Annotated in this window: 51 protein-coding genes and 1 pseudogene; 27 read left to right on the forward strand and 25 right to left on the reverse strand. The window is 59.3% G+C overall.

Annotation, left to right across the window (positions count from 1 at the left end):
• Positions 1-253 precede the first annotated feature (253 nt).
• The 4 genes from PDMSB3_RS05130 to PDMSB3_RS05145 all read left to right on the forward strand — a co-directional run bounded on the left by PDMSB3_RS05130 (position 254) and on the right by PDMSB3_RS05145 (position 3,128).
• On the forward strand, positions 254-991 hold the full coding sequence (locus PDMSB3_RS05130; protein WP_165185289.1) for an H-NS histone family protein: 738 nt from the start codon (positions 254-256) through the stop codon (positions 989-991).
• A 113-nt stretch (positions 992-1,104) separates the two neighbouring features.
• Complete coding sequence (locus PDMSB3_RS05135) at positions 1,105-1,569, forward strand: hypothetical protein (RefSeq protein WP_165185291.1); 465 nt, start codon at positions 1,105-1,107, stop codon at positions 1,567-1,569.
• 437 nt (positions 1,570-2,006) lie between these two features.
• The gene (locus tag PDMSB3_RS38405; protein WP_407670561.1) at positions 2,007-2,291 is read left to right on the forward strand and encodes a GIY-YIG nuclease family protein; all 285 of its coding nucleotides are present in this window, start codon (positions 2,007-2,009) and stop codon (positions 2,289-2,291) included.
• 111 nt (positions 2,292-2,402) lie between these two features.
• Positions 2,403-3,128, forward strand: coding sequence for a hypothetical protein (locus tag PDMSB3_RS05145; protein ID WP_165185292.1), 726 nt, complete (start codon positions 2,403-2,405; stop codon positions 3,126-3,128).
• A gap of 103 nt (positions 3,129-3,231) precedes the next feature.
• Here the strand turns inward: PDMSB3_RS05145 and PDMSB3_RS05150 are convergent, their stop codons facing one another.
• On the reverse strand, positions 3,232-3,858 hold the full coding sequence (locus PDMSB3_RS05150; protein ID WP_165185294.1) for a rhomboid family intramembrane serine protease: 627 nt from the start codon (positions 3,856-3,858) through the stop codon (positions 3,232-3,234).
• Positions 3,859-4,147: 289 nt separating this feature from the next.
• Here PDMSB3_RS05150 and PDMSB3_RS05155 point away from each other — a divergent pair, with 289 nt between their 5' ends.
• Both PDMSB3_RS05155 and PDMSB3_RS05160 read left to right on the forward strand, forming a co-directional pair.
• On the forward strand, positions 4,148-6,136 hold the full coding sequence (locus PDMSB3_RS05155) for an ATP-binding protein (RefSeq protein ID WP_232064119.1): 1,989 nt from the start codon (positions 4,148-4,150) through the stop codon (positions 6,134-6,136).
• A gap of 413 nt (positions 6,137-6,549) precedes the next feature.
• Positions 6,550-7,710 (forward strand): DUF3800 domain-containing protein, encoded by a 1,161-nt coding sequence (locus PDMSB3_RS05160; RefSeq protein WP_165185297.1) that lies wholly within the window; start codon positions 6,550-6,552, stop codon positions 7,708-7,710.
• A gap of 318 nt (positions 7,711-8,028) precedes the next feature.
• Here the strand turns inward: PDMSB3_RS05160 and PDMSB3_RS05165 are convergent, their stop codons facing one another.
• A complete protein-coding gene (locus tag PDMSB3_RS05165) occupies positions 8,029-9,129 on the reverse strand; it encodes an IS5 family transposase (RefSeq protein WP_165187363.1) in 1,101 nt (366 codons plus the stop codon).
• Between the two features lie 169 nt (positions 9,130-9,298).
• Here PDMSB3_RS05165 and PDMSB3_RS05170 point away from each other — a divergent pair, with 169 nt between their 5' ends.
• The 4 genes from PDMSB3_RS05170 (at position 9,299) to PDMSB3_RS05185 (ending at position 13,790) form a co-directional block, all read left to right on the forward strand.
• Entirely contained in the window at positions 9,299-10,831 is a 1,533-nt protein-coding gene (locus PDMSB3_RS05170; RefSeq protein WP_165185300.1) for an AAA family ATPase, read from the forward strand.
• Complete coding sequence (locus PDMSB3_RS05175; RefSeq protein WP_165185303.1) at positions 10,824-11,693, forward strand: hypothetical protein; 870 nt, start codon at positions 10,824-10,826, stop codon at positions 11,691-11,693. The genes PDMSB3_RS05170 and PDMSB3_RS05175 overlap by 8 nt, the downstream gene beginning before the upstream one ends.
• 243 nt (positions 11,694-11,936) lie before the next feature.
• Positions 11,937-12,479, forward strand: coding sequence for a hypothetical protein (locus tag PDMSB3_RS05180; protein ID WP_165185306.1), 543 nt, complete (start codon positions 11,937-11,939; stop codon positions 12,477-12,479).
• 174 nt (positions 12,480-12,653) lie between these two features.
• A complete protein-coding gene (locus PDMSB3_RS05185) occupies positions 12,654-13,790 on the forward strand; it encodes a GNAT family N-acetyltransferase (RefSeq protein ID WP_165185309.1) in 1,137 nt (378 codons plus the stop codon).
• Between the two features lie 62 nt (positions 13,791-13,852).
• On the opposite strand, the gene PDMSB3_RS05190 is transcribed toward PDMSB3_RS05185, so the two are convergent.
• The 7 genes and pseudogenes from PDMSB3_RS05190 to PDMSB3_RS05220 form a co-directional block, all read right to left on the reverse strand.
• The gene (locus PDMSB3_RS05190) at positions 13,853-15,139 is read right to left on the reverse strand and encodes a hypothetical protein (RefSeq protein WP_165185311.1); all 1,287 of its coding nucleotides are present in this window, start codon (positions 15,137-15,139) and stop codon (positions 13,853-13,855) included.
• 4 nt (positions 15,140-15,143) lie between these two features.
• Entirely contained in the window at positions 15,144-17,243 is a 2,100-nt protein-coding gene (locus tag PDMSB3_RS05195; protein ID WP_165185314.1) for a helix-hairpin-helix domain-containing protein, read from the reverse strand.
• Between the two features lie 6 nt (positions 17,244-17,249).
• Positions 17,250-17,645 (reverse strand): hypothetical protein, encoded by a 396-nt coding sequence (locus PDMSB3_RS05200; RefSeq protein ID WP_165185317.1) that lies wholly within the window; start codon positions 17,643-17,645, stop codon positions 17,250-17,252.
• On the reverse strand, positions 17,642-18,268 hold the full coding sequence (locus tag PDMSB3_RS05205) for a hypothetical protein (RefSeq protein ID WP_165185320.1): 627 nt from the start codon (positions 18,266-18,268) through the stop codon (positions 17,642-17,644). The genes PDMSB3_RS05200 and PDMSB3_RS05205 overlap by 4 nt, the downstream gene beginning before the upstream one ends.
• A complete protein-coding gene (locus PDMSB3_RS05210) occupies positions 18,261-20,087 on the reverse strand; it encodes a hypothetical protein (RefSeq protein ID WP_165185323.1) in 1,827 nt (608 codons plus the stop codon). Before PDMSB3_RS05210 ends, PDMSB3_RS05205 begins: the two co-directional genes overlap by 8 nt.
• A 550-nt stretch (positions 20,088-20,637) precedes the next feature.
• Positions 20,638-22,599 carry a hypothetical protein gene (locus PDMSB3_RS05215; RefSeq protein ID WP_165185326.1) on the reverse strand — a complete coding sequence of 654 codons (1,962 nt, stop codon included), beginning with the start codon at positions 22,597-22,599 and terminating at the stop codon, positions 20,638-20,640.
• Between the two features lie 311 nt (positions 22,600-22,910).
• Positions 22,911-23,177 (reverse strand): annotated as a pseudogene (locus tag PDMSB3_RS05220) (peptidogalycan biosysnthesis protein); the annotation flags it as partial.
• A 133-nt stretch (positions 23,178-23,310) separates the two neighbouring features.
• Here PDMSB3_RS05220 and PDMSB3_RS05225 point away from each other — a divergent pair.
• Positions 23,311-25,011, forward strand: coding sequence for an NAD+ synthase (locus tag PDMSB3_RS05225; RefSeq protein ID WP_165185330.1), 1,701 nt, complete (start codon positions 23,311-23,313; stop codon positions 25,009-25,011).
• A 136-nt stretch (positions 25,012-25,147) separates the two neighbouring features.
• Entirely contained in the window at positions 25,148-25,486 is a 339-nt protein-coding gene (locus tag PDMSB3_RS05230; RefSeq protein ID WP_007175822.1) for a P-II family nitrogen regulator, read from the forward strand.
• A 256-nt stretch (positions 25,487-25,742) separates the two neighbouring features.
• Here PDMSB3_RS05230 and PDMSB3_RS05235 read toward each other — a convergent pair whose 3' ends face one another.
• The 4 genes from PDMSB3_RS05235 to PDMSB3_RS05250 form a co-directional block, all read right to left on the reverse strand.
• Positions 25,743-26,894 carry a porin gene (locus PDMSB3_RS05235; protein WP_007175821.1) on the reverse strand — a complete coding sequence of 384 codons (1,152 nt, stop codon included), beginning with the start codon at positions 26,892-26,894 and terminating at the stop codon, positions 25,743-25,745.
• Between the two features lie 590 nt (positions 26,895-27,484).
• Entirely contained in the window at positions 27,485-28,264 is a 780-nt protein-coding gene (locus PDMSB3_RS05240) for an ABC transporter ATP-binding protein (RefSeq protein WP_007175820.1), read from the reverse strand.
• Between the two features lie 46 nt (positions 28,265-28,310).
• On the reverse strand, positions 28,311-29,024 hold the full coding sequence (locus tag PDMSB3_RS05245; RefSeq protein ID WP_007175819.1) for an ABC transporter permease: 714 nt from the start codon (positions 29,022-29,024) through the stop codon (positions 28,311-28,313).
• On the reverse strand, positions 29,021-29,710 hold the full coding sequence (locus tag PDMSB3_RS05250; RefSeq protein WP_007175818.1) for an ABC transporter permease: 690 nt from the start codon (positions 29,708-29,710) through the stop codon (positions 29,021-29,023). Before PDMSB3_RS05250 ends, PDMSB3_RS05245 begins: the two co-directional genes overlap by 4 nt.
• Positions 29,711-30,403: 693 nt before the next feature.
• Between PDMSB3_RS05250 and PDMSB3_RS05255 the strand changes: the two genes are divergently transcribed.
• The gene (locus PDMSB3_RS05255) at positions 30,404-31,114 is read left to right on the forward strand and encodes a pirin family protein (RefSeq protein WP_165185331.1); all 711 of its coding nucleotides are present in this window, start codon (positions 30,404-30,406) and stop codon (positions 31,112-31,114) included.
• Between the two features lie 166 nt (positions 31,115-31,280).
• Here PDMSB3_RS05255 and PDMSB3_RS05260 read toward each other — a convergent pair whose 3' ends face one another.
• Positions 31,281-31,808, reverse strand: a complete 528-nt coding sequence (locus PDMSB3_RS05260; protein ID WP_165185332.1) for a periplasmic heavy metal sensor — start codon at positions 31,806-31,808, stop codon at positions 31,281-31,283.
• Between the two features lie 221 nt (positions 31,809-32,029).
• Between PDMSB3_RS05260 and PDMSB3_RS05265 the strand changes: the two genes are divergently transcribed.
• Complete coding sequence (locus PDMSB3_RS05265; RefSeq protein WP_012432166.1) at positions 32,030-32,755, forward strand: response regulator; 726 nt, start codon at positions 32,030-32,032, stop codon at positions 32,753-32,755.
• Entirely contained in the window at positions 32,739-34,058 is a 1,320-nt protein-coding gene (locus PDMSB3_RS05270) for an ATP-binding protein (RefSeq protein ID WP_007175814.1), read from the forward strand. The genes PDMSB3_RS05265 and PDMSB3_RS05270 overlap by 17 nt, the downstream gene beginning before the upstream one ends.
• An 86-nt stretch (positions 34,059-34,144) precedes the next feature.
• On the opposite strand, the gene PDMSB3_RS05275 is transcribed toward PDMSB3_RS05270, so the two are convergent.
• Together PDMSB3_RS05275 and PDMSB3_RS05280 are read right to left on the reverse strand one after the other, a co-directional pair.
• On the reverse strand, positions 34,145-34,411 hold the full coding sequence (locus tag PDMSB3_RS05275) for a double-stranded DNA-specific endonuclease (RefSeq protein ID WP_007175813.1): 267 nt from the start codon (positions 34,409-34,411) through the stop codon (positions 34,145-34,147).
• Positions 34,412-34,606: 195 nt separating this feature from the next.
• Positions 34,607-36,298 (reverse strand): sensor domain-containing diguanylate cyclase, encoded by a 1,692-nt coding sequence (locus PDMSB3_RS05280; protein ID WP_007175812.1) that lies wholly within the window; start codon positions 36,296-36,298, stop codon positions 34,607-34,609.
• Between the two features lie 704 nt (positions 36,299-37,002).
• Between PDMSB3_RS05280 and PDMSB3_RS05285 the strand changes: the two genes are divergently transcribed.
• The gene (locus PDMSB3_RS05285) at positions 37,003-38,754 is read left to right on the forward strand and encodes an ABC transporter permease (RefSeq protein WP_007175811.1); all 1,752 of its coding nucleotides are present in this window, start codon (positions 37,003-37,005) and stop codon (positions 38,752-38,754) included.
• 97 nt (positions 38,755-38,851) lie between these two features.
• On the forward strand, positions 38,852-40,198 hold the full coding sequence (locus PDMSB3_RS05290) for an ABC transporter ATP-binding protein (RefSeq protein ID WP_007175810.1): 1,347 nt from the start codon (positions 38,852-38,854) through the stop codon (positions 40,196-40,198).
• Between the two features lie 87 nt (positions 40,199-40,285).
• Here PDMSB3_RS05290 and PDMSB3_RS05295 read toward each other — a convergent pair whose 3' ends face one another.
• The 3 genes from PDMSB3_RS05295 to PDMSB3_RS05305 all read right to left on the reverse strand — a co-directional run bounded on the left by PDMSB3_RS05295 (position 40,286) and on the right by PDMSB3_RS05305 (position 42,837).
• Positions 40,286-40,855, reverse strand: a complete 570-nt coding sequence (locus PDMSB3_RS05295) for a hypothetical protein (RefSeq protein ID WP_007175809.1) — start codon at positions 40,853-40,855, stop codon at positions 40,286-40,288.
• Positions 40,852-41,430: a hypothetical protein gene (locus tag PDMSB3_RS05300; RefSeq protein ID WP_165185333.1), complete on the reverse strand. Its 579-nt coding sequence runs from the start codon at positions 41,428-41,430 to the stop codon at positions 40,852-40,854. Before PDMSB3_RS05300 ends, PDMSB3_RS05295 begins: the two co-directional genes overlap by 4 nt.
• Positions 41,431-41,778: 348 nt before the next feature.
• The gene (locus PDMSB3_RS05305; protein ID WP_007175807.1) at positions 41,779-42,837 is read right to left on the reverse strand and encodes a sigma-54 interaction domain-containing protein; all 1,059 of its coding nucleotides are present in this window, start codon (positions 42,835-42,837) and stop codon (positions 41,779-41,781) included.
• A 373-nt stretch (positions 42,838-43,210) separates the two neighbouring features.
• Between PDMSB3_RS05305 and PDMSB3_RS05310 the strand changes: the two genes are divergently transcribed.
• From PDMSB3_RS05310 to otsA, 6 genes are all read left to right on the forward strand, one after another.
• Entirely contained in the window at positions 43,211-43,528 is a 318-nt protein-coding gene (locus PDMSB3_RS05310; protein ID WP_007175806.1) for a DUF883 family protein, read from the forward strand.
• 46 nt (positions 43,529-43,574) lie between these two features.
• Positions 43,575-43,844 (forward strand): hypothetical protein, encoded by a 270-nt coding sequence (locus PDMSB3_RS05315; RefSeq protein ID WP_007175805.1) that lies wholly within the window; start codon positions 43,575-43,577, stop codon positions 43,842-43,844.
• A 315-nt stretch (positions 43,845-44,159) separates the two neighbouring features.
• Positions 44,160-45,560, forward strand: coding sequence for a sigma-54-dependent transcriptional regulator (locus PDMSB3_RS05320; RefSeq protein ID WP_007175804.1), 1,401 nt, complete (start codon positions 44,160-44,162; stop codon positions 45,558-45,560).
• 126 nt (positions 45,561-45,686) lie between these two features.
• Positions 45,687-45,956 (forward strand): hypothetical protein, encoded by a 270-nt coding sequence (locus PDMSB3_RS05325; RefSeq protein ID WP_007175803.1) that lies wholly within the window; start codon positions 45,687-45,689, stop codon positions 45,954-45,956.
• A 153-nt stretch (positions 45,957-46,109) separates the two neighbouring features.
• Positions 46,110-46,322, forward strand: a complete 213-nt coding sequence (locus PDMSB3_RS05330) for a hypothetical protein (RefSeq protein ID WP_007175802.1) — start codon at positions 46,110-46,112, stop codon at positions 46,320-46,322.
• Between the two features lie 213 nt (positions 46,323-46,535).
• Entirely contained in the window at positions 46,536-47,963 is a 1,428-nt protein-coding gene (gene otsA, locus PDMSB3_RS05335; protein WP_007175801.1) for an alpha,alpha-trehalose-phosphate synthase (UDP-forming), read from the forward strand.
• A 157-nt stretch (positions 47,964-48,120) separates the two neighbouring features.
• On the opposite strand, the gene PDMSB3_RS05340 is transcribed toward otsA, so the two are convergent.
• From PDMSB3_RS05340 to PDMSB3_RS05360, 5 genes are all read right to left on the reverse strand, one after another.
• Complete coding sequence (locus PDMSB3_RS05340) at positions 48,121-49,569, reverse strand: MFS transporter (protein ID WP_165185335.1); 1,449 nt, start codon at positions 49,567-49,569, stop codon at positions 48,121-48,123.
• A gap of 137 nt (positions 49,570-49,706) precedes the next feature.
• Positions 49,707-50,210, reverse strand: a complete 504-nt coding sequence (locus PDMSB3_RS05345; RefSeq protein WP_007175799.1) for a YbhB/YbcL family Raf kinase inhibitor-like protein — start codon at positions 50,208-50,210, stop codon at positions 49,707-49,709.
• A gap of 163 nt (positions 50,211-50,373) precedes the next feature.
• Positions 50,374-50,820, reverse strand: coding sequence for a very short patch repair endonuclease (locus PDMSB3_RS05350; RefSeq protein ID WP_007175798.1), 447 nt, complete (start codon positions 50,818-50,820; stop codon positions 50,374-50,376).
• Between the two features lie 54 nt (positions 50,821-50,874).
• Positions 50,875-52,155, reverse strand: coding sequence for a DNA (cytosine-5-)-methyltransferase (gene dcm, locus PDMSB3_RS05355; protein WP_007175797.1), 1,281 nt, complete (start codon positions 52,153-52,155; stop codon positions 50,875-50,877).
• A gap of 289 nt (positions 52,156-52,444) precedes the next feature.
• Positions 52,445-52,771, reverse strand: coding sequence for a hypothetical protein (locus PDMSB3_RS05360; protein ID WP_007175796.1), 327 nt, complete (start codon positions 52,769-52,771; stop codon positions 52,445-52,447).
• Positions 52,772-52,945: 174 nt separating this feature from the next.
• Between PDMSB3_RS05360 and PDMSB3_RS05365 the strand changes: the two genes are divergently transcribed.
• The 4 genes from PDMSB3_RS05365 to PDMSB3_RS05380 all read left to right on the forward strand — a co-directional run bounded on the left by PDMSB3_RS05365 (position 52,946) and on the right by PDMSB3_RS05380 (position 55,720).
• Complete coding sequence (locus PDMSB3_RS05365) at positions 52,946-53,137, forward strand: CsbD family protein (RefSeq protein WP_007175795.1); 192 nt, start codon at positions 52,946-52,948, stop codon at positions 53,135-53,137.
• Between the two features lie 196 nt (positions 53,138-53,333).
• Positions 53,334-53,555 (forward strand): hypothetical protein, encoded by a 222-nt coding sequence (locus tag PDMSB3_RS05370; RefSeq protein WP_007175794.1) that lies wholly within the window; start codon positions 53,334-53,336, stop codon positions 53,553-53,555.
• A gap of 227 nt (positions 53,556-53,782) precedes the next feature.
• On the forward strand, positions 53,783-54,490 hold the full coding sequence (locus tag PDMSB3_RS05375) for a glutathione S-transferase N-terminal domain-containing protein (protein ID WP_007175793.1): 708 nt from the start codon (positions 53,783-53,785) through the stop codon (positions 54,488-54,490).
• 237 nt (positions 54,491-54,727) lie between these two features.
• Positions 54,728-55,720 (forward strand): methyltransferase domain-containing protein, encoded by a 993-nt coding sequence (locus PDMSB3_RS05380; protein WP_007175792.1) that lies wholly within the window; start codon positions 54,728-54,730, stop codon positions 55,718-55,720.
• 92 nt (positions 55,721-55,812) lie between these two features.
• On the opposite strand, the gene PDMSB3_RS05385 is transcribed toward PDMSB3_RS05380, so the two are convergent.
• Positions 55,813-56,022 carry a hypothetical protein gene (locus PDMSB3_RS05385; RefSeq protein WP_011487374.1) on the reverse strand — a complete coding sequence of 70 codons (210 nt, stop codon included), beginning with the start codon at positions 56,020-56,022 and terminating at the stop codon, positions 55,813-55,815.
• Between the last annotated feature and the right edge of the window lie 219 nt (positions 56,023-56,241).

Genomic DNA, 56,241 nt, shown 5'->3' on the forward strand with positions numbered 1-56,241 from the left:
CCGGCTTGATGTCACGTCCTGCCGATTCAAGGATGGACACACGGAGCCTTGCATTCGGGTAGACGTTACCAACGAGTTCGTCGACGACTATCGGATTCCTGTCTGGCGAAAATAGACTCTTGCCGGGATTGGCAACGGGCCGAAACATCCGTCGCTTCGGCCCGATGCTGATGCAAGAGACTATCTATGCTCGCGATTCCAACTCAACGTGGGCGTGTGGCATAGTTCCGGCATCTCGGCTACGGAGGCCAAAATGGCAACTCTCGAATTACTGCAGGCAAAAATCAAGAAGCTGGAACAGCAAGCCGAAGCTCTCATCGCAAAGCAGTCGTCAGGCGTCATCGAAAAGATTCGCGAGTTGATGGCGAAGCACGGTCTGACGACCGCTGACATTGACGCGCACTCTGACGGCAAGCGGCGCGCCTCGAAGGCAGTTGCTAAGACCAAGAGCAATGGTAGCGCTGCTGCGGTCAAGTATCGCGACCCTAAGAGTGGTGCAACCTGGACCGGACACGGCCGGGCACCAAGTTGGATTGCAGCCGCGAAGAACCGAGACAAATTCTTGGTTGACGAAAGTGCGGCGACGGCGAAGCCGGCTCCTGTCACCAAAGCGAAGGCTGCTGGCAACTATGTCCCCGGGCAGCAGCCGGCGATGTACCTGGACCCAAAGTCGGGCGCGACTTGGAGTGGTCGCGGACGCGCTCCGGCTTGGCTTGCTAACGTCAAAGACCGCAGCAAATTCCTGATTGCAGACGAGGCGTCGGTGGGTGCATCGGAAGCCGGCGCAATCAGCAGAGTGAGCAAGCCGAAGACTGCGGCAAAGAAGACCGCGGCAGCGAAGTCTCCGACTGCGAAGAAAGCGACTTCTGTTGTCGAGAATGTGGCTCCGAAGAAGAAGGTTGCAAGCAGAAAAGCGGCTTCGGTCAAAAGCGCTGCCGCAAAGGTCGAGGCCCCAGCAGTGCCGCATGCGTCAACAGAGGTGAGCGCATAGTCGCCTAAGTAGCCGTCGAACAGCGAGCGGGGTCTTCCTCCCGCTCGCTTAAGTTAGCGGCATAGGTGCCGATATTCAGAGTGCCGTCTTTGCATTCAAACAGGAAAAATAAAATGCGCACTCTGGTCTCCACGGTCGCCGCCGTGTCGGCGCTCGTCATCCTCTCTGGATGTTCGACGACTCAAAATGTCACTGCTGGGCCTCAGGTGAAGAACTCGCCGATGACTACGGCGTGCTTCACGGCACATGGCGGCAAGTCGGCTGATATGGACGCTGCAATCCAACGCAACCTGGAAAAGCACGGCGTGTCGGTGTCGGTTGCACCCGCGTGCGACAAAGCCGACATGAACGTCACCTACACGGACAGTTGGTTCTGGGACATCGTCATGTACCTGCGTTCTATGGATATTCGCTTTTACAAGGCGCCAAGCGGCGGCCTTATCGCGTCGGGGCACTGGAAAAACTCCGTGTTGCATCAGTTTCCAAATGCCGACGGCGTCGTCCAGGATTTGATGGACGACATGTTTAAGCAGAACGGCGAGCCCAGCGCTGTAAGAACTAAGGCAGCGGCTAACTAAAAGCAGAAGGACAGGTATGCCAAGGTTCGCTTCTTTGCCGCATTGACTCTTGGACTTTAGGCGGTCGGCCGGTCGGTGTCGGGCACGTTGCTATTTGCGCGGAGATTTTCATACCGACCGGGTGGACATGGGTGCTGTCAAATCGTGAAGATGTGATTCGACTCGATAGTAAAAAATTGAAAGGACGGGCATGCTTCTCTTCAATCTCCTCGAACAGTTGGAACCGAGTCTCAAGCCAAAGGACACGAAGATTCATTTAGCACGATTCAATGGTAGCGAGCGTCCGATAAACGTCTTCATCGAAGGGCGGTTCGACGAGTGGCAATTGTGGCAAAGCCGGCGAAATTTTTCTCGTCAACCTGCGTAAGGCTGAGCTTGACATCGTTGTCACTCAGAATATCGAGTCCTGGCGCACAGCGCTGTCGAGCGTCAAAGGTATCTACCTCATCACCGACCGAAGCAACGGAAAGCTCTATGTGGGTAAGGCTGACGGCGAAAGCGGAATCTGGCAGCGTTGGTCCACATATGTCTCCAATGGCCACGGAAACAATGTGGCCCTCGTCAAGGAACTAGGTTCGGCGAGTCCGGAGCGGAAGGACGACTTCAGCTTATCGCTTTTGGAGATAGCGGACATCCAGTCGACAAGCGAGGAAATCGCAGGGCGGGAAAATCACTGGAAGGAGGTCTTGGGAACAAGGAACCACGGCTACAACCGAAACTAATGCTCCTCCGTAATGAGCGGCTTGCTCCATGCGCCGCCTGTGTGATGTAGAAGAAAGCGCGCATGCCGCGCGAATTGCCCTGATGGACCAAAACGAGCAGCGACAGAAAACATGACCCAACGCCTCATCGACCTCCGGGCAATGATTGAGTTCTACGACGAGAACGAGGATGCACGCGAGCATTCCAACGCCGTCAAGATGCTAGCGCACGAGGAGTTCGCCATCGCGCTTTTTTGCCATTACATGAAAGCAGACGGAAGAACAGCTGAACGCATTCCAGGTTCCTGCCTTCCCGTAACGGGTAAGACGGGCAAGAGGCTGGATGCATGGGTCAAGGTTGAGGACCCGGTCCATGGGCCTGTTTTCTACCAGACTGAGGTGAAATCGGCATCATTCCACGGGTATAGGAGTGGCAAGGCCATCCCTTGCGATTCTGAGCCTTCCGAACTGCAAAAGCGCATGCGAAAAGAGTTCGACGCATGCTGGAACAAAGAAACAGGACGCTTTAACGATTTGGGCTTGGACAAGGTGCTGCATAAGATGCGCAGAAAGGAACTCGGCCCTAAGGGCGAGCAGGCGGAAATTCGACCGCTCGCCTGTCTGTGGGCTCCGATGCACCCGGAGTGGAACATGACAAGCTCCGCGCCGTTTTTCAAAGTGGACGGGGTCAAGGACGCGGAAGAATTCGGGAGCGTATGGATTTTCTCCGCTTCCGCGTGTCTGCGGCAGTATCGTCACAACGACATCGAGGAACTCGTCCTGGATTTGCCGAAGCTGGCGAAAACGCAGAAATTCTTCGACGGAATTTACAGGCGACCGGAGGAAAAGGGGGCGTGAAACGCAGACGTAAAGGTTTGTCAGCCTTCAGATGCTAAAGAACCAGCGAGTCACTCCCGGCGTGGCTTTTCCAGAACGGTATATCGACCGTAAATGATAAAAGTCAGGCTTGAAGGCGTAGCGTTTGTCGCGACAGTCGCGACAGTCGCGCGGCGATGATGCCGCCAATCGCGCCACCGAGATGGCTTTGCCACGACACGTCAGGATAGAGGGGCAGCGCGCCGAGCAGCATACTCAATCCATAGCTACTGACCACGAACAGGGCGATGAGAATCGAGAGGATGCCGCGCGTGTAGAAGCCGCGTGCAACGAGATAACCGGCATAGCCGAACATCAAGCCGCTCGCGCCGATGTGCACAGAATAAGGCGCGCCGAGCAGCCATGCACACAATCCCGCGCCGAGCATGGCGCCGACCGTCGCCTGCCAGAAGTTGGTGATGCGCGGCCACATCGCGAGCCAGCCGAGCACGAGCAAGCCGCCCGTATTGGCCGCTATATGCCAGAGCCCGGCGTGCAGCCACGGCGCGAACAGGATGCCCTGCAGGCCGCCAAGGGTGCGCGAGACAACACCGTGACGGTTCAGGTGCAGAAAAGGCATTAAAACCGACAGAAAGAACGTCGCCCACATCGAGCCGACAAAGAGGGCCAGCAGCGCAACCCGGGCCTTGAGCTGGTCCACGAACGAACCAGCGGCTCGCGATGGGGTGGTTGAAGCACTGGGTTGCGACATCTCCAACTCGTCCGGGGCGGTATGGGTGGGTTAGCTGCAGATTGGTTCGGCGCAGGTGCCCCGGTGGAGTTGTGCGAGTAAGCCGCTCATCGTGCCGATATTGAAGGTCGATTATCTAATCTGCATATTAGGACGTATGGTCTGTTTGGGCAGCGCAGAATCTCGCTCGCACCGTCTGTTCACGGGCCGCAATTGTAAAGCGCTTCTAGTCTACAATATGATGCAAATACAACAGACAAGCGACCCTGTGGGCAATGGACACGGGGAGGTCGTTAGCGAGTGCCGGCTGATGATTTCAAATCAATTGAGCGGCCGCACAAAAACAGTATCGGGGGAACGGATGGAACAAGAGCCGCTATTTGACGAACGGTTTCTGAACAACTACGCGGGCGCTATTGTGTCCGACCCGCCAACCGCCATTGTTGAACTGGTCGCGAACTGTTGGGATGCCTACGCCACAGAAGTTCGCATTACTCTCCCAAGCGCGAGAAATGAACGCCACTTCAGGATTGAAGACAATGGCAACGGCATGACGCGCGACGAGTTTGAGTACATCTGGCGGACTTGGTCGTACAACCGCATTGCGGCTCAAGGGAAAAAGTCCTTGCCGCCCCAAGGTACCGCAGGCCTTCCGCGCGAGGTTTTTGGGAAGAACGGAAAGGGCAGGTTTGCTTCATTCTGCTTCGCTTCTGAATATATTGTTAGGTCCCGAAAGAACGGACAAGAGTTTGTTTGTCGCGTCGGGCGAACCAGCACCAAGCCCCTCGTTCTTGATGAAATCTCCTTTACCGCTCAAGGTGTGGAGGGGCACGGGACAATAATCGAAGGTGTCGGTGACATCCCGCAACTTCTCTTCACGGATGAGAAGGCCCGGGAGATTATCGGCAGCCGATTTCTCGCAAACCCCGCGTTCAAGGTGTCCATCGACTCAAAGCAGATAAGCTTTAACGACATCCCAACCTACCTGTCGCAAGAAGAGTTCAACGTAGAGGGCCTCGGAACCGTTCGAATCCTACACATAGATACAAAGAAAGCCGACAAGACGACGAAGCAGCACGGTATCGCTTGGTGGGTGCGGGGCCGTGCGGTTGGCCAGTGTAGCTGGAGTCCGAGCGACTACGAGCGTGTACTTGACGGCCGTACTTCCGAGGCAAAGCGCTACACGTTCATCGTTCAGGCGGACTTCTTGAACGACCACGATGCGGTGACTGAAGACTGGAGCGGCTTCGATGAGGACAATCTGGCTTGGTTGAGGACTCGCGAAGCGGTTCAAGACCGAATCCGAAACATAATCCACGAGGCGAGCAGAAGTGAGCGTGAGGCAACTAAGAGTGCAGTTATCGAGCGGGTCGGTAATGCCATCAACGCTCTTTCTCCTGTAAGCAAGGACCGCGTTTCATCTTTCATCGAGGAAGTAGTCGAGACGTGCCCGAATTTCGGCGAGAACGAGCTTGTCCAACTTACGACGATTCTGACCAAGCTCGAAAAGTCAAAGTCCCGCTATGGATTGCTCGACGTCCTGCAGAAGTGCGACCCGAGCGACTATGACAGCTTGCACGAAATCTTGACAGAGTGGAGCGTCAGCATGGCGAAGCTCGTCTTGGATGAAATCCAGAATCGACTAAAGCTCATAGCCGAATTACGCATCAAACTTAAGACGGTCGGCATCGACGAGGTTCACGAACTGCAGCCGCTGTTCGAGCGCGGTCTCTGGATGTTCGGGGCACAGTTTGAGTCCATCGACTTCACGTCAAACGTCGGGATGACGCAGGTCATCAAGACCATATTCAAAGACACCACGGGAAAAGGAAGTCGCAATCGACCGGATTTTGTAGCCCTCCCGGACGCCAGTGTTGGCTTTTACGCCCGTCCGTCCTATGACGAGAATCACGATGAGGACGGGGTCGACCAACTGGTCATCATCGACCTTAAGACAACGGGTTTGCCTCTCGGAAGCAAAGAGAAAGACCAGGTCTGGAAGTACGTAAAAGAGCTGCGGGCGCTCGGCTATATAAAGAAATTCACGAGAGTTGATGGGTTCGTTCTTGGAGATAAGATTGAAGATGGTGAGAACGAACCTATCAAGCACGGCGAAGAGGTAAAGATTTACCCAATGCTGTACGACACCATCTTGGTTCGTGCGGAAAAGCGGTTACTGAATCTGCACAGCCGGGTAAAGGATGCACCGTTCCTGATTACGCAACAGGAGCAACTCAAAAAGTTCATGGAGCCGCTCACTGTTCTTCAAATGGACCTAGTAGTCGACACGAATGAATGACAATGATGCTAAGCGACGCCGGTCGTGTGCGGGCGAGATGGCTTTGGCTCGCATGGCATCTGGTCTATGCTGCTCCGGAGTTCGGACATCCATTACTCAATCATTGGCGCGGTAGTGCCGCCAACGCAGACGGCGATTATTCGGACAAACCCAAACGTAGCCGGCTTGGCGGATTTGCAGCACCGCGGATGTCCACGCGAAACATTATCGCAGCCACGTCTGTGATGCATCAGGAAGCGGAGAAACTGGCGGGCAGGCTGTTCCGACGCTGTTAAGTTGAAAATACGGCGAATCAACAGATATCGGATGAGTTACCCCAATCGATAAAGGTCATCAGCACACTTGAATGAGTGGTACTGTTTCTACAATCATCCGGCGAATCTATTAGACGCTGCTTTTTTTCTGCAATCAAAATGCTGACAATCGACGTAAACCACGTGCGGCAAGGCTTTCTGAAGCTGATGCCATCTCCCGGGGACAAAGTCATCAAGCGGTTGTACGGAGTTGATGAGAAGATGGTCTTCTACTACGACGAGACCAACAACATCCGCAAACTCCATCTGAGGGAAGACGGACAGCCGAACAATCGAGAGATGAAAAATTTCATCCTCGGTGGTATCGCGCATCGGACGATGACACCGCTTCCAGATGTTGCTCCGCTACGCGAGGCGTTGAGAATCCAGAAGAGCGCGCCAGAGATTAAATTCGACCTCATCGCGAAGGGTGACTATCTCGATATTCTGCGCTCGGAGAAGTTGAAAATTTTTCTCCAATATCTGCTAAATAACAGAATCTACATCCACTACTACAACCTGAATCTGGTTTACTGGTCGTTGGTCGATATCATCGACTCGCTCTTCGCCGACCCCCGTTTTCTCCCGTTCGTGATTTATCATCGCGAAATCAAGAACGAACTTCATGCCATTGTCTCACGAGACCTGTTTTCGTTCCTTGCGCTTCTTCGGGCCTACGACTACCCGAATGTGGGCAAGAAGACATCGGAGTTTTCGGAGTCTGTCTTAGCGTTTCTGAATGCAACAGCAAAGACCCCACGAACACCAGCGGACTTGTGGCTGAAGTCTATGCTGAAAGAAGCGACAAAACTTGAGGAACTCGCGTTTCTCGTCGACAATGAAAGCCACGTCCTCATAGAGGGGCTGCATGATTTCTATGTACGTCCCGTCTGTCTTTTCAGGAAGTCAGAGCACATTTTCGATGAAGAGCTGACCGTTCAGAAGCAACTCGGCGACATCGAATTCATGAATGGAACCAGGCGTGTTTCATTCTCGTTCGTGAACTCGAAAGATTCGTTCGGAGTGCAACTGTCCGATGTTGTGTGCGGATTACTCGGTAAGCACTTCAACTTCATCGAGGAGAATTCGATGCCGGAGCTGCGCAAAGCAAAGGCAGCCTTGGACGAAACGCAACGCGGCAACTTGAAACTTCTGGAGAAGTTGATTGATGTCTCCGACAAGTTTAGCAACGGGATGATTTACAGAACCGTCCCTGAAGACAGTGATTTCAAGCATCAGGCATTCACTTTCGGGGAAGTGACTCCACCTCATCTCGGGTGATTCTTACTGAGTCGATTGAAGCAGCATCCGAAGTTCGCAATTTTCTACGAAGACACTTATGGCAGCTACAACAAACGGCCGCGGGTCGGGCCGAGACTTCAAGACGTTTTTCGGATTGACGGAGTTGCCCCCCCACCGGATGCGCCCGTACTCGGTACTTATCGTCCCTAGCAGGCCGTTGAAATATCCGTCGTTGATGCGCTCAGATGCATTACGACGGATGCCGGGTTTGCACTTTTGAAACGCGGAACACGTTTGCGGGCATTCGGCGTTACTCGCGGGTTCACCATATAGGTGTTATCCATCGCTTCCTGCCCCTCAACCGGCAAGTGTGCGCATACGCGTCAGGTTGTAGCCGACCTGCGTCAGCACGAAGAGCTGGTCTACGCGTTCAAGTCCCCGATACATCGCTTGTCGAATTCGCCCGACTGTCTTGCCCCATCCGAACACCTGCTCAATGCGCTTACGTTTTTGCTGGCTGACCGCGTAGCCCGGCCAGCGCGTAGTTCGCCCGTCAATTGCTGAACCTCCTGGACGCCCATCGTTTTGCGCCACATGCGGCGTCACACGGTTCGCTCGACAACTGGCCACGAAACCGGCGGTGTCGTAGTTCTTGTCCGCGCCGACCGTGATGCCGAGCGGCGCAACGCATGCGGCATCGGCAAGCATCAGCTCGGCCGCGTCGCGCTCGGCGGTGCCCGTCGCCAGCGTCACCTGTGCGTTGACCACCAGGCCATGCCGGTTGTCGGTCAGCACGTGGCCCATATAACAGAGCATCGCTCCGGTTCCTTTGCTCTTGCGAAACAGGCGCGCCTGCTCGTCAGTCGTGGATTGGTGCGTCTCGTTACTGCGCTTCTGTCCGTGCCAGTTGTCATTCGGCGCGGGCGGTTCGTCAGGAGGCGTGTCGTCTTTGTCCGGACTTGCCTTGGGCACAAAGCTCTTGTGCCCGGCCCATGCCTGAATCAACGTGCCGTCGACGCTAAAGTGCTCCCCGGAAAGATATCCGCGCTCGCGCGCGGTCTCGACTGTCTCGTTGAAGAGCAACACCAGCACATCGTGTTCGAGCAACCGGTCGCGGTTCTTGCTGAACGTCGAGTGGTCCCACACGGTCCCGTCCATCGGCAGGCCGACGAACCAGCGGAACAACATGTTGTAGGAAATCTGTTCCACCAGCATGCGCTCGCTACGAATCGAATACAGCACCTGCAGCAAAAGAGCTCGCACCAGCTTCTCCGGTGCGATGCTAGGCCGACCTCCTTTCGCGTCAGCCTCGTACATCCGCGCGAACACATCGTCCATGCGTGTAAGCGCGTCATTGAGCCAGGTGCGAATCGGACGCAACGGATGGTCCTTCGGCACAAAATCATCCAGCTTCAACACCGTGAACATTGACTCGGTAAAACCATCTGGCCCACGCATCCGTTCCATCTCGCTCTCATTGATGACATCAGTTCAACGTTTACGCCTGCGTCCCGGATGACCGCTACTTGAGGTATTTCACCGGCCTGCTAGTGCTGAAAAGGTCAAGGGAGCGCGTTTCCAGATTCAGGTAGACATCCACGTCAAGTTTGACGGGGATGTAGACTCCATGAGTATGAGCGGGTTCTTCGGCTATGCGACTTCAGGTCTTTCGGAGCCAGCGGACGTCCGCTGGTTGGAAGACACGGTCAATGCTGCGAGCGATGAATTTGTGCCTGCCGAAGAATCGCAGCAGTTCTTTACGATGTTGCCAGCCATGGACGATTATCGGCGAATCGTGAGGGTGATGGGGCCGGACGTCGCATCGAAGGTGCTGCTCGCACTGAACGACTTGGTTGCTCTCACTGAGCTAAAGGCCCGCTCTGAGCTACCTAAAGTTGCTTCGGCAACACAGGTTTTCCAGAAGGCGTTCATTCGAACTGCGGAAGCGTTCTTCGCATACAAAAATGCTGGACCAATCCTCAAAGGCCTCGACTCGGAGCAAATCGGCCGTATGTCCGATGACATCGAAGTCAGATTCCAGCTAGCGGGTAAGAAGAACAGGCATGAACTCAAGTTCCGCTTTGACCACGGGGCGGAACTGCCAAAGCGCATCTCAGTGGTCATAGGGAAAAACGGAGTTGGAAAGAGCCAAGCACTTGGGCGAGTGGTGAATGCTGCCTTGGCAGGCGACGACAGCGCGTTGCGTGAGGCGACCACTCATGGGCGTGTCCTCATCAATCGTGTTCTTGCATTTGCGCCGACGAACGAATCGGCCTCCGTTTTCCCATCGGAGCGCAGGAAGAACCCGAAGGTCTGGTACAAGCGGTTTGCCTTGAATCGCGGAGGACGCGTGCGACGAGGCGCGGGAGTCGCCGACATGGTGCTACAGGTTGCACGCTCCGAAGGTCGCATCGGTAACTTCCAGAGGTGGCAGATATTTCTGACGGCGATTCAGTCCATTTCGGATTGGCAGCAGATTGCTCTCTTGAGGACTAACAAGGGCGACGACCCGGTCGCACTTTCGTTCCTTCGGGTCACGGACGAAGGCGACCGTGCACCCGACCTCAGTGTCGACGCCGAACATCCTATAGCTGAGGACAACCTGCTGGACCTGTTCGCATCTATCGATTTGAACAAGGACCCCATCCGCGAGGTAGATGGTCAGACTTTCGCCTTGAGCAGTGGAGAAATCTCGTTCTTGCGATTCGCGGCGCAGGCCAGTCTGTACATAGAAAACGGCTCGCTGCTGTTGCTGGACGAACCGGAGACACACCTACATCCGAATTTCATAAGCCAGTTCGTAGCTCTGCTGAACACAATGTTGGCCCAAACTGGGTCGGCTGCAATCATCGCAACTCACTCAGCCTACTTCGTACGTGAGGTTTTTCGGGAGCAGGTGAGTGTGCTCCGCACGACCGATGACGGTTTCGTTTTTATTGACCCGTTGAGGTTGCAGACATTTGGCGCGGATGTGGGGTCGATTTCGTACTTTGTATTTGGAGAGGACGAGCCCTCGAAGCTCGCGGCCGACGTCGAGCAGCGTCTGCTTAGCCGCTATGAGACTTGGGAGCAATTGTACGGCGCATATAAGGGAGAACTGTCTCCGGAGATATTGAGCTCACTGCGTCTGGCGCTCGAGAGGAGGCAGACGAATGAATAGGCTTACTCCGCCGGACATTGATGATGCTGCAGCATTCACTGCCTTGGCTAACAATCCGCGCGTAGGCAGCTTCCCTCGGTTGCAGGGTTCCGTACCCGCGGTCACGGCGGGGTATACCCAGTATCGAGCAGCGGCGGGAAACGGGTTTGCTGTGCAGGGAGTTCCGCTGGATGCGGAAGTTGAGACGCTCTTGAGGGCCCACTATCAGAAACCTCCAGCGGTCCTCAGATACATCAATGACATTCGTCTGGAGTCTGAGCACAGGGTCTGCCCGATGTGCGGTTCGTTACACAGCGGAACATTAGACCATCTGTTGCCAAAGGAGGACTACGCGGCCTTCGCCGTGTTCTCGCTGAATCTCGTTCCGGCATGTAAATGCAATACTCGGCGCGGTCGGGTTTTGCTTGGCAATGCTCCTGACGAGCGAATTCTGCATCCATATTTCGACGATTGTCTGTCTGACCGGTTGATTGCGGCACGATTTGATGACCTTGGGTTAATCCCGAGAGTGAGCTTGCAACTGTGCGTCTTTCCTGGCCACGCGCAATACGAGGCCATTTCATTTCACAAACGACTTATCGTCGAACGGACAGCAATTCTCCGGCATTTCGCAGATGGCTGGACTCGCCTTTGCCAGCGGCCGCGTCTGGCCGTTAGAGCATTGGCGATTACGCCCGCCAATCCGGAACAACTGCAGACTACGCTACTTGAAGAAGTGGAACTGCTCGACCAGGAGCACGGAGGGAAAAACAACTGGAATTCTGCTTTCGTAACGGGTCTGCTCGACCCTCATGTCATCGACTGGCTGTACGAGCGGCTGACAGCTCCAGATAGGGCGGCCGACGGGCCGCTGGTCACCTAACATTTCTGGAAGCTTCACGCGGATGTTTGCGGCCGTGCCGGTGCGCCGTCCCTGCCGTGACCGGTACGGCGTAGTTCGCGCACGAGAGCGTGTGAGGATGAGGCTCGGCACTGGGCAAAGCGGGTGCGCTCGTCGTCGAACGGGGCCGCCAATCGTTTGCTTTTGCGCTTTGGAGCTACTACCCTGATTTCGTGAAGGCGTCTTATTGGGCGCCGAAAGTCCGCAATTCGAGTGGAGGCAAAAATGGGGTTGGGAACGCAAGAAGCATCAGAGTGGCCAGAAACAGAAATCGGCGCCTTTCAAGAAGCGATATGGAAGCATGCTTTGAGCGGACGGGATGTCGGGACAAGACATCTTGAACCGCGTGCAATGCGGTTCGGCCAATGCTTTGCAGGGCGCCAGACCAACGAGCGCAACGCGGCGGCAAGCGTATTGGCAGCCGCGACCGGTATCCGGTTGAGTGAGGCGAGCGCGTTCTTGGGGCACCGGTCAAGTGAAGTAGCCGCTTCATACTTGCGGGTCACACTGGATAAAACGAGTGGCGCGGTGCAAGACGGGCGTAAGAGTGACCGGCAGGAATTGCAGCAATGGCTTTCGCGAGCGATGTTCGAAGCCGAGCCGGCTTTAGACATTCAAAATCCGTATCTCGGGCCAGTTGCGCTGAATCGTCAACAGGGGACCTCTGAGGCTTCACCGCTCACACGCGTCTACGCCGATATGGGTCGAACGGATGCCTTGCTAGCACATCTGGCGAGCCTAGACGCGCAACTGACCAAGGATAAGTAGTTTTGCTTCATAGGGGATAGACTGCGCCGGCGTAGCAAGCCGTCGGGGTTCGCACTCGCGCGCTTTACCGACCCCTCTGATTGATTTCGCAGTTCCCTGAAGACTTTTTCCGTATCGGCGACAATGCTGGTTGTCGCCGCCGCAGGCGGGAATGTCGTTCAGGAGCGAAGCCAGGTGAGCAGCAAGGTCGAAATTCACGTCGTGGACTCAATTTCGGAAGTCGACGCGGGCGAGTGGAACGCGCTCTCCGATGGCAATCCATTCGTACAGTACGAATTCCTTTCCGCGATGCACGAGACCGGCTGTGCGTCTGCGCATACCGGCTGGCAGCCCTTTTTTCTGCTGATGAAGAGGGGCGCTGACCTGGCCGGCGCGATGCCGCTCTACCTGAAATCACATTCGCGCGGGGAGTACGTCTTCGACCACGCGTGGGCGGATGCCTTCAAACGGCACGGCCTGCGCTATTACCCCAAGCTGCTGTCAGCGGTCCCGTTCTCGCCCGTAACGGGACCGCGGCTACTGGCGCCGACCCATGCAGACCGGGTCTTGCTGGCAAGGGGAGCTATTCAACTTGCGCAGCAGATGGACGTGTCATCGCTGCACGTGCTGTTTCCCCATGAGGCGGACCTTGAGGCGTTGACGGATGCTGGGTACATGCTCCGGGAGGGGGTCCAGTTTCACTGGGAAAATTTCAACTACGAAAGCTTCGACGACTTTTTGTCGAAGATGAGCCACGACAAGCGCAAGAAGGTAAAGCAAGACCGCCGCCGGGTTTTGGACGCCGGGGTGACGTTCAGCTGGCTACGCGGTGCGGACGTGGATGCGGATGCGCTGGATTTCTTCTACTCCTGCTACGAGAACACCTACAGGGAGCACTGGAACCCGCCATACCTGACCCGCGACTTTTTCGACCAGGTCCATGCCACCATGCCCGATGCGCTAATGCTGGTAGTCGCCGAGGTTGACGGCAACAGACTCGCCTGCGCGTTGAACGTCGTCGATGGCGACACGATGTACGGGCGCTATTGGGGGACCAAGGAGTTTGTCTCCGGCCTGCACTTCGAGACCTGTTACATGCAGGGCATCGAGTATTGCATCGTCAACGGCCTCGCGAGCTTCGAAGGTGGTGCGCAAGGTGTTCACAAGATGTCGCGTGGACTGCTTCCCACGCCTACGTGGTCAGCGCACTGGATTGCAGACAAGAGGTTTGCTCATGCCATCAGTGAGTTCCTCGACCAGGAAACGGCAGCGATGGATGAGCACATCGGGGAATTGGAAGCACATACGCCGTTCAAGCGACGTACTGATTGACGTAGTCTCAAAGAAGACGGACATATCGTGAGCTCGGACGAAGTGTTTATCGTTGCTCCGCTCTAGACGGACAATTCGTTGATTCGCTGGATGAGTGCAGAATTTTTCGCCCGTTCTTCTGCTATCAAAAGTTGAAGCTCCACGATGTCGTCATGCTGACGCTCTTCGACCGTCCGGAGGCTTGCCTTCTTGGTCGCACGTACGTATGCGCGCTGCGCTTCGCGGGTAGCATGGCCGAGTACTCGCGCAATTTCGTCAACTACATCGTCTAGAGCCAGAGACCTGCCCTCCCGAGTACGACGCTCGATGATTTCCTCTGCAATTTTTTGAGCCTTGTAGCGCCTGAATGAATGATAAGCAGCACGTTTTGGACGGCCCAATTCCCTCAGCGCCGCCGAAAAAATTCCAGATACCGACCGTGGTCTTAAAGGCTTGCCTTCGTTCGCACTGAGGAATATTCGGTACTGCGCCTGCTCTTCACTAATGCCGAGAGCCTGCATATGTTTCGTGCGGCTGGTCGAAATGTAGTTTTTGATAAAGTGCGCTAGCGGCCACGGCATGGAAAACGAAAACTGATATCCAATTTTTTGGTCTGGAGGACAGACTTCGAACGCGTCGGAGTTTTTCTGTGCATCAAAAGCCTTATCCGAAAATTGCTCTGTTCTCAGCGAATTGCTGCTGCCGACGCGCCAGCCTTCGTACTCCCCTAACCGAAGAAAGAGAACGTTGCGTTCGGCGGCGAAGAGTCCATGCTTTTCGCGAAAAATCTCCTCGACTTGTCGAATGTCTTCGTCGGTCGCCCAATATTGACTCTCGTCTATGCGTGCATTTTCACCAATCCCACGGTAACAGAGCGGGTAATTCAGTTTGCTCGAATTTTGTTGGTCCACGTCGCACGGCAGAGCTGAGGTAACCCGACAATTTCTTGGTCCGATTGTCCGCTTTGGAATTCGTCGGTTTTCCTGACACCAGGCGAGCATGTCATATACATGGCGAAGTTTAATGTTGGTGGTCCTCGCAGCAGGATGCTCCCGGCCATGTCCGCTCGGATGTACTAGAGTCTTGTTAAAGGCGTCATTTCGAAACATCAATAGGAGCTTCTGGTCGACATTTGTCAGCCTCCGGCGCCGCTTCTGCAAAAAGTCGCAAAAAGCTGTCACTGCATATGTCGCGGCCTGCGTCTCCGACCATGCACGTTTGGGGTCAAATCGCTCTGCGCTCGTTTGGACGATGCTATGCAAATAAGAAGTAAAGGGTTCGAGGAGTCTGCCTTCCTGGTCGCGCAGACTCGGGTACCGCAACCCTTTGACGTTTGACCAAATCAGAAGGAGGCCGCTACTGATATTCATATGCTCACTCCGAGGTGCTGCGCGCCACGCTCGCTGCAATCAGCATACTACGGAATCCGGCAATCGAGGCGCCTGGCGGCGGCTCTCGGAACTCCTTATCGAACTCGAACTCTGGACGTTGTTCACTGACGACTAGCACCCCTCTCCGGGCGTGAGAGATGGCCCGCGACATTAACAGTTGCGCCTGTGTTCGGTCGTGGTCACTGGCGAGGGCGATGACGGCATAGTCGACGCAGCCAAGGAAGGGGGCCCGCAACGGTACGGCGTATGAAAGGGCACAATTCGACAGATGTTCGGGAGTGACCGTCACCGTCCCAACATTTCCTACATCAATCGTCTCATACGCGATGTCACCATGTGATGGATGAAAGTATGAGGCGTTGTCGCTCGTCGAAAGCACACCTCGCGTGCCGGCAATTAATCCACGCTCAAGGTCAGACCTCAACATCACTATTGGGTCGCCGTCAGAGGCGGATTGCAGATTCTGTATCTTGACGACGTGCGTACGCTCGCCTTGCATTGCGCGCAATTCGGCTGTCTCGTTGTGAAACTGCATATTCCATCTTATAGCTTCAGCAGCGTGTGTCGTGAACAGGACCGCTGAGCCAAAGTGCGCGCACTCACGGAAGGCGGCGGCGGTCGCGGACGCTTCGCGAGCTGGCGGTGTTTCGAGCCAGTAGATAGACGTCGGCCGCACGCGAGGGACGAAGGTCGAAGCTTGGACGCCGATGTGCTTGAAGTCTGGCTTGCCCACAATAATGTCCGGCTTAGCAAAAGATGCCAGCGACTCGAGCGATAGAACGTTACTGACTCCAAGGTCTGCGAAGACAGAGAGTCCGTCGGTTTGAGCAGGATAGCCGTGTGCTCGCCCGAGCATTCTGATTCGGGAAGCGTTGCGCAACCGGTGCAGCAGCTTGTTCAGTGTAACAAAGCTCAATTGGTCGGCATCGTGAACAATGACGTCAGCGCCCTCACACGATAAATGTGGCTCCGCATCCCGAAGCACGTCGCTTGCTGCAGCGGCAACATGTGCCAACCGCGCGATGAGGCTCGTGGTCTCACTGTCCGCGACTCCAAGAATATGGACTACACAACGATGGCTCTGAGCAAGAATCAAAATTGCAGAATCGATAGTAAGAGAGGGTGCGCTGATGATTTCAACAGATTGAGCCTGTTTTTCGGGTACGGCAACCAAAGCTCGCGTTGTGACGAGCGATGCGCACAGCGCGCGCTGAATAATTTCGACCCCTGCGGAGTGAAGGTGTCGTGTACCTCTTTCAATTGCAACATAAGCGACCTTAGCCGCGACCGCTTTCTTTATCGCCGCAGTGGCTGCAGATTTACTACCGAGACGGACTGAGAGGCGGTCGATGACATACGAATATGGAACTGAAACTCTGCCGCGACGCTGCATGTCAAGGAGAAGATGGTTGCAAGCAGCAATAAGACGAACTTCCGGAGGAGTTTTCGTACTCAATGTAGAAGCTAACCGCTCGAGGTCGTTCCATTTTAGAAAAGGGGCTAGCCGGTACGGATTATCAAGAATCAGCCCATACGCCGAGACACCGAAGAGGTTGTGGAGTTTTGTCGCAACCCTCGGATGAATCCAGTAAGGTGCTAGCAAATCATTGATTTGCGCCAGCGACCAGTAGCGTGACCAGCCTTCAACCAGCGCTTTGCACTTTTCTCTCCGGATTCCGTGGACTCGCAACATTTCAACGTCTCCAAGGTCGAGTGCTTCAACCAATGACGTACCGTGTCCCCTCCGTAGATTACGCGCATCTCGTACGGTCAGCGCGCCGAACAGTCCGGTTTTCCCGAGAAAATGAACCAAACCCAGGCCACTCGGCTTGCACCGCGTAGCCTCGATTGCTTTGAATTGTCGACCGTATACAGGGCTTTCAAACCAGTGGCCTTTAATGTTCCACGATTCGCCAATTATCGGTCGCTCCAGGAAAAGCGGGGCGTCGGCAACGACCACTACGACGCCTGTGCGTTTTGTTCCAATAAATTGGGACAATTCGAGCGCAGAAATTGCGCCTCCGAAGGCTCCATGGGAGAGCAGTCGAACGATATTTCCCCTACAATTTTTTAGCTCGGTCATTGCGCCTCAGCTTACAACGATGCCAAAGTTCTCAAGGTATTGCAGTACATAGACCCGTCGTTCGGAGTCGCTCAATTTGAGGGCAAGGTCCGAGTTTTCGAGACGCAATCGCTCCGTCTCGTTAGCTGAATCAGGTATTTTTTTTAAGTTCGTGGTGGCTGTGGTGGCGTAAAGGAGAACGCTAGCATCGAGCTGTTTAAAGATTTTTTTTAGTGCAGAGTTCGTTCGAATCGTGGACGGAGGAATCCCTACTTGTTCACACACGCGAGAGCGCGCGACTTTTCCGAATTGATTGAGCGGAATTTGGTCGGGCGTCATTTGCTTGACCCAGATGCGCAGCCGTTCCGCATTGTTTCGTCCGCGCTCTTGTGTTGAGCTACGATTCTTTAGTCGCTTCATCATTTTCTAGTTCTCGATTTCAAGGGAGTCAGCTTCCTTAGCGTTTTCGTGAGCTCAGAAATCTTGGCTTCGAGCTCTGCTTTCTCTTCTTTCCACTGAACCCTGTTTCGTTTGTGCGCGTCCTTTTCATCTCGCAATTTTTTAACAGCATCGTGTCGTTGCATTGTTAGTTCGACCACATCGCATTCCTGTCTGCAAATTAATTTTTCTAACCGAGAAATTTCCTGACTTTGTCGTTCAATTGTCAGAGACTTATTCGAATTCTCAATCTGACTGACGGAGTTGGATTTCAGTTTGGATAGCGTCTGTTCGATTTCGTCGTTTAGCGTGGAGTGATACGTTTGGGAGAGGGTTGTGCGGCTGCAGCGGTGCAGGGAGCCAAGTTGTTCCCGAACGGAACGACAATTTTGGCTTCCATCCCATAGTGCGAATGCCTTGATGTATGTTGGAAAGTAGTCCAACACTTTTTCGTCGTTTTCATCTAGGCAAGTTTGACCTGTTAAGTCGTCAGTTTTCCATGGGATTCCATCACACGACCACAATTGCAATATCTTAAGCTTGTCTTCGATGTGCTTCGTCGCGAGGATTCTCGCTGGTGAGTTCGAGGGCAGACCAGTGTCACTCACGGGAATCTCCTTGGAATGTTTGGACCCATGTGACCTCTAGAAGTCTAAACTGAGCTCGCGTTTCCTCGCTCAGAGTGCGCTCCAGTGAAATCAGGTCTGCGAGCCTCTTTGCATGGGACGCATGCCTCGCTCGAATTGCCGGAGGTAGTTGAAAGTCCTCAGATTTAGCGAGCGATGCCTCCACGTCTGCACCCAATACGGCGAGATTATTTTCGTTGTTTAGGTTGTGGATGCACCTGTGACATTTTTCGGGGGAAGCGTCTTCCTTATGAAGTTCGCCCTCCCTGAAGCAATTCCCCATTTTTTTCGTGTGAGTTGGATTTCGGGCCATGCAAATGCAGTGTGGTAAGGGGTCGGCTTCGTAGCCTCGGTGCTGAAGGATGTCAGTAACAACTTTGGATTTGTCCCTGACGTCCGCAAGTCGAAAGGAGGCCGAAGCCGATAGGCGCTTGGCAAGGCGCAATACCAATCGTGGGAAAAATCCGCCAGCTGTTGACCCGTCGAACATCTCCTTCACTTTTTCCGCGAGGTAGGCGGTACGTCCCTCGACTATCGACTGTTGCACACTGGCGGCTTCGGCTTTTCTTCTCGCAAGGGCTACTCGAACCTTCGGTGTGGTCTTTCCGTTGGGAGCATCGGTGTAGTACGGTAGGGTCTGGTCTGGAGAGTAGTGGCGATGCTGGCGTGAGAGCGCTAGTAATTCTGCACAGTCGTATCGATGCATAAACAGACAAGAGAACATACGCCGATACGGGAGCAGTCGATGAGCGAACTTCGAATAGTCGACGTTCGCCAGCCGGAAGAACTCCTTTAGGCTCTGTCGCAAGCCAAATTCAAAACGCTGCCCTCGCAAGCCAAGTACTGTGAGAGGGCGACTGGTGAAAAGCTTGTGGCGCCGCCCCTCCTCTCTATCGGACGGGACCATTACTGGGGGCGCATCCAACCCGCGCAGTTCATGGTAGATGTCGATAAGGAATGAAACCGCATCAGCGACGAGGTCATTGCAGGGGAAGTCATCGTAATCTTGAATGGTCTTTTCGACGTAGAACTCTATTGACCACTCCTCAAAACCGTTGCCGATACTCCGGAGAGAACTTAGTGATAGACCGTACGGAACTCCGTGACCGATGACCTCGTTCGACCGACGACCATGGTTTGATGCGATAAGCACAAACATTGCACTCTGCGCGGTCGTAACCAAACCGGAAAGAGACTCAACACCCTGCGCTAGTCCGATGCTTTGATAAGGAAAGAGACCGTCGACATTCAGATGGGCGTAGCAGGCAGCCACGTGCGCTGCGACTCTTTGGTTGATTGCCTCTGGGCCGACAGAAGGCGAATCCTTCATCGACTTCACGAGCACTTCGCGAGCAGCTGAGAGAAGCTCCACGAAGGCTTCTCGCCGGTCGTATAACCATTTGATGCTCTCGTTCAGCAGCTTGAGATAGTCAATGGTTTCGATGTCGGCAGAACGTTGTGGCGCGTAGGGAGCGAGACGTTCAGCTTGAGCAGTTACCCCAGGGCACGGTAGGAAATTAAGACAATCCGCGCCGTCCGTATGTGCCGCCAAGTAGTTGAGCGCGTACATGGTCTTTGCAAGCTCAGAGTAGCGCTCTGGCGCCTTGCGCCGACCAACCTTTTTCGGAGGACGTCGTCTGTCGCCGGAGAGGAGTCTTACCCGGCGTCGAAACCAAAGCGGATACCCGACCCACGGTCGAGGAATTCCTATCGTTTGTTCAACCTTGTCTAAATTTAGGGTGTACTCGGCAAGATGGCCTGCGCCCGTGAACTCTGCGGCAAGACCGGGGGTGTCCTTCATTCGTTGCAAGAGAAGAACCAAACTACGACCGTGATGGAGCACTCGCTCCCAGGATTGAACCGATAATCTAATTATCAGGCGGTCGACTGCTGGCGGCGTAACGTCGTGTAGGTTGTAGAAACCGTTGCGCAACATCCAAATGAAAATGCGAGTTAGCGTCCGCACAAGGGGGCCGACGGCGCTGGCGACCTCGCCTTTGTGATGCTTCGAGACGCATTGATTGACGGCGTACTTGACAACGTCTTTAAGATTTCGAAAGTGCGTTAAGGGGACGGGGCCCTCGTATATGCCCACACCACCGCAATCGAGCCAGATTGCGCGAAGGTCGACTCGAATTATCTTAGGGTCCCGTGCACTATGATGGGCTACGTTGATGCGCAGAACGTCTTCCTCCCAATCCGAAAGGTATCTGCTATGTTTTCGTATGCTCGACCAATTGGACCTGCCTTGGCCCACCTCGGACGGCTGTAAGGCCGCGTTTAGGTCAACGTCGACCATAGGGTCTCGGTGACTGACGTCGCAGGCGAACCCATCAGAATCGGGTTTGCCGCTATCCGTTGAGCGGGTTTGCGACGAAGGGCCATGGTTCACGATACTTCTCCTCAAGTTGCATCAACAATGCGGAGTGAGTGCTTCCCCGGATAACATTCCGAAGGGCTACGCAGGTAACGATTCGCGGGAGATGACGTTTGATAAAGCGCTCAGGCGAGGCCGTCGAAAGTTCGCCAAAGTTGTCGCGATAGAAGGCGTATTGCGCTGCGCAATGATGAATCTCGATTACTCCAATTTCCAGCTTCATTTCGCCGCTGGCGTCTAGCCACTTATCGATGAGTGATTGCTCGCCTTCGCTTTGAAACGGGCTAATCGGAAAAAGGAGGTCTTTGTCAATAAAATCATTGGAAATATTTTTGGATATTAAGATGTCTTCTCGGCCACAAGAGAAAAGAATGGACGCTTGTAGCTTTTTCATGAATCTCAATATATTCGCGTCGCAAAGTGCATTGATGATGCTGGACCGAAGATAATCGCTTGTCGTTGCTAGACTTCTGTGTCGGAGGAGAGCATTTGCTAAATGTATTCCACCATTGGGCCGCAAATATGCAGCGTGCGCTCCAATGGTTCGAATGTCTTTGAGGGATAGCCGAGGAAGATTATGGTGTTTGCAAAATTCGAGAATCGCTGTATCCTGAACCGCATAAACAAAAATAGATTCAGAATGCTTGCCGAGTCTCAAGGATGAAAAAAGGTGCGCTTTTTCAATTTCAGTAAATATTTTTATGCGCTCTTGATTTGCCAATAGCAGTTTTAATGCCCTTACTGCTTCGCTGTCTGTAATTTCAACATCTTCAGATTCGCGGGCCAGGATTTCAAGTTCGGCTTCAAGCGAATCGTCTTGTTCTAATTTGAAATCTTGAGGCTGATTTCCTCTGCCTTTCAACCCAGTCAGATGAAAGCCGGATTTTGTTGTTTGGATGTCGGCGCGGGTCAGTGAGTAGAGTGTGTCAGCGTTCCAGGTGCTTTCTAGCGTGAGTAGTATCGAGCAGGCGGTAACGGCTAGTCGTGGCAAATAGTAATCTGAAAGTGCTGCAGCCAGCAGTTCATGAGACGATTTGGTAGTTGCTACGAGAGGGTAGAGCGCTGTTATCCCCGACAGTCGAAGAGTTCGCGCGGTTAGATTGTTATAGATTTGAAAACGCTCTATGGCGTCACATATTATCCACAATCTATCTTCCTCGGTCATTTTTTCATAAACTTCTTTCTTCATGCACGGAATATTTCCGCGCTCTAAGGACTTCTTTGAACGTTTATCCAGTGCAGGGGCGTTCCGATACTTTGTTTCCAAAAGAAGTCGTACGAGTGATTCGTGTGCGTCTAGAGTTTCTTTGCATTTTGAAATAAGCAAGGCTTTCGTTTTTTCAATTTTTTTGTATGCATTTTTGTTTCTCTCTTCAATGCTATTGAAGTCTTGTTGAGAAATAGGCGTCCGGAGGTCTGCATCTGTACTGTCCGGTACGTGAAATTCGCTCCATAGAGATATGACTCCGCGAGGTGGTATTGGGAAGCGGGAGGAGAATTTGAAATTACTAATATATCGATTGTCTTTAAGGGGGAGGTTGCAATTCTTAAGGATTGAGCGGGCATTAACAGAGTCGGTGTACAGTGATTTGGTATTTCTCCTTGCCAGCACATCTTCAATCAAGCCGAAAATCTCTAATATATCGGCGGAGCCTAGTTCGTGTATTTTGGTACCGAGTAGCTGAGTAAGCTTTAAAGGAAGCGGCGCTAGATTTAGCACGCGGCGCAAGCAGTTCAACGTCGCCCTTCCGATGGGGCATTCTGTTGCGAGCAGTGCTGTCTCGAGTAATCCTCCGCGAGCTATGCCTAATTCGTCGAAGTCGATGAGGACAGGGGCTCGGGCAATGCTGCGTCCGGTGTCGCGCGCTCTGGTCAGCATCAGGACCCCGGTGGGCGTCACGGTGTGCTGAAGTGGTGAGTCGGCGTCGACGTCCATTGCTGACCTATGCGGTTAGTTATTGACCTACCCGGAAAGGCACCTTGGAGCGGCACTGGGTCGCCCGAACGGCGGAGAAGTTGAGAAGTCTTGCCGAACCAGACCGTTTGGAATCCCCCGAGGACGGCGGCACAAAGCCACGTTCAATCAACTGATGGAAGCCGACTGAGCGCACTGGCTTGCGTGTTTCGCAAAGACCGGTGCATGTCCAAGTGCGTTCGAAGGCATGTATTGAAATATACTTCATATAAATCAACGATTTGCAGTCGCTCGCTCGGTTGGTCACGCCTTACTATAGTACATATCTATTCGTACTCGCCGTACGAGTGGCCCTTCAGATACACGGGCGCGGCGGCCACGAGTTTGTCCGTGCGCGGGTCCGTCAGTGTGACGAATTGCGGCGCCCAGCCGGTATCGGCGACCGCGCAGCGGGTCGCATGCAGGGCGCTCAGAAACTCGTGCCGCAGAAACGGCGTGGGTTGCGGCTGCTGCGCGAGAAGGGCGTTCCATTCGGCGGCGTCCACCTCGGAGGGCGACGCCAGAATGCCCGTGCGATAATCAAAGCGTTCCTGGTTCAATCTGTGTGACTGTTCCCAATGAGCGGCGCAGCGCGTTGAGCGCCATGCCGATCGTTTATCCGATTTGTCCATTCCGTCGAGCTAACCAGCCGCGGTACTCGCAAGCCACGTCGGCTTGCCTGTCGATCCTGCCATGAAGACCCGAATCGCTCTTGCCCAAATCAATGTCACCGTCGGCGACTTCGCCGGCAACGTCGAAAAGATTGTCGCCGCCGCCCGCGCCGCGCACAACGATGGTGCGAAGCTGCTGATCGCGCCTGAACTCGCGCTCTCCGGCTATCCGCCCGAAGATCTGCTGCTGCGTCCCGCGTTCTATGCCGCGAGCGCGGCGGCGCTGGCCGACCTCGCTGCGCAACTCAAGCCGTTCACCGGGTTGCATGTCATTGTCGGCCATCCGTTGCGCGATGTGACTCACACCGCGGCGCACGGCCATGGTAATGCAAACGCGCCGATCGAGCGCGGCGTGCCGCCGGTCGATACGTTCAACGCGGCTTCGCTGATCGTCGACGGAGAAGTGCGCGGCACCTATCGCAAGCAGGATCTGCCCAACACCGAGGTGTTCGACGAGAAGCGCTACTTCGCGTCCGACCCGCAGCCGTTCGTGTTCGAACTCGACGGCGTGAAGTACGGCGTGGTGATCTGCGAGGACGCATGGCATGCGTCGGCGGCGCAAATGGCGAAGGCGGCGGGCGCGCAAGTCGTGCTGATTCCGAACGGCTCGCCGTATCACCTGAACAAGGAAGTGGTGCGCTTCGACATTCTGCGCGCGCGGATTCGCGAGACCGGCCTGCCGATGGTCTACGTGAACATGGTCGGCGCGCAGGACGAACTGGTGTTCGACGGCGGCTCGTTCGTGCTCGACGCGCAGGGCGAGCTGGTCGCCAAGATGGCGCAGTTCGAAGAGGCGACCGCGATCGTCGAATTCGAAAACGGCAAGCCGCTGCGCACGGCGATCGCGCCGGATCTCTCGATCGAGGCTCAGGTTTATGCGGCGCTCGTCATGGGCGTGCGCGACTACATCAACAAGAATGGTTTCCCCGGCGCGCTGATCGGCCTCTCGGGCGGCGTGGATTCGGCGCTGGTGCTGGCCGTCGCGTGCGACGCGCTCGGCGCTGACCGCGTGCGCGCGGTGATGATGCCGTCGCGCTACACGGCGGACATTTCCACGACCGACGCCGCCGAGATGGCGCGCCGCGTCGGCGTGCGCTACGACGAAATCGCGATCGCGCCGATGTTCGACGCGTTCCGGGGCTCGCTCGCGGAAGAATTCGCCGGTCGCGCCGAAGACGCCACCGAAGAAAACATTCAGGCACGGATTCGCGGCACCTTGCTGATGGCGCTCTCGAACAAGTTCGGCGCGATCGTGCTGACCACCGGCAACAAGAGCGAAATGGCCGTGGGCTACTGCACGTTGTACGGCGACATGGCCGGCGGCTTCGCGGTCATCAAGGACATTGCGAAGACGCTGGTCTACCGGCTCTGTCACTACCGCAACCAGGCGACCACCTTCGGCAAGCAGGACGTCATTCCCGAACGGATCCTGACGCGCGCGCCGTCGGCGGAACTGCGCGAGAACCAGACCGATCAGGACAGCTTGCCGCCGTACGAAGTGCTCGACGCGATCATGCGCATGTACATGGAAGAGGACCGCTCGCTCGCCGATATCATCGCGGCGGGCTACGCGGTCGAAGACGTCAAACGCGTCACGCGCCTCATCAAGATCAACGAGTACAAACGGCGTCAGGCGCCGATTGGCATTCGCGTCACGCATCGCGCGTTCGGGCGCGACTGGCGTTATCCGATCACGTCGCGCTACACCGAGCCGGTGGAGTGAACTGCGGCGCATCCGCAGCGAATCGCTGCGGACCCAACTGAACCACGCGCCGGATTGCCGCAACGCATCCGGTGCGGCGTAGAATAAAAATCATCCATTTCCCTTTCACTCTTCCAGACACGAGACGAGGTCCGCCATGAAGCGCATCACTGCAGTCATCAAACCGTTCAAACTCGACGAAGTGCGCGAGGCGCTCGCTGAAGTCGGCCTCACGGGGTTGACCGTCACCGAGGTCAAGGGCTTCGGTCGGCAGAAGGGGCATACCGAGCTCTATCGTGGTGCAGAGTACGTGGTCGACTTTCTGCCGAAAGTGAAGATCGAAGTGGTGGTGGCGGATATCCAGTGCGACCAGGTGATCGACGCGATCATCGGCGCGGCACGCACCGGCAAGATCGGCGACGGCAAGATTTTCGTCGCGGACGTGGAGCGCGTGATCCGCATTCGTACCGGCGAAGAAAACGAAGCAGCGGTCTGAAGTACCTGGCTTCGTCATCCTGAAGCAGGGGCGGGTGCCAGAATTTACCGACTGCTCAGACGCACAACGCGGTCCGTGACTGCACCGCCGCGGTGCGCTCGGGCAGTGGCAAAACCGTGCGCTCAAATAAAAAACGGTGCGATACCCTTTCGGACATCGCACCGATACGCGCCTCTCGCAGCAGCGTGAAAAAGATTCTCTTTGAAGAACTTGTGACCAGGCCCCTAAGGAACTCTCCCCAAGGGCCACCGTTCGATTAGAACGAGTGTTGAATGCCTGCGTACACGCCAGTCTGGCTATGACCCGGCAGCGGGTTGTCCGTGCTGGTTGCCGTACCTGCATTGTTCGCGTTCAGGCCGTAGTTAGCCGTCTTGCTGTTTTGCGTCGTCGCGACCTGGATGTCCAGCAGCGTGCGCTTGGACAGGTTGTACGAACCGCCGACCGTGTAGATCGTCGCGTTGCCTGCGCCATTGTTGCCATTCACGTGGTAGACCGCTGCGATCAGCGCTGCAGCCGGCGTTGCTTGCCACGTCACACCGCCCCATTCGTGATCGAGCGTGGTCGGCTGGCCCGGCAGAACGCCCGTTGCACCTGCCGAACGGATAGCCTGGTAAGCGCCCTGAATCTTGAACTGGCCGAGGAACACGTTCACGAACGCCGAGTATTCACGCGATGCCGCGAATACGCCGCTGCCGATGTTGCCCGGATTGACCGCGCTTGCGTTCGGGCCGTACAGCGTACCGTTCGTCGGATTGCGGATTTCGTCGTACATGCCGCGAACCTGGAACAGCGAATTCGTATAGGTGATCTGCGCGCCGGCTTCACGACCTTGCGGAGTGGTGCCGTTGCCGTTCCAGCTCGTTGCATTCGACAGCGCGTATTGGCCGTAGAAGTCAAAGCCTGCGATCTTCGGCGACTGGTACGCGAAGTTGTTGCTCGATTGCGGCCAGTTGCGGCCACGCACCAGCGATGCCGACGACCAGTTGGATTGACCGAACGGGTCGAAGTCCCAATCGCCGTTCGAGATGAAGAGCATGCGGCCCATCGTGAACGTACCGTACTGGTCGTTCGACAGGCCGACAGTTGCCCAACGATTGAAGAGACCGCCGCCGCCAGGGCCTGCACCCGTCATGGTGTTGAAGGAGCCTTCCAACTGGAACAGGACCTTGTTGCCGCCACCGATGTCCTCAACGCCCTTCAAGCCCCACAGGCTGGTACCCCAGTCGCCGCTTTCCGCGCGCCAGCGGTTCGTGCTGCCAGTTGCCTGACCATTCGCACCCACGCCTTGCGGAACGCCCGTCATGTATTCGATACCGGCGTCAAGGCGGCCGTACAGCGTCACGCTGCTTTGGGCGTGCGCAACAACACCGGCTGTCATCAGCGCAGCGGCGAGCAAAGCTTTCTTCATCTTCTCCTCCATACCCTGTCAAAAAGTGAAACCCAGTACTGCGAATGGTGCTCGGCCGCAAGCTGCGCCGAACAGAAATCGGTACCAGGGAGATTAGCGGGTGGATTGGGTCTCCTGCCGTGACGTGTAGCCTTGAGGCTATCTGGTCGCCATGCCGATCCCTCGCCGACCGGTTCTCCTCTGTGCTTTGAAGTGAAACTACTTTTAATCAACTTTGTTTTGCTACTTTGGTTACTAATTTATCAAAAATACCCTTCAGTGGGAGAAGAAATTAGTACCTGCCTCGTTTGATGTCTCCAAATTGCAATAAGAATGTGCGCGACCGCCCGCGGCAACGCGTGCAAAAAACGCGCAAACCCTTATACGACAAGGGAATCACGGTTCGGCGCGAGTAACGTTAAGGATTGCCACTATTGACGCTTAAGATGCGGCAGAGTAAGGCGGAAAGGTGGGGGCTGGAGGGTGGCGGGACACAGTTTTCGCGGCCGAAATCGCCGGAATGTGCAGTTGACCGAAACAAAAAAGGCGCTCGTAAGCGCCTTGTAATACTACTTTGACTACAGCCCAAATAGCGGGTTGTCAGGGGGTCTCTATTTGAGGCTTCCGGAGAGGAATTGCTTGAGTCGTTCGCTCTTCGTGTTCCTGAATACTTCGTCGGGATGGCCTTCTTCTTCCACCCGGCCTTGATGCAGAAACATCACGTGATTCGATACGTTGCGCGCGAATGCCATTTCATGCGTGACGACTATCATCGTGCGGCCTTCTTCGGCGAGCTTCTGCATGACCTTCAGCACTTCGCCGACCAGTTCGGGGTCGAGCGCGGAAGTCGGCTCGTCGAACAGCATCACGTCCGGGTTCATGGCGAGCGCACGGGCAATCGCCACGCGCTGCTGCTGGCCGCCCGACAGATGCGACGGATACTGCTTTTCGAGGCGCGGCGCGAGGCCGACCTTTTCCAGATATTCACGCGCGCGCTCTTCGGCTTCCTTGCGCTTCAGACCCAGCACGTTCACAGGTGCCTCGATGATGTTCTCGAGCACGTTCATATGCGCCCACAGGTTGAAGTGCTGGAACACCATCGACAGCCGGGTGCGCACGCGCTGCAACTGCTTCGGGTCCGACACGCGCAGCGCGCCGTTCTTGCCGATCTGCGTGCGCACTTCTTCACCGTCGACGAAGATGCGCCCTGAGTTCGGCTGTTCGAGAAAGTTGATGCAGCGAAGCATCGTGCTCTTGCCCGAACCGGACGAGCCGATCACGCTGATCACGTCGCCGGCGTTGGCTTTGAGCGAGACGCCTTTGAGAACTTCGTTGTCGCCGTACTGTTTGTGAAGCTCGTCGACGAAGAGCTTCTGCTTCTTGGTGTTCATCAGGATCCTTGGGCGTGCTTACTTGCTGAGGGCGCGGTGCCCCGGGTTACTTGCCTTGCGGCCGCAGGTAAGCGAGCCAGCGGCGCTCGGCGCAGCGGAACAGCCACACGAGCGCGAAAGAGATGCACAGATAGAGCACGGCAGCGATGCCGAATGCATTGAACGACTGATACGTCGCGGAGTTCACGTCGCGCGCAATCTTGAGGATGTCCGGCACGGTCGCGGTAAATGCAACGGTGGTGGCATGCAGCATCAGGATCACTTCATTGCTGTAGTAGGGCAATGCGCGGCGCAATGCCGACGGCAGAATCACGCGCCGGTACAGCGTGAACGACGACATGCCATAAGCGCGTGCCGCTTCGATTTCGCCATACGGCGTCGCCCTGATCGCGCCGGCGAAAATCTCCGTGGTGTACGCGCAGGTGTTCAGCGTGAAGGCGAGCAGCGTGCAATGCATGCCGTCGCGGAAAAACGCGTTGGTGAGTTCGTGATTGCGAATGATCTCGAGGCTGTACAAGCCGGTGTAGCAGAGCAGCAACTGCACATACAGCGGTGTGCCGCGGAAGATATACGTATACAGCCACACCAGGCCGGCGAGCCACTTCTTCTTGGACACGCGCGCTACCGCGAGCGGAATCGACAGGCAGAAGCCGAGCCCGATCGACACCACCAGCAGCCACAGCGTGATCGCGAGGCCGGTGAAGCGGTAGCCGTCGGTATAAAGATAATTGCGCCAGTATTCCTGAATGATCTCGATCATAGATCCGCCTTTCGCACGCCGGTCGAGTAACGCTTGTCGAGGTACATCAGCACGAAGTTGGACACTGTGGTGATGACGAGATAGATCGCCCCTGCGAACAGGGTGAAGAAGAAGAACCGCAGCGTCCCCTTGCCCGCATCCTGCGAGGCCTTGACGACGTCCGCGAGGCCGATGATCGACACCAGCGCCGTGGCCTTGACCATCACCTGCCAGTTATTGCCGATGCCGGGCAGCGCGAAGCGCATCATCTGCGGGAACATCACGCGCGAGAACACCTGCCAGCCGGTCATGCCGTAAGCCGCGCCGGCTTCGAGCTGGCCGCGCGGCACCGCGAGAAACGCGCCGCGGAAGGTCTCGGTGAAGTACGCGCCGTAAATGAAGCCGAGCACCGCGACGCCGGCCACGAACGGATCGATGTCGATCTGGTCCCAGCCGAGCAGATCGGTCAGGTTGTTCAGCCAGATCTGGATGCTATAGAACAGCAGCAGCATCAGCACCAGATCGGGCACGCCGCGCACGAGCGTGGTGTAGACGGTGCCTACGCCGTTCGAGATGCGGTTTTTCGACAGTTTCGCCGCCGCGCCGAGCAGGCCCAGCACGAAAGCGAACGCCAGCGACAACACCGCCAGTTTGACGGTTTGCCAGGTGCCGTTGAGGAGCAGCGGGCCGTAGCCTTGAAGGAACATAGGGGGTCCTTGACGATGTGCTTGCGACACACCGCGAAAGACGCGGCCAACTCTGCGCCGCGTTTGCCGCGAGCTTGTGGCTCGCTGTGACCTGCGGCGCACAGCGCACCGCTGTGCAAATCATGACTGCATGGCCGTTGCCGGTCCTGCAGCGCGCTTTTCGACTCTTGTCGTGAAACTGCTTGTGAATCTACTGCCGACTGTATTACGAAGCCTCGCGAAAGCCCATGCGGGCGAGCCCCCGGTTTCGTGGGCGCCGCGCCCGGTGGCCGGCCGTCGCTATTCTAGGCGGTCAAAATTGTCACGCCGCTCGGGGTTTCCGCTTCGGCGCAAGGCGCGTCCATTCGATGCATCGACGCAGCCTGGCGCCTCTCTGAAACGCGCCACCAATCCATCGCGCTTCCCCGTGACGAGCCCGCCGGCGCGCCTTCGGCGCCCAGGCAATCTCGAAAAGGGCGGTATTTTACCCGAACGTGGACGAGGCGCCAGTCCGGCAGGATTCCAGCGGCAAACTGCCATGCGAGGACGTTGTGCGAGCGCGACGCCGTCGCGTTCCTGCCGGCGCATGACCGCGATTGCGGTGTGATTGCGGTGATTGATGAAACGATCCGGTGCGCCTGTGCCGATTGTCTTGCGCAACCCGTGCCCATACATTCCCTGCATCGCTATTTATTCACCGGGAGCCCCACCATCATGTTCGAGATTCGCCGCTCGCAGGAACGCGGCCGCGCCAACCACGGCTGGCTCGACTCGTATCACAGCTTCTCGTTTGCCGCCTATCGCGATCCCCAGCACGTCCATTTCGGCCCGCTGCGGGTCATCAACGAAGACCGGATTGCCGGCGGCCAGGGCTTCGGCACGCACGGCCATCGCGACATGGAAATCGTCACCTATGTGCTCGAAGGGGCGCTGGCTCACCGTGACAGCATGGGCAACGGCTCGACCATCCGTCCCGGCGACGTGCAGCGCATGAGCGCCGGCACGGGCGTGCAGCACAGCGAGTTCAACGCGTCGCAGGATGAACCCACGCATCTGTTGCAGATCTGGGTGATTCCGCAACGCGCGGGCGACCAGCCGGGCTATGAGGAAAAACGCTTCGACGCCGCCGACAAGCGCGGCCGTTTGCGGGTGATCGCTTCGCCCGATGGCCGCGACGGCTCGGTGACGATCCATGCGGATGCGTCGATTTACGCGGCGCTGATCGACGGCGCGGAAACGGCCACGTTCGCGCTGCCCAAAGGACGGCTCGCGTATGTGCATGTGGCGCGCGGCGCCGTGACGGTAAACGGCGAGGCGCTCCATGCGGGCGACGCCGCCAAACTCAGCGACACGGAGACGGTAAAGCTGGAGAACGGTGAGAACGCTGAAGTGCTGCTGTTCGATCTGGGCCAGCTCAACGGCTAGGCCGGAATTCGCCAGCGACGTGTTTCGTTGTTTCCGAAGGAAAGGTTGAACGCGCAACGAGCACGCCGTGTAACAAAAAAAACGCCACGGAAGGAAACCTCCGTGGCGTTTTTGCATCCGGCAAGGCAGGCGGCCGCGCAAGCTGCCTGCTGCCTGTCCGCGCCGCTTACTGATTGGCAGCCGGCGCCGACGCTGCGCCCTTGCGATGCTCCCAGCGCTCATGCATCTTCTCGTGACGCGACTCCATCTTCGCAAAGCGCTGCTTGAGCGCCGTGCTGACGGTGGTCTTCTGCTGGTCGTTCAGGCCGTTGTAGAACTTGAGCCAGGCGTCCGAAGTCTGCTGACGCAGTTGCGCGTCTTTCTGCTCGACCTGCTGGTGCGCGGCGGCCATTGCGTTCAGATCCAGGATCGGCTGTTGCTGCTCGGCCTTGAACTGGTTCTTGATCTGCTCATGGTTGGCGCGCATGGCCTCATGGTTCTGCTTCATGGTATCCAGCGCGGCTTGCCACTGCTTTTCCTGATCCGCGTTCAGCTTCAGCTGGTCGTGCAGTTGCGTCAGTTGCTTCATGAAGTGGCCGTGCCAGCCGCCGGGGCCGCCGTGCTCGGCGGGTTGTGCGGCATAGGCAGCGCCCGCGCCGATGGCGAGAGCAGTGGCGGCAACGGCGAGAACGCGCGACATCTTTTTGGTGGACATATGAGACTCCCTGTAATGGAATAGCCGACGAAGCAACCGGTTCGAAGTGGGCGGCCTGCATTCGGTAAGACACAGCGTAGAGAACTGCGCCGTTCGCTGTGTTACGTGGCTGGACGCGGCTGTTACGGGACATTACGTGTGGCTTTCACCGTAACACCCGGTAACCCTTGGGGGCCGTTTGAAATCGAAAACCCTTCTCGCTGCGCGTTAAACTTCATCTCATGGCTACTCAAATACTTGTTGTCGACGACGACGTCGAATTGCGCGATCTGCTGCGCGACTATCTGGCCCGCCAGGGTATCGAGGTTTCGGTGCTGCACGACGCGGGCTCGCTCGAGCGCCGCCTCGAACGCGAGCGCCCGGATCTGATCGTGCTCGATCTGATGATGCCGGGTGTCGACGGGCTCACGGCGCTGCGCAAGCTGCGCGCGTCGGGCGACGACATTCCCGTGATCATGCTCACGGCGCGGGCGGACGACGTCGACCGCATTGTCGGGCTGGAACTCGGCGCGGACGACTACCTCGGCAAGCCGTTCAATCCGCGCGAGCTGCTGGCGCGCGTGCAGGCCGTGCTGCGCCGACGCCGCACGCTGCCGTCGGCGGCAGCGCCGGAGCAGCGCGAGCCGTTCAACTTCGGCCGCTTCACGCTGGACTTCCAGTCGCGCACGCTGCATCTGGAAGACAAGCCGCTCACGTTGTCGGGCAGCGAATTCGCATTGCTGAAGATCTTCGTCAATCACCCCATGCGCACGCTCACGCGCGAGCGCCTGCTCGAACTGCTGCACGGTCCGGAGTACGACGGCACCGACCGCGGTATCGACGTACAGGTCTGGCGTTTGCGCCGCATTCTCGAAACCGACCCGTCCACGCCGCGCTTCATTCAAACGGTGCGCGGCCGCGGCTACGTGTTCGTGCCCGACGGCGAACAGCATGCGCCGGCCCATTGATTCGCTGTTCGGGCGGCTGGCGCTGCTAGTCGTCGCGGTATTGCTGCTGTCGCATTTCGCGTGGTACGCGCTCATGCGCCTCGAGCGCAGTCAACTGCAAACGCGCTACGCGGTCGAAGAAGCCACCTTCCTCGTCGACGCGGTGCGCCAGCATGTGGCCCGAACGCCGGATCAGCCGTTGCCGTCACGCGTGAAGCTGGTCGATCCGGCGAGCCCGGAAGTGCCGCCGGAAACCGCTGACATGCCGCCGCCAATGGAGCGTTTCGTCGAAGACGTGCGCGACCGCATGCCGTCCGGCACACAGGTGCGCGTCGGCCTGCCGGGCCGTCCGCCCACGCTCTGGGTGCGCGCCACGTCGGATCGCAGCTGGATCGTCGTGCCGGTGCAGCCGTTGCGCACGCCGCGCTCGCTCGACCGCACGGTGTTGTGGCTTGCCATCATTTTCTCGTTCGCGGTCATGGCGGCGCTCTTTGCCGCGTGGGCGCTGCAGCAGCCATTGCGCTCGCTTGCCCAGGCGGTGGCGCGCTTCGGGCGCGGTCTGCCGGTGCCGCCGGTGCCGGAGCGCGGCCCGCGCGAGTTGCGTCAGTTGACACACGGTTTCAACCAGATGGTCCAGGAAGTGGCGCGCACGGAGAACGACCGCGCCGTGATGCTGGCGGGTGTCGCACACGATCTGAAAACGCCGCTCGCGCGTCTGCGGCTGCGCGCCGAGATGATGGAGGAAGTGAAGATGCGCGACGGCGTGGTGCGCGACGTCGATTCCATGACGCATATCGTCGACCAGTTTCTGGTATTCGCGCACGACGGCGCCGATCGCAGCGAGGCGGTCGAAGTGGACGCGCAGTGCGAGCGGGTGGTGCGCAGTTATCGCGCGGTGGCTTCCGGCACACCTACCGTGCAGACCGAACTCGACGCGGGGCCGGCGTTCCTGTTGCCCGCCGCCACGCTCGACCGGATTCTGTCGAACCTGCTCGACAATGCGCATGCGTACGGCGCGCCGCCAATCGTCGTCGCCACGGCGCGGACCCCGCAAGGCTTCACCTTGTCGGTGAGCGACAGCGGCGGCGGCATTGCGGCTCAGGACCTGATCAACGCCAGCCGGCCGTTCGTGCGGCTCGATCCGGCGCGCGGCGGCAACGGCCATAGCGGCCTCGGGCTCGCCATTGTCGAGCGGCTGGTGCGGCGTGCGGGTGGGGAGTGGGAGATCGGCAACCACGGCGGGCGGGGCTTGCGCGTCTTGATGAGCTTTCCGTTCGACGTGTTGCCGCGCGTCGCGGCCACCTCGGAAAGCGCGTGGTCATGATCGGAGCGCGGCGCCGGCTCCAGCAGTCTGCACCGCGCCCTGAGACCCGGACGCAAGATCCGGCGGCGCGGCCAGGCGGCGGCGCGCTAGTCTGAAAACAGCGTATTTAGCGCATTCGCCGCGTCGCTATCCACGGTATTCCACGTTACCGTTTCGGCTTCGAAAATGTAATGCGTGGTGTATTTGCCGAGACGCGCCAGGATCTCCTCCTGAATCAGTTCCGGCGCCACATCCAGTTTCAGATACCACGCGGTGGACGACAGGCGCGTCTGGAACGCACCATATTCGGCCAGCAGATGGTCGAACGCGTCAGCATCCTGATCGCGACAGACGATGACCAGATTTCCCTTCATGCGAATCTCCGTTAGAGCGGTAGCGGCAACCTTGATATCAGGGTCGATCATACCTGCTTCGTTACGGGATGCCCGAGGGCGGGTCTTGCGCTGCGTCAGCGTGCGTGCTGACATTGCGTGCCCGGTGGCGTGCTCAGTAGCGCGCTTAACTTGCGTGCGCGTCGAGACGCCGGCGGCCAGCCGCCGGCGGGAGCGTTACCAGACGTTGGCCACCGTGCGGGCGGGCGGCGCGGTGTCGTCGGGCGGCAGGGCTTCGGTGCGGTCGCGGCCGCCTGATTTCGCCGCGTAAAGCGCGGTGTCGGCGCGGCTCATGATCCGTTCGGGCAGGTCGTCGGCGGAGAGTTCGGTGATGCCGATGCTCACGCTCAAGCCCACGGAAGCGGGCAGCTTCGGCGAAGGCATCGCTTTCAGACGCAGCCGCAGCCGCTCGACGACTTCGCGGCCGCCGGCCAGGTCCGTGGCCGGCAGCAGCAGCCCGAATTCTTCGCCGCCGAGCCGGCCGATCGCATCGGCGCCGCGCAACTCGGCGCGGCAGGTGTCGACGAAATGTTCGAGCGCGCGGTCGCCCGCGGCGTGGCCGAAGCGGTCGTTGATCTGCTTGAAGTGGTCGAGGTCGGCGATCGCCATGCACAACGGTTCGTTGCTCACACGCGCGCGTTCGATCTCATGGCGCAGCAGATCGAGGAAGTAGCGCCGCGACAGCGCACCGGTCAGCGCGTCGTGACGGGCTTCGGCGGATAGCAGCGTATTGGCGGATTGCAGTTGCTCGGCAAGATCGCGAGTGGCGCGATGGTGGCGCCGCTCGCGCACATACGACACGGTGATCACCCAGGCCAGCGCGACCGTGCCGGCCAGCGTCAGGAACACCAGCAGATGATCGCGCTTGTGATTGCGCAGCAGTTCCGGCCAGGCTGCGAGCGGATCGACCAGATGCGCCGACAGCCCTGAGTTCAGGCCCCCGCGCGCCTGATAGAGCGACGGCACGGGGCGCTCGGACATGCCGAACAGCTGTCCGGCCACAGCGGTGGGTACCCACGGCGCCTGTTCGCGCACTTGCGAGTCCACGCTGATCTGGATGTCGGGGAATGTCTCGCGCAGATAGATGACCTTGCGCTCGGCGGGGTTCATCTGCATGACGCGTGAGTTCGGCAGCGCGCGGCCTTCGAGCGTGCTGTCGTGCGCCATGATGATGACGCCGTTCTCGTCGGTCACGAAGGTGCCGGCATGCGCGACCCAGTGGCGCAGCCGCGCGATCCCGACCTTGGCGACGACCACGCCGACCAGCAGACCTTCCGAATACGCCGGCGCGGCGATGAAGATGCCCGGCTCGCCGCTCGTGCGGCCCACGCCATAGGCTTCGGAGAACGCGCCGAGCAGCGCGTTCGTCAGATAGCTGCGCACGCGCATGTCGGTGCCGACGAAGGAGCGCCTGGCCGCGAGCGGATTATTGGCGGAGTTGCTCGATGCGACACAGACGCCGTTCGCATTGACGAGCCAGATCTGGTCAAGCCCGGAGAAACCTTGCGCGTCGTGCAGGAAGTTGCTCACGGCGGCCATCTTCGTGTCTTTGAGCAATGCGGCGCGCAGGGCGGGTTCCGTCGCTTCGCTGTTCACGGCATAATTCTGGGATTGCACCAGGGCACGCTGGATCACGTCCATTTCGGCCATGGTCGCGGGGATGGCCCGAGACATTGCGAGATCGCTGGCGATCACCTCCGCCATGTTGTCGACGATCGACGTGGACATCTGGCGCTGCGCACGCAGGGCCGCGTTCAGCTCTTGCTGTACCATCCGGTCCGCAACCATGCCGGCCACGAACCAGCAAACCAGTACGACCAGCATGAAGCTGACCGGCCCGGTTGCCTGGCGCAAGGTTGTCCTGTTCATCGACTCTGTGATCCGTCTGGCTGTGACATGCAACTAGCTCATTCGTGGCAGCGCGCCGGCGCTGTGTCGTCCCTTTGCAAGCGCTCGGCAATATGCCGCCGCTGTGGCCCGGGATAAATCGACGGCAGGCGTCGTCTTCTGATTTTAACCGGCATGGGGCCTGACGCCATCGTTATTGCGGGAATGCAAAGCCCGTATAGCGCGCCCATCAGGATCTTAACGGCGGCCCGGCTGGTTTCTTGATGGCTGTACGGGTTTTCCGGGTTGCCCGGCGCGATTCCGGGTTGCGGCCGCGCTCGCTGAAGCCGTGGTCCGCGCGCGCCGATGAATGGCCGGCCGCTCGGCGGGTACGCGCGGCGCCCAACGGCGCTAGCCGGACGTTCCCTGTTATTTGTCGCTATTTGCCGCGAAAGGTTGTGCCTGAAACATAGGATGGTGTAGTGTCGTGCCGTCCAAAACAAGGAAAGCTCGCCAGCCTACGGGCGGCGCCTGCGGCGACAGGAGTCCGGCTTGACGGTTGCGGTCCTGGGCGGGCTCGTCCATGGACACATCCTTCACCGGTCCACGTGTCTCCAACGCTAACGATTTACCGCGCACACGCGTTTTGCCATGCCTGATTTCCGCTTTCCGGACCGATCTTCAGACCGCCGCGCCGCAGCCGCGGCCTCCTTTTCGACCAGCTGGCTCGACGGGGAGGGCATCTGATGGATTTCAGCTTCGACCTCAAGCGCACCGCGAATGCATCGGCATGGCGGGTGCTGCCCAACCGCTGGGACTTCGTTGCCTTTCCGCTGATCATCTGCCTGATCGCGATGGCGGCGATCGGCTTTCACGAGACCTTGGCGCCCATGTCGACGCTCAAGACTCAAGCCATCTCCCTCGATCCGGCGAATCTGCCCGAGTACGCCATGCGCACCACGCTGCGCATGCTGGCGGCCATGGTCGCCTCGCTGGTCTTCACGCTGGCGTACGGCACGCTGGCGGCCAAGAGCCGCCGCGCCGGCCTCGTGCTGGTGCCGATTCTGGACATCCTGCAGTCGGTGCCGGTGCTCGGCTACATTTCGTTTACGGTCACGTTCTTCCTCGCGCTGTTTCCCGGCCGCGTGCTCGGCGCCGAACTGGCGGCGATCTTCGCGATCTTCACGAGCCAGGCGTGGAACATGACGTTCAGCTTCTATCAGTCGCTGCGCACGGTGCCGCGCGATCTGGACGAAGTCTCGCGCGGCTTTCATCTGACTTCGTGGCAGCGCTTCTGGAAACTGGAAGTCCCGTTCTCGATGCCCGGCCTCATCTGGAACATGATGATGTCGATGTCCGGCGGCTGGTTCTTCGTGGTGGCTTCCGAAGCGATCACGGTCGGCAACCGGACGATCATCCTGCCGGGGATCGGCGCGTATCTGGCGCAGGCGATCTCGGACAAGAATCTGCACGCGATCGGCTGGGTGATTCTCGCCATGACGATCGTGATTCTCGCGTACGACCAGTTGCTGTTCCGGCCGCTCGTCGCGTGGGCCGACAAATTCCGCATGGAAAACACCAGTTCGGGCGACGCGCCGGAGTCATGGCTGCTCGATCTGATTCGCCGTACCCGGCTGATCCACCGGCTGCTGGTGCCGCTCGGCTGGATGTTCGCCAAGGCCGCGCGCGTGCCGTTGCGGCTGCCGGCCTTCCAGGGGCCGCGCTTCCAGATCCCGCAGATGCAGAAGAGTTCGCGCGTCGGCGATATCGCGTGGGCGGCGCTGGTGCTGGTCACGACCGTCTACGTGGTGTATCGCGTCGTCATGTATGTGCGCACCGGCGTCTCGCTGGACGAAGTCTGGCACGTCTTCGTGCTCGGGCTCATCACGCTCCTGCGGGTGGTGGTGCTGATCGCGCTGGCGTCGGTGGTGTGGGTGCCGGTCGGGGTGCTGATCGGCTTGCGCCCGGCGCTCGCCGAGAAGATCCAGCCGCTCGCGCAGTTTCTCGCCGCGTTCCCGGCCAATCTGCTGTTCCCGGTGTTCGTGATCGCGATCGTGCGCTTCCATCTGAACCCGGACATCTGGCTGTCGCCGCTGATCGTGCTCGGCACTCAGTGGTATATCCTGTTCAACGTGATTGCCGGCGCGACGTCGTATCCGAACGACTATCGCGAGGCGGCCAAGAACTTCCATATCCGCGGCTGGCAGTGGTGGCGTCAGGCAATTCTGCCGGGTATTTTCCCGTATTACGTGACGGGCGCGATCACCGCGTCGGGCGGCGCGTGGAATGCGAGCATCGTCGCGGAATTCGTGCAGTGGGGCGACACCAAAGTGGCCGCGCATGGGTTGGGCGCCTACATTGCCCAGTCCACCGCCGCGGGCGACTATCCGAAGATCATCGTGGGGATCGCCGTGATGTCCCTGTTCGTGACACTGTTCAACCGCCTGCTGTGGCGTCCGATGTACGCCTACGCCGAAGCCAAGCTCCGGCTTGATTAAGTGCCCCGGACCTGTCGCTTGGCGCCAGGCCCCCCGAGGGGGTAAGAAAACTTGGGGGGCGGCCCGGCGTTTTCTTGAGTAATAAAGGCAAAACGCGATGCAAAATCCTAAAGCTGCTATGACCGCCGCGCCGATCCAGACGCCGCCGAAGCCGCCGCGCCTCGGCGAAGAGATCCTGCGCGTCAAGGACGTGTGCCGCGGTTTCAACAAGTCGCAGGGCGAGCTGCTCGTTCTCGACGACGCGAACCTGTCGCTGCGTGAAGGCGAGATTGTGGGACTGCTGGGCCGTTCGGGCTCGGGCAAGTCGACGCTGTTGCGTATCATCGCCGGTCTGATCGAGCCGACCGACGGCGAAGTCACGTATATGGGCAAGCCGCTCGACGGCCCCGCCAAGGGCGTCGCGATGGTGTTCCAGACCTTCGCGCTGTTCCCGTGGCTGACCGTGCTGCAGAACGTGGAAGCAGGGCTCGAAGCGCAAGGCGTGGGCGCGAGCGAGCGGCGCACGCGCGCGCTTGCGGCGATCGACCTGATCGGTCTGGACGGTTTCGAGAACGCCTATCCGCGCGAACTGTCGGGCGGCATGCGTCAGCGCGTAGGCTTTGCGCGCGCGCTGGTGGTCGACCCCACGCTGCTGCTGATGGACGAGCCGTTCTCCGCGCTCGACGTGCTGACCGCCGAAACGCTGCGTACCGACCTGCTCGACCTGTGGACGCAAGGCCGCATGCCGATCAAGGCGGTGCTGATCGTCACGCATAACATCGAGGAAGCGGTGTTCATGTGCGACCGGATTCTGGTGCTGTCGTCGAATCCGGGGCGCGTGATCGCCGAGATCAAGGTGCCGTTCAAGCATCCGCGTAATCGCCTGGATCCGGCGTTCCGCCGGCTGGTGGACGAGATCTACGCGAAGATGACCGCGCGCCAGACCGACGAAAAGACCAAGAAGGGGCTCGAGCTGCACAGCTGGCTGCCGCATGTGTCGACCAACCTGATGGCCGGTCTGATCGAAACGCTCGCAGCAGCGCCGTACCACGGCCGCGCCGACATGCCGGAAATCGCCCGTTCGCTGCATCTGGAGGTGGACGATCTGTTCCCGGTGGCCGAAGTGCTGCAGCATCTCGGTTTCGCCGACGTGCGCGAAGGCGATATTTTCCTGACGCCGCCGGCGCGCGTGTTCGCCGAGTTCGGCACGCAGGAACGCAAGATGATGTTCGCCGAGCATCTGCTGCGGCACGTGCCGCTCGCCGCGCGAATCAAGAAGGTGCTCAACGAACGGCCGGGGCATCGCGCGCCGCGCGTGCGCTTCGAGCAGGAGCTGGAGGATTTTCTGTCGGACAGCGCTGCGGAAGAGACGCTCGACGCGGTCATCAACTGGGGCCGTTATGGCGAGATCTTCTCGTACAACGACCAGACCGAAATCTTCAGTCTGGAAGACGTGGAGTCTTGAGCGCGCTTAAGTAACGATCAAGGCGCTCGACGCTGACGCGAAGCAAGAACGGCAGGGGAGACCCTGCCGTTTTTTATCGCCGCGCGCTTATTGCAGATTGCCCCAGCGTGTAACGGCCGGCTCAGCGGAGGCCCACTTCCAGCCCTTGTCCTGCTGGCACGCACTTGCCGTGTACCAGTCCTCATGCGCGTTCGGACCGTCGCCGTCCTGCACCGAGAACACGAATTCCTTGCAGAGCGCGAGCGCCGAACCGAACGCGCGCGTCACGCGCACCTGGCCGTGGCCGTTTTCGATCGGCAGCGTGTGCTTGACCGCCCACGGGCGGGTCTCGCCGACCGGCATGGCGCCCGCCAACGCGGCGATCATGTTCTGCTGATCGGTGTGCATGGTGCGCATATAGTGGCCGATGGCCTCGTCTGTCGCAGCCTGTACGGCAATGCCGACACCGATGCCGATTGCCGGATTGGATGTCACCAGACCCGACGCGACACCGGCCGCCGCGCCGCTTGCCGCGCCGACCGACGAGCAGCCGCTCGTCAGGACGCTCGCCCCGACGCACAGCACGCCGGCCAGTACGAGCCGCAGCCGGTTGCCGGACCATGCGGCGTGGCGACGGCGGCGCGCCGCTTGTCCGGCCGTACGCGAACGCGCCGTCATTGCAACGCGCCCCAGCGTTCGGTGGCGGGTTCGGCCGACGCCCATTTCCAGTTGTCGCCGTCACGGCAGATCGAAGCGACGTAAAACGCGCTGCTGGCCGGCACATTCTTGGTGGCAGACTGATCGACGGAGAAGACGATTTCCTTGCAGTCGAGCGCGCCCGCGCTGATTGTGCGGCTGACGGTGACGCGGCCGTGTTCGTCGTCTTCGATCGGCACGGAATGGGTCACGCTCCAAGGCGCCACCGCGCCGACGTCGAGCGGCCCGGCAATTTTGGCGATGCCGTCCTGCGTATTCGTGTGGACCACGCGCTCCGAGTACTGCACGCCGGCCCGCGCGGCGGCCACCGCGCCGAGGCCGATGCCGGTGGCGACGGCCGCGTTGCTCGTGACTTTCGCCGCGAGCGCGGCGCCCGCGATACCGGCGCCTGCGGTGGCGCCTTCCGAATAGAGTGAGCTACAACCGCTCAACGCCGACGAAATGGCCGCGACCAGAACAACAAGCGCCGTTGCCTTGGGATGTCCACGCCCGGCTGTTCGTTTTGTCCATTCGGCCCACATCACACTTTTTTGCATTTCCCTGTCTCTGCTCCTGCAAATGCCTTTCGTTCGCGCTCGAGAGCCACTCTGAACGAGCGACACGCGTTCCCCACCCAGCAATGCGTGTGCCGCATTTTGCAGGATGCTATTTGTAATTGGCAGAGGGAAAATGCAAGCAATTGCAAAAGATGATGCGGGATAAACTGGTTTCTGGTGAGTGCTCGCCGATTTTGATTGGTGGTACGAAGGGATTTGATTCGAGATTCGGAGCGTGTAGCAGAGGTTTCGTAACCGGCGGCCGGGCGCACGATGCAAGTATTCACGCGGAGTAACGCGCGCGGAGTAACTCACGCGACTGCGTCACGTGAGCACTGCGGCATGAACTTATTGCTCAGCCTCTTCTTCCGCGCCTTCGTCGCCGTATGTGCTCAAGCGGTTGTATAGCGTCTTGAGGCTCACGCCGAGCGCTTTGGCCGCGCGCCGTTTGTCGCCGCCGCAATATTTGAGGGTGCCGAGAATGATCTGTTTTTGCGCGTCGGCGAGCGGCGTGCCGATCCATACGCTCATCGCATCGCCCTGCGTCATGGGCTTTTTCACGCGCGACGCAAGATGCGGATGCGGCAGCTCCACCGTCTTCTCCGCGAGAATGAACGCGCGATAGACCGCGTTCTTCAATTCACGCACGTTACCCGGCCACGACCAGGTGCGCAGCGTTTCGATCGATCTTTTGCTGAAGCTCTTGCTCGTGCCTTCCTGCTGATTGAGCAGCGCGAGGAAGTGCTGCGCGAGCAGTTCGCGGTCGTTCTCGCGCTCGCGCAGCGGCGGCGCGCGCAGCGGGAAAACCGCGAGCCGGTACATGAGGTCTTCACGCAAGCCGTTTTCCTTGACCGCCACCGCCGGGTCGCGATTGGTCGCGGCGATCACGCGCACGTTGCCGCTGATCAGGTCGGTGCCGCCCACCCGGTAGAACGTGCCGGTTTCGAGCGCGCGCAGAAGTTTGACCTGGCGCACCGGCGCCATTTCGGTAATTTCATCGAGGAACAGCGTGCCGCCGTTCGCGTGTTCGAAGTAGCCGACTCGGCCTTGGACCGCGCCCGTGAAACTGCCTTTCTCGTGGCCGAACAATTCGGCTTCGATGAGTTCGTCGGGAATCGCGCCGCAGTTCACGGCAACGAACGGTGCGTCCTTACGGCTGCTTTTATCGTGAATCGTGCGGGCGATCAGTTCCTTGCCCGTGCCGGATTCGCCGATGATCAGCGCGGTCGCGTCGGTGCTGGCGACGCGTTCGATCTGCTCGTACAGATCGAGCATCACCGGCGACGAGCCGTACAGCAGGCCGTACGATTTCAGTCCCGCGATGCCGTCCGCGACGCGCTGCTTCGCCTGTGCCGAAGCATTGCCTCCGGCGGAGACGGTGGGCGAGTCCAGGTCGATTGACGCCATAAACGGGGATCCTGTGCAAATGAGTTCGGTGTTGCGGCGCGCAGGCCTGGGAACGAGATAAACCAGTCAAGCCGCTATCTCTCAAAGATCGATTTAACCACTTTGACACCGTTTTCGGCAAACGATGTCGCGTCGACGGGATACATTCTTATACGCTCGGTCGAAAGTGCGTGGCGCCACACTTGTCATGCATTCTGAGGGCGAAGTTACCGGGCACGACGTTTGCTGAACTGATCCGACACGCGTTTGCTTTTCTGAGCGATTGCACTTCATGTTCTCGCGATGGCGGCACTCGACGCTCGCCAATTCGCAGGACGCGCAGATTCGCCGCAAAGCACACACGCGAACGCCGAACTCAGACTAGGAGTGAATGATGACTGACAGTACACAACAACTTGCACTCGGCGGCCAGAAGATTGTCGAAGACCTGCGGGTGCTGCTGAAGGACTCGGAAGAAATGCTGCGGCTTGCCGCCAATGTGCCGGGCGAGGGCGTCGGCGTGCTGCGCGACAAACTTGGCACGCACGTCGAAACCCTGCAATCGGCGCTTGGCGACGCGCAGCAGAATGCGCAGCGACGTTACCGCACGGCCACGGTCAATACCGAACGTTACGTGCGGCACAACCCGTGGCGCTCGATCGGCATTGCTGCGGGCGTCGGCTTCGTGCTCGGCGTGCTGACTACCCGCTGATGCGCATTCCGGTGTCAATCCGCTTGATGAAGACAAGGAGTTCACGATGGCACGACCCAAGATCGGCATTTTCGGCGCACTGATGGCGCTCGGCGGTTTTCTGGCCATTCGTTACGTGCAGCGCAGCCGCGCCGCTCAAGTCCCTGCGGCGCGAGAATTGAGCCGTTGGGAAAACGAGGGCGGCGCGGTGGCGGCTTCGGCTACACCGGCGGCTAATGTTACGCCGGCAGCGGAGGTGAGCCCGGACACCCCCGGCGGCAACGGTTCCGCCTATCCGAACGGCAATGGCGGCGCATGGCCGTTTCCGCGTAGTTAAGCGTTTGCCCGCACGGCGACGGGTGCGCGGCTCTAACGAGCGGCGCGCCGTGCACCGCGGCGCGCATTACTAATTTGTACCAATAAAGCCGTATAATGGACAAATAGACAACAATGGCGGTTTTCGCCCGGGGCTTTTGCCCCGTATTGTTGCAAAATTGGATCAAGTCACCGGCGAGTGTGTTGACTTGAAGTTGGTGGGCACTCACATTGGAGCACCCGCTAACGCCGGCGAAGCGCCGCGCCGCCGGCGCACTTTTCAGCATGCGCCTTAGCATGTTTTCCCATACCCACGCTTGCAGGCTTTCGAGACGCGATGCCACATGTACTGATTGTCGATGACGATGCCGGTACCCGCGAGGCGCTTTCCGCCATCATCGGGGAAGACGGCCTGACCACCGCCACCGCGGGCGATTTGCGCGAAGCGCGCATTCAACTGGTCCGGCAGATGCCGGACGTCGTTTTTACGGACCTGAAGCTGCCCGACGGCAGCGGGGTCGATCTGTTCGAAGATCTGGATCCGCGCTCCGGCGTGGAAGTGATCGTGATTACCGGCCACGCCACGGTCGAGTCGGCGGTCAACGCGCTGAAGATGGGCGCCACCGACTATCTGGTCAAGCCGATCAACATGCAGCGCGTGAAGGCGATCCTCTCGCGCCTGCCGCGCGCGGGCGACCTGAAGGCGGAAATCGGCACGCTGCGCGGCGAGTTACGCCGCATGGGACGCTTCGGTCTGATGCTCGGTAATTCGCCGGCCATGCAGGAGGTCTACGACCAGATAGGCCGTGTCGCGCCGACGGCGGCCTCGGTCATGTTGGTGGGCGAGTCGGGCACCGGCAAGGAAGTCGCCGCGCAAACCCTGCACCAGTTGAGCTTGCGCCGTAAGCACGCGTTTCTCGCGGTGAACTGCGGCGCGATCTCGCCGAATCTGATCGAATCGGAAATGTTCGGCCACGAGCGCGGCTCGTTCACCGGCGCGGACCGCCAGCACAAAGGCTATTTCGAGCGCGCGAACGGCGGCACGCTGTTCCTCGACGAAATCACCGAGATGCCGATCGAGTTGCAGGTCAAGCTGTTGCGTGTGCTCGAAACCGGCATGTTCATGCGGGTCGGCACGACCAAGGAGATCGAAACGGACGTGCGCCTGATTGCGGCCACCAACCGCGATCCCGAGCAGGCCGTGCTGGAAGGCAAGCTGCGGCTCGACCTGTACCATCGGTTGAATGTGTTTCCGATCAGCCTGCCGCCGTTGCGCGACCGGGGCAAAGACGTGGAACTGCTGGCCCAGGCTTTCCTCGACGAACTCAACGAACGCCACAGCACCAAAAAGCATTTCCCCCCGGCCGTGAAGGACATGCTGATGTCGTATCCGTGGCCGGGCAATGTGCGCGAACTGAAGAATTACGTGCAACGTGCCCACATCATGTCGGGCTCGGATTCGGACAGCACGGCGACCGTGCCGCTGCAGATCACGCTGTCCAAGCCCGCGGCCGGCACGGCGATCACGATTCCGTTCGGCACCTCCCTTGCGGAAGCGGACCGTCAGTTGATTCTGGCCACGCTCGAACAGTGCGGCGGCGTGAAGACGCGGGCCGCCGAGATTCTCGGCATCAGCCTCAAGACGCTGTACAACCGCCTGGTCGAATATGGCAACGACGCACGTGAAGACGGTGACGCCGCCGACGAATCGCGCGCGCTGGGCGGCGCGGACGCTTGACGGCTTCGCACGCCATTCGCGCGACGTGCACCGCTGGCACACTGCTAACGCCACCCCATCCGGGAGCGGCCCGTAACGGCACAGGCCTTGCTGCGATCCAGTGAAACGCAAACGAGGATAACCAACATGCCGGAATACGCCGCCGCTCCCGCGCTTCCCCTGTCGAAGCACGCTCATCGTCCCGAGCCGATCGAACCGCCCTCTGCGCCTCCGGTCGCGCCGCCGAGCCCCGGCGAACCCGACACGGTTCCTGTTCCGAGTCCCGATCCGGGGCCGCAACCGATCGAACCCATCGAACCGGTCGCGCCGCCGATCGGCGATCCGCCGCCGCAGCCCACGCAAACGCCACAAGCCAGTCAGCGTCAGCCGTTACAGCAGCGACGCATGCAACTCTGACGCGTTCCGTGCGCTACACCACAGTCCGGCGCAGAGAATTTATGTACTTGTTACAAAGCCGGCGCATCTTTTACCGGCAATTTACCTTGGCGACCCCTAGACTGTACTGATGCCGCAAAACCTCGCGGCGGGCTTCCCCTGGAGGCATGGATCATGAGACATCCCGCATTGCGACGTTCAGCGCGCCACTCGAAGCGCGACTCCCGGCCGGGCGGCAGCAAAGACGGCCCGCCGGCGTCGCCCGATCCGGCCGGGCAGAACCGCGTCGCACCCGATGCGCCGCCGGACGGCGAGCACAACCAGGGCGGCGTGCGCCCGGAAGGGCTCGAATACCAGCGCGACCTCGGCTCGGAACAGGACGCGTAAAGCCGATCAGGGGCCGGTAAATAGGCCTTCCGGTTTCGTCGGATAAAGCAGAAAAAATTTCTTCGTGGCGAAACGGTGCTGCGCGTTTCTGCTTGTCTGTCACATCTGCATACATTTTTATTTCCAATATCTCTAAAAACGGCACGCGACTTGCATGCACCTTTTTGGCACATATCCGTATGCAACGAAACAACTGAACTAGGTGGAGCACCAATGAGCAGACTGATCGTGGTATCGAATCGTGTCGCGCCGACTCAGGAAGGCCGTCCCGCAGCGGGGGGGCTGGCGATCGGCGTGCTGGACGCGCTGAAGGAAACCGGCGGGGTCTGGTTCGGCTGGAGCGGCGAGACGGTGAGCGAGCCGAGCGCTCCGGTGATCGAGAAACAGGGCAACGTGACGTACGCGACGGTGGGTCTCACCAAGCGCGATTACGACCAGTACTACCGTGGGTTTTCCAATGCGACGCTGTGGCCGACGTTCCACTATCGCAACGACCTCTCGCGCTACGACCGGCAGGAATACGCGGGCTATCAGCGCGTGAACGCCACGCTCGCCAGGCAACTCAAGGAATTGCTGAGGCCCGACGACATCATCTGGGTTCACGACTATCACCTGCTGCCGTTCGCGCGCTGCCTGCGCGAGCTGGGCGTGAAGAATCCCATCGGCTTCTTCCTGCATATTCCGTTTCCGGTGCCGGAAGTGCTGCGCACCATTCCGCCACACGAAGAACTGGTCAAGGCCATGTGCAGCTACGACGTGATCGGCTTCCAGACCGACGCCGATCGCCAGTCGTTCGTCGATTTCATCGAGCGCGGCCAGCACGGCACGTCGAGCGAAGACGGCATGGTGCATGCGTATAACCGCTTCCTGAAAGTGGGCGCGTATCCGATCGGAATCTATCCGGACGCGATTGCCAAGGCCGCCGAGCAGTTCACCGACCGCAAGCCGGTGCGCAGTCTGCGCGACGGCATGCGCGGACGCAAGCTGATCATGAGCGTGGACCGTCTCGACTATTCGAAGGGGCTGGTGGAGCGCTTTCAGGCGTTCGAGCGGCTGTTGCTGAATGCGCCGGGGTGGCACGGACGCGTCTCGCTGGTGCAGATCGCGCCGCCGACGCGCGCGGACGTGCAGACTTACCAGCGGATTCGTCAGACGCTGGAGGGCGAGGCGGGGCGCATCAACGGCCGGTTCGCGCAACTCGACTGGACGCCGATCCAGTATCTGAACCGCAAATACGAGCGCAATCTGCTGATGGCGCTGTTCCGCCAATCGCAGGTCGGTTATGTGACGCCGCTGCGCGACGGCATGAATCTGGTCGCGAAGGAGTATGTCGCCTCTCAGGATCCGGCCGATCCGGGCGTGCTGGTGCTGTCGCAATTCGCCGGCGCCGCCGAGCAGTTGCCGGGCGCGCTGGTCGTCAATCCGTTCGATCTGTCGCAGATGGCCGAAGCGCTCGAACGCGCTCTGTCGATGCCGCTCGCCGAACGTCAGGCGCGGCATGCCGACATGATGGCGCCGATGCGCGAGAACAATCTGTCGGTCTGGCGCGACACCTTCCTTGCCGATCTGCGCAACGTCGCCACGGCCTCTTCGGTGACCGCCAAAGCGGTAAAGCTCGCTGACGTGACCGCATCGTCGTAGCGGGAGCAGCGGCCGCGCGGCTTGCAAGTGTCGCCGCGTGTGCCGGTCACGTCATCAGGGGCAGCGTAGGTGGGGCAGAGGAACAGAAGGGCGCGAATCGCATGATGCGAGACGTGCCCTTTTTGCATGGGCGCAACTGAAAACTTGGAGCAAGCGCTCAGGCCGGCTGCGCGTTGACCCGCTGCATGACGCGCATCGTGCTGATCACCGCAGCAACCGCCGAAAAGCATGCGGCCACATACAGCGCGATCGTCGGTCCGTGTTGCGGCGCAACGCCGAAGATCAGCGCGACCAGCGCCGCGCCGAGCGTCTGCCCGGTCAGGCGCGCGGTGCCCAGCATGCCGCTCGCGCCGCCGCTGCGCTCGCGCGGCGCCGCGGCCAGCATGGTGCGATTGTTGGGCGACTGGAAGATGCCGAAGCCCGCGCCGCACAAGGCCATGCGCCACGTGATCTGCATGGCGTCCGGATGCGCGCCGAGTGTGGCGAGCAGGATCAGCCCGGCCGCCATCGCGGCTAGTCCGATGCCGCCCAGCCATCCCGAGGACACCTTGTCCGAGAGTACGCCCGCAATCGGCGCCGCGATAATGATCACTGCCGGCCAGGGCGTCATGAGCAAGCCGGTATCCACTTGCGAGAACCCCAAGGTTTCCTGCAACAGAAAGGGCAGCGACACGAAAGCGAGCATCTGCGCGCAGAACGAACAGATCGACGTGCCGATGGAAAGCGCGAAGACAGGAATCTTGAGCAGATCCACCGGCAGCAAAGGCGCGGGTTGCGTCAACTGACGGCGCACGAAGAAATAGCCGATCACCACCGCGGCGACCACCTCGATCGCGACGTAGCCGAAGCGCTCGCCGTGGCCGAGGCCGTCCACGGCAAAAATCAGCAGGCCGAATACGAACGCGTTCATCACGGCGCTCAGGTAGTCGTACGGCGATTCGTGGCCGCGGTTCATCGGCAGCGCCTTGAAGCCGCCGACGATGGCCGCGATGCCGATCGGCACATTGATCGCGAACAGCCACGGCCACGAGGCGATGGACAGCACGCCGGACGCGACGGTCGGCCCGACTGCCGACGACACCGCCACTACCATCGCGTTGACGGCGATGCCGCGCCCGAGTTGTGCGCGTGGATAGATCATGCGCACCAGCGCCGTGTTCACGCTCATGATGCCCGCCGCACCGAAGCCTTGAATCACGCGAGCGAGTGCGAGAGTAGACAGCGAAGTCGACAACGCGCAACCGAACGACGCGGCCGTGAAGAGGATCAGGCCGGATAGATAGATGCGCCGGTAGCCGATGCGGTCGCCGAGCGAGGCGAGCGGCAGCAGCGAGATGGTGATCGCAAGCTGATAGGCGTTGACGACCCAGATCGAACCGGCCGCGCTGGCGCGCAGGTTGCGCGCGATTGTCGGCAGCGCCACGTTGGCAATCGCGCTGTCGAGTACCGCGAGCGTGAGGGCGAGCGCGATGACCAGCATCGCCCAGTAGCGTTGTGGAACCGGCAGGCCCTGTTCGGCGTTGTCCGGAATCGAAGTGTCGGGGGCGAGTGTGTCGGCCGCTTCGGCGGGCACTGCGCCGTCCTTGCGCGATGGTTGTGCGTGCATCGATTGTTCGAGTTGTAGTAGGCGGCTCGCGGGTCACGCGACAAGTCGCATGCGCTGCCCGCCGTTGTCGGGAGAGCCGGCAGTCGCAACGCTGATGCCGGCGCCATCTGGCGCGCGCCGGCATCGCGGCTCGCGCGTTATTTGAGTTCGTACAGGCCGGTATGAGTAGTCGAGTCGAGTTCGTTCAGATGGGTCATGAAACGTGCCACCGCATTGGTGGTGTCCGCGTTGATCGGCAGATGCGGCACCCGCAGCGCATGCAGACGGAAGATGTAGCGGTGCGCCTTGTCGCCGCGCGGCGGTGCGGCACCACCGAAGCCGACCGTGCCGTAGTCGTTGCGCACCTGCAGCGCGCCGTGCGGCAGCAACGAGCCGTCCGCCTTGCCGGCGTTGCGCGGCAGTGAGCGGACGTCGGCCGGGATGTTCACCACGACCCAGTGCCAGAAGCCGCTGCCGGTGGGCGCGTCGGGATCGTGAACGGTGAGCGCGAAGCTTTGGGTGTCGGGCGGCGGCGCTTCCCACTGCAACGCGGGCGAGATGTTCTCGCCGTCCACGCCGAAGGCCTTGTCATGATATTCGTGGGCTTTCGGCATGAAGCCATTGGTGGGAAATTCGTCGGACCAGAGACGGAATTCTGCCATGATGTGCCTCCCTTCTTGAGTGGTTCCGGGATGGTCGGGGCGGGCAGTTGTGCGCTTGTGTTGCAGCGCAGGGCGCCACGCCGAAATACCCCCGGGTTAGCCAGTCGAGTGTATCACCAGCGGGCTTCGGACCGGCTCAAGCCGGAAGGGCTGTTTGCGGCTTTCAGCCGCGCTCCTCGAAGCTCGGCGCGTCGCCTTTCAGCCATTCGACGAGCCGTTGCAAGACACCTTCGATATCGCGGTTGGCACCACGCAAAGCGCATTCCCACACCACGGCGACGCGCCAGCCACTTGCGAGCAGCGCCGCGCGAACCTTCTCGTCGTTGCTGCGATTGCGGCCGATCTTGTCGCGCCAGAACTCCGGCCGCGTTTGCGGCCATTTGAAAAGACGGCAGTCGTGGCCATGCCAGAAACAGCCATGCACCAGCACGACAGCGCGATAGCGCGGCAAGACGATGTCCGGGCGTCCCGGCAGATCGCGCGCATCCAGACGAAAGCGAAAGCCTTGCCGGTGCAGCAGGCTGCGGATCAGGATCTCGGGCTTGGTATTGCGGCCGCGGATGCCGGACATCATCCGGCTGCGCGTCGCGCTATCGACGATATCGACCATTTCTAATGCTGGGCCAATGAGGCGACATGCCGGGCGCAAACACCGACCGAGCGCTCAGGCGTGCAGCGAGAGAGTCTGCTTCGAACCACGGCGCGTCTCCTTCGCGAGCAGGGTTTGCACGTGCGGCAGCATGATGCGCGCCACTTCGCGCATCACCGGCATCACGACGCTGTTGCCGAATTGCCGGTAGGCCTGCGTGTCGCTCACCGGGATTCTGAAGGTGTCGGGAAAGCCCATCAGCCGCGCGCATTCGCGCGGCGTGAGGCGGCGCGGACGCAGCGCCTCGCCCTGATAGACGAGGATCTCCGAGCCGTCCTTGTGATAGCGCGCCGATAACGTGCGCGTCACGCTGTCCGGATAAGCCATACCGAAGCCGAAACCGTTGCCCGCCGCGCGGTGTTTTTCCGCGTAGTTCTGCAAATAGGTCCAGAGGTTCGGCGTGAGCGTGTACTTGGGTTGCACGCGCCGGCTCGTGTGATCGAAGAAGCGGTCGTGGTCCCACGGCAGCACCGGTTCGCTGCCGTCCGTGCGATGCAGGATCGAACCGAGGCGCGGGCCGTTTTCCGGCAGATGCAGATCGTCCCAGGAGAAGGAGGTCTCGCCGCGAAAGCCGACGATAATGATCCGCTCGCGGTGCTGCGGCGTGAAATGCTGGCCGTCCACCACGCGGTAGTGCACTTCGTAGCCCAGTTCATCGCGCAAAGTTTGCAGGATCACGTCGAAGGTGCGGCCCTTGTCGTGTGACAGCAGATTCTTCACGTTCTCCAGCAGGAACGCGGCGGGACGTTTTGCCGCGATGATCCGGGCGACGTCGAAGAACAGCGTGCCCTGCGTCGTGCACTCGAAACCATGTGGCCGCCCGAGCGCATTTTTCTTGCTGACCCCAGCGATCGAAAACGGCTGGCATGGGAAGCCGCCGAGCAGCACGTCGTGGCCCGGCACCTCTTCAGCCGGAAACGACACGATGTCGCCGATCAGCGCGTGCTCGCCGTCGCCCGGGTAATTCTCGCGATACGTTTTGGTCGAAAAGTCGTTCCACTCGCTCGTAAAGACGCAGTCGCCGCCGTGCGCTTCGAAGCCCATGCGAATCCCGCCGATGCCGGCGAACAGATCGATAAAGCGGAATTGGGCACCGCCGCCCGCGCCGCCTCCGGCTTGCGCCCGGTTTTGCAGCAGATCGCGCAAAGCCGGCTCCAACATGGCAGGGCACGGCGTTTCGCCTTTTTCCCAGCGGCGCACCGTCTTGATGTCCTTGCCGACATGCGCGGCGATTTCGCGTTGAGTGAAGCGGGCGCGCGCTTGCTTGAGCAGTGCGAGCGGTGCGGCGAGGGTCACGAGTGTCCTTGCTGGGAATTTTTGCGGACATTATGACCTAAGGTCGTCCCAATTCCCCATTTTTTGCGCCGCTTGGGTGGAAAATTTCACGCCTCGGTCCGCCACGGACGCGGAAAGTCCGCGGCTAAATGCGGCTGTCACAATTGTGCGTGTAGGCTTGCCGCGTGACGCGAATTCCCCGCGTTGCGACGTGTTGAGGCCGCGGCATGATTCGCGGCCTTTTTTTTATTCGTGAGCAAAGAGCGGACGGCTAGCCTGAAAAGGGCCGGCGGTTCAGGCTCGCAGCGTTTCAGGCAGTGTGGCGGGCGCTAGCCGGATAAGGTGGCGGGAACAAGGCGGCGGAGGCCGGGGCCAGTGCGTCCCATGCCAATTGGGGCTCGGCCTGATACTGATCGAGCTGGAGCAGAAGGCTGTCGACCGCGCACAGTTGCGCGTGGGACAGATTGCCGGCGTCGAGCAACTGGTACAGACGTTTGCGCCAGTAGGCGGCCGGCAGGATTGGGCCGCCCAGATCGCCGTGTAAAGACGGCCTCATCACACGCGCGATATGCGCGATGTCCCGATCGATCAGTACAGCTTGGGACGACCCCAAAAGCGTAACGAGTGGACGGTCCATGGCTCCTCCTTGGCACCTTTACGGCAGGCTGCGGCGGGACTTTAGGACTTTTCTGGAATATTTTTTCGCGGCGCTCGCCAGGCAAACGGGCCGCCTGCGGCTTCGGGCACACCCGTTGCTGAATGTGGATACTGGCGTAATGTCGCGCCGGCATTCCAAATAGTGGAGCCGAACATGAACAAGGACCAGGTGAAGGGTGTGACCGAGCAGGTCAAGGGCAAGGTCAATGAAGCGGTCGGCAAGGTCACCGACAACCCGGGCAAGGAACTGAAGGGCGACCTGCAACAAGGCGCGGGCAAGGTGCAAAAGGCCTATGGCGACGCTAAGGAAGACGCCAAGGACAATGCAAAGCGCAACGCGCCGTAACCGGGCTCCGATGCAATTGACGGACAAGGCGCTTCGGCGCCTTTTCCGTTCTTTAGCGCTGCTTTTTTCCTTGGGGAGTGGGTTTTCCGGCAGATGGCGGCCTTCGCCTGGGAGTAACCCGGAGTCGGCGTCCAGAGCATTTCGCGCGCGGCTCGGCGCCTTTAGACTTGCCGCATCCAACACGGAGACGGCGCCCATGACACCCGAAAAAATTCTTTCGATGTTCGAAAGGCAGTATCTAGAGGGCAAAACGCCCGTCGACCTGGAACAGACCTGCGGGAGCTTCGCCAGTTGGCTGGCCGCGGCGTGGGAGTTGCTCGACGGCGAACAGAAGACGCTGCTTCTGACGGTTGGCGCGTCGTTGTGGCGGGAAGGTTATAACTTGCGCGCCGGCGCGGCGACCAAGGATTTGTGGTGAGTCACGGCTAGCGGGCGGTTTGTGTTCGCAGTCCCGGAGCTCGATTACGCGGACGGTCAGGCGCGCCGTTGCCGCTCATCGGGACTCGTCCCTGCGCGTTGTGCCGAGCCGGTTTATATTTGGCGCTCCCGCGTCGGCATTTCCGCTACCGTCCGGCTGCCCCAGCCGATTACGAGGCCCGATTTTCATTTCAACCCACAACACTCGCACAAGGGTTACACCGTCACATGACCGATCTATCCGCTTTTCCGATCACGAAGAAATGGCCTGCCGGGCATCCTGACCGGATTCAGCTCTACTCGCTGCCCACGCCCAATGGCGTGAAGGTGTCGATCATGCTCGAAGAGACGGGTTTGCCGTACGAGCCGCATCTCGTGCGCTTCGATACGAACGATCAGATGACGCCGGAGTTTCTGTCGCTCAATCCGAACAACAAGATTCCGGCGATCATCGATCCGAATGGGCCCGATGGCAAACCGCTGTCGTTATTCGAGTCCGGCGCGATCCTGATTTATCTCGCGGAGAAGAGCGGCCGGTTCATTCCGCAGAATGCCGCCGGACGCTATGAAGCGATCCAATGGGTGATGTTCCAGATGGGCGGTATCGGGCCGATGTTCGGCCAGGTGGGTTTCTTCCACAAGTTCGCCGGCAAGGAATACGAAGACAAGCGTCCGCGCGATCGTTACATCGCCGAATCGATAAGACTGCTCGGCGTGCTGGATCGCCAACTCGAAGGACGCGAGTGGATTCTCGGCGATACCTACTCGATCGCCGATATCGCTACCTTCCCGTGGGTGCGTAATCTGATCGGGTTTTATGAGGCGGGCGACCTCGTCGGCATTCAGGATTTTCCGAATGTCACGCGCGCGCTGGCTGCGTTTGTCGCGCGCCCGGCCGTGGCAAAAGGATTGGAGATTCCGAAGCGTCCGTCGTAACGGGTTCACGCGGGCGGCCGAAAAATTTATCTCCGGCCGTGCCGCGACAAGGTCACACCAGTGGGTACGGCATCTCGTGCGGCGCGGGCCGCACATTCGTTACGAGGCCAAAATCCCACAATCGCCGTAATGACGGTCATATTCGTTATACCAATAGTCATTGATTGTTTTTATCCGCCGGCTCGGCAAGGCATGGTAAGTTGCGCAATTGGAAACCCCTTTGCCGAGAGGTGGTTCATGAATCTGGTTACGACGCTTCGCCGCGGGCACCTTCTGAAACACATCGATCTCTCCGGCGTCGGCCTGGAAATCGGGCCGTATGATCAGCCGACCGTCTTCAAATCGGAAGCAGACGTGCGGTATCTGGACTGGAAAAACAAAGAGCAGCTGGTTCAGGAGTGCACGCACCCGGATATGGTCGTCGACATACCCGAAATCGATTATGTGGTTCATTCGAACCGGTACGGCGATTATATCGGCGATAAGTTCGACTACATTATCGCGAATCATGTGATGGAACATGCGCCGAACATGATTCAATGGTTATCCGATCTGTGCGACATGATGCAGCCTGGCGCAATCCTCTTTCTTGCGCTGCCGGACAAGAAGTTCAGTTTCGACAAATATCGTCAGGATACGGCGCTGAGCCATTTTGTGGCCGAGTATCTGGCCGGCGTCGAGGAAATTCCACGCGAGCATCAAATCGAATGCGAGATCTATTACGACGAAGCATTCGTCAATATGCCGATGCATGTGTCGGACAAACTGGACATGAACCGTATCAAGGAGAAACTGAAGGCGCCTCCGCATGTCGGTATTCACAACCATGTTTTCGAAAGCGGTACGATCGTATCCAGGGTTTTGAAACCTATTCTCATGATGGGTTTCGTGGAATTCAATCTCGCCGATTTTGTGCCTGCGCGCGGAGAAACCGGCGGAGAGATGATTATCGTCCTTCGCAAAGAACCCCCTCGCGTGGAACTCGCGACCGAGGAGTTTTACGGCGCTTCAGTGGGCACCGCGGATGCTACGGGGCGGCTTGCCGAAGCCGAGAAAGCCCTCGCGGAATTGCGAGCGAGGCTTGCGGTGATGCAAGATGAGATTGCATCGAGGACTTCGACAATCAAGGCGCTCGAGTCGTCCACTTCCTGGCGAATCACCGCGCCGCTGCGTGCCGCGGTGACAAAATTACGCGAGCTTGGCTCGGGCGGGCGAAACATTTCGTATTGAAGGCCCGTGTCGAAGCTGTTACTCGACCTTCGACAGCAGACTTCGGAATAGGGGGCGCTGATTCGGCGTGCGGCAGTCACACAGTCGGATTGTCAATGCAAATCCCCGGGATTGCCGCCCATTGCCCGATAAAGATCGCGAACAAACTCTTCGCTGACGACGTCCCATTCCGGCGAGGCATAGAGAACGTCTTCGGGGTTCTTCTTGCCTTGTGCGCGGCGCAGGGTACGTACGGTCATTTCGAGGGCCATCGCCTCTTCATAGAGAGGGTGGCCGGGGCGGAGTCGGTCGTCGTTGTCCATGCCTGATTTTCGGCAGCCGCCGAACAAACTTTAGATGCAGACCTTGCAGCTCGCCTTCACAAGCTGCGTAAAACGTGTCCGACTCAGGCTCCACCGGCCGAATGCTTGAGGCCGACCTGCGTGCAAACATGGCTTTGTCGGCACGAAGAGGCTCCCACCGGTTTCTCGGAAGGAAGTTCGAATGCCGACGCGTGCCACGGTTTGATTCTGCGAAGACGG

Source organism: Paraburkholderia dioscoreae, from assembly GCF_902459535.1.
GTDB lineage: Bacteria > Pseudomonadota > Gammaproteobacteria > Burkholderiales > Burkholderiaceae > Paraburkholderia > Paraburkholderia dioscoreae.

What these genes read in the sequence shown, in the direction of transcription:
- PDMSB3_RS05260 (WP_165185332.1), bottom strand. Translation starts at nt 31,808, where the DNA reads ATGTCCACCAAAAAGATGTCGCGCGTTCTCGCCGTTGCCGCCACTGCT.
- PDMSB3_RS05360 (WP_007175796.1), bottom strand. Translation starts at nt 52,771, where the DNA reads ATGGACCGTCCACTCGTTACGCTTTTGGGGTCGTCCCAAGCTGTACTG.
- PDMSB3_RS05280 (WP_007175812.1), bottom strand. Translation starts at nt 36,298, where the DNA reads ATGAACAGGACAACCTTGCGCCAGGCAACCGGGCCGGTCAGCTTCATG.
- PDMSB3_RS05135 (WP_165185291.1), top strand. Translation starts at nt 1,105, where the DNA reads ATGCGCACTCTGGTCTCCACGGTCGCCGCCGTGTCGGCGCTCGTCATC.
- PDMSB3_RS05380 (WP_007175792.1), top strand. Translation starts at nt 54,728, where the DNA reads ATGAATCTGGTTACGACGCTTCGCCGCGGGCACCTTCTGAAACACATC.
- PDMSB3_RS05230 (WP_007175822.1), top strand. Translation starts at nt 25,148, where the DNA reads ATGAAGCGCATCACTGCAGTCATCAAACCGTTCAAACTCGACGAAGTG.
- PDMSB3_RS05325 (WP_007175803.1), top strand. Translation starts at nt 45,687, where the DNA reads ATGCCGGAATACGCCGCCGCTCCCGCGCTTCCCCTGTCGAAGCACGCT.
- PDMSB3_RS05285 (WP_007175811.1), top strand. Translation starts at nt 37,003, where the DNA reads ATGGATTTCAGCTTCGACCTCAAGCGCACCGCGAATGCATCGGCATGG.
- otsA (WP_007175801.1), top strand. Translation starts at nt 46,536, where the DNA reads ATGAGCAGACTGATCGTGGTATCGAATCGTGTCGCGCCGACTCAGGAA.
- PDMSB3_RS05345 (WP_007175799.1), bottom strand. Translation starts at nt 50,210, where the DNA reads ATGGCAGAATTCCGTCTCTGGTCCGACGAATTTCCCACCAATGGCTTC.
- PDMSB3_RS05160 (WP_165185297.1), top strand. Translation starts at nt 6,550, where the DNA reads ATGCTGACAATCGACGTAAACCACGTGCGGCAAGGCTTTCTGAAGCTG.
- PDMSB3_RS05300 (WP_165185333.1), bottom strand. Translation starts at nt 41,430, where the DNA reads ATGCAAAAAAGTGTGATGTGGGCCGAATGGACAAAACGAACAGCCGGG.
- PDMSB3_RS05155 (WP_232064119.1), top strand. Translation starts at nt 4,148, where the DNA reads ATGATTTCAAATCAATTGAGCGGCCGCACAAAAACAGTATCGGGGGAA.
- PDMSB3_RS05130 (WP_165185289.1), top strand. Translation starts at nt 254, where the DNA reads ATGGCAACTCTCGAATTACTGCAGGCAAAAATCAAGAAGCTGGAACAG.
- PDMSB3_RS05310 (WP_007175806.1), top strand. Translation starts at nt 43,211, where the DNA reads ATGACTGACAGTACACAACAACTTGCACTCGGCGGCCAGAAGATTGTC.
- PDMSB3_RS05210 (WP_165185323.1), bottom strand. Translation starts at nt 20,087, where the DNA reads ATGAAGGACACCCCCGGTCTTGCCGCAGAGTTCACGGGCGCAGGCCAT.
- PDMSB3_RS05190 (WP_165185311.1), bottom strand. Translation starts at nt 15,139, where the DNA reads ATGAATATCAGTAGCGGCCTCCTTCTGATTTGGTCAAACGTCAAAGGG.
- PDMSB3_RS05250 (WP_007175818.1), bottom strand. Translation starts at nt 29,710, where the DNA reads ATGTTCCTTCAAGGCTACGGCCCGCTGCTCCTCAACGGCACCTGGCAA.
- PDMSB3_RS05265 (WP_012432166.1), top strand. Translation starts at nt 32,030, where the DNA reads ATGGCTACTCAAATACTTGTTGTCGACGACGACGTCGAATTGCGCGAT.
- PDMSB3_RS05150 (WP_165185294.1), bottom strand. Translation starts at nt 3,858, where the DNA reads ATGTCGCAACCCAGTGCTTCAACCACCCCATCGCGAGCCGCTGGTTCG.
- PDMSB3_RS05175 (WP_165185303.1), top strand. Translation starts at nt 10,824, where the DNA reads ATGAATAGGCTTACTCCGCCGGACATTGATGATGCTGCAGCATTCACT.
- PDMSB3_RS05370 (WP_007175794.1), top strand. Translation starts at nt 53,334, where the DNA reads ATGACACCCGAAAAAATTCTTTCGATGTTCGAAAGGCAGTATCTAGAG.
- PDMSB3_RS05170 (WP_165185300.1), top strand. Translation starts at nt 9,299, where the DNA reads ATGAGTATGAGCGGGTTCTTCGGCTATGCGACTTCAGGTCTTTCGGAG.
- PDMSB3_RS05240 (WP_007175820.1), bottom strand. Translation starts at nt 28,264, where the DNA reads ATGAACACCAAGAAGCAGAAGCTCTTCGTCGACGAGCTTCACAAACAG.
- PDMSB3_RS05290 (WP_007175810.1), top strand. Translation starts at nt 38,852, where the DNA reads ATGCAAAATCCTAAAGCTGCTATGACCGCCGCGCCGATCCAGACGCCG.
- PDMSB3_RS05215 (WP_165185326.1), bottom strand. Translation starts at nt 22,599, where the DNA reads ATGGACGTCGACGCCGACTCACCACTTCAGCACACCGTGACGCCCACC.
- PDMSB3_RS05275 (WP_007175813.1), bottom strand. Translation starts at nt 34,411, where the DNA reads ATGAAGGGAAATCTGGTCATCGTCTGTCGCGATCAGGATGCTGACGCG.
- PDMSB3_RS05315 (WP_007175805.1), top strand. Translation starts at nt 43,575, where the DNA reads ATGGCACGACCCAAGATCGGCATTTTCGGCGCACTGATGGCGCTCGGC.
- PDMSB3_RS05375 (WP_007175793.1), top strand. Translation starts at nt 53,783, where the DNA reads ATGACCGATCTATCCGCTTTTCCGATCACGAAGAAATGGCCTGCCGGG.
- PDMSB3_RS05320 (WP_007175804.1), top strand. Translation starts at nt 44,160, where the DNA reads ATGCCACATGTACTGATTGTCGATGACGATGCCGGTACCCGCGAGGCG.
- PDMSB3_RS05295 (WP_007175809.1), bottom strand. Translation starts at nt 40,855, where the DNA reads ATGACGGCGCGTTCGCGTACGGCCGGACAAGCGGCGCGCCGCCGTCGC.
- PDMSB3_RS05195 (WP_165185314.1), bottom strand. Translation starts at nt 17,243, where the DNA reads ATGACCGAGCTAAAAAATTGTAGGGGAAATATCGTTCGACTGCTCTCC.
- PDMSB3_RS05255 (WP_165185331.1), top strand. Translation starts at nt 30,404, where the DNA reads ATGTTCGAGATTCGCCGCTCGCAGGAACGCGGCCGCGCCAACCACGGC.
- PDMSB3_RS05180 (WP_165185306.1), top strand. Translation starts at nt 11,937, where the DNA reads ATGGGGTTGGGAACGCAAGAAGCATCAGAGTGGCCAGAAACAGAAATC.
- PDMSB3_RS05305 (WP_007175807.1), bottom strand. Translation starts at nt 42,837, where the DNA reads ATGGCGTCAATCGACCTGGACTCGCCCACCGTCTCCGCCGGAGGCAAT.
- PDMSB3_RS05340 (WP_165185335.1), bottom strand. Translation starts at nt 49,569, where the DNA reads ATGCACGCACAACCATCGCGCAAGGACGGCGCAGTGCCCGCCGAAGCG.
- PDMSB3_RS05350 (WP_007175798.1), bottom strand. Translation starts at nt 50,820, where the DNA reads ATGGTCGATATCGTCGATAGCGCGACGCGCAGCCGGATGATGTCCGGC.
- PDMSB3_RS05270 (WP_007175814.1), top strand. Translation starts at nt 32,739, where the DNA reads ATGCGCCGGCCCATTGATTCGCTGTTCGGGCGGCTGGCGCTGCTAGTC.
- PDMSB3_RS05145 (WP_165185292.1), top strand. Translation starts at nt 2,403, where the DNA reads ATGACCCAACGCCTCATCGACCTCCGGGCAATGATTGAGTTCTACGAC.
- PDMSB3_RS05165 (WP_165187363.1), bottom strand. Translation starts at nt 9,129, where the DNA reads ATGCGTGGGCCAGATGGTTTTACCGAGTCAATGTTCACGGTGTTGAAG.
- PDMSB3_RS05225 (WP_165185330.1), top strand. Translation starts at nt 23,311, where the DNA reads ATGAAGACCCGAATCGCTCTTGCCCAAATCAATGTCACCGTCGGCGAC.
- PDMSB3_RS05365 (WP_007175795.1), top strand. Translation starts at nt 52,946, where the DNA reads ATGAACAAGGACCAGGTGAAGGGTGTGACCGAGCAGGTCAAGGGCAAG.
- PDMSB3_RS05200 (WP_165185317.1), bottom strand. Translation starts at nt 17,645, where the DNA reads ATGATGAAGCGACTAAAGAATCGTAGCTCAACACAAGAGCGCGGACGA.
- PDMSB3_RS05330 (WP_007175802.1), top strand. Translation starts at nt 46,110, where the DNA reads ATGAGACATCCCGCATTGCGACGTTCAGCGCGCCACTCGAAGCGCGAC.
- PDMSB3_RS05385 (WP_011487374.1), bottom strand. Translation starts at nt 56,022, where the DNA reads ATGGACAACGACGACCGACTCCGCCCCGGCCACCCTCTCTATGAAGAG.
- PDMSB3_RS05245 (WP_007175819.1), bottom strand. Translation starts at nt 29,024, where the DNA reads ATGATCGAGATCATTCAGGAATACTGGCGCAATTATCTTTATACCGAC.
- PDMSB3_RS05235 (WP_007175821.1), bottom strand. Translation starts at nt 26,894, where the DNA reads ATGAAGAAAGCTTTGCTCGCCGCTGCGCTGATGACAGCCGGTGTTGTT.